This is a genomic window from Arthrobacter sp. Leaf337, from assembly GCF_001423745.1.
Classification (GTDB): Bacteria; Actinomycetota; Actinomycetes; order Actinomycetales; family Micrococcaceae; genus Arthrobacter.
On record NZ_LMPC01000029.1, the window covers coordinates 396592 to 451599 of the forward strand.

The 55008-nt window shown below is 63.3% G+C and carries 47 protein-coding genes and 1 pseudogene (1 of these 48 only partly in view); 32 read left to right on the forward strand and 16 right to left on the reverse strand.

Annotated elements, in window-relative coordinates:
* The 4 genes from ASF98_RS21515 to ASF98_RS21530 form a co-directional block, all read left to right on the forward strand.
* Window positions 1-424, forward strand: partial view of a tartrate dehydrogenase gene (locus ASF98_RS21515; protein WP_055806496.1) — the 3' portion only. 656 nt of this gene lie to the left of the window's left edge; only the last 424 of its 1080 coding nucleotides appear in the window; its start codon lies beyond the left edge, outside the window; the stop codon is at window positions 422-424.
* Window positions 421-732, forward strand: coding sequence for a hypothetical protein (locus ASF98_RS21520; RefSeq protein ID WP_055806499.1), 312 nt, complete (start codon window positions 421-423; stop codon window positions 730-732). Before ASF98_RS21515 ends, ASF98_RS21520 begins: the two co-directional genes overlap by 4 nt.
* 15 nt (window positions 733-747) lie before the next feature.
* A complete protein-coding gene (locus ASF98_RS21525; RefSeq protein ID WP_235506112.1) occupies window positions 748-1665 on the forward strand; it encodes an HpcH/HpaI aldolase/citrate lyase family protein in 918 nt (305 codons plus the stop codon).
* A 109-nt stretch (window positions 1666-1774) separates the two neighbouring features.
* Window positions 1775-2596, forward strand: a complete 822-nt coding sequence (locus ASF98_RS21530) for a fumarylacetoacetate hydrolase family protein (protein ID WP_055806502.1) — start codon at window positions 1775-1777, stop codon at window positions 2594-2596.
* Between the two features lie 1054 nt (window positions 2597-3650).
* Here the strand turns inward: ASF98_RS21530 and ASF98_RS21535 are convergent.
* Complete coding sequence (locus ASF98_RS21535; protein WP_055806505.1) at window positions 3651-4568, reverse strand: LysR substrate-binding domain-containing protein; 918 nt, start codon at window positions 4566-4568, stop codon at window positions 3651-3653.
* 107 nt (window positions 4569-4675) lie between these two features.
* On the opposite strand from ASF98_RS21535, the gene ASF98_RS21540 reads away from it, so the two are divergent.
* From ASF98_RS21540 to ASF98_RS21560, 5 genes are all read left to right on the forward strand, one after another.
* Window positions 4676-5917 (forward strand): CaiB/BaiF CoA transferase family protein, encoded by a 1242-nt coding sequence (locus ASF98_RS21540; RefSeq protein ID WP_082506992.1) that lies wholly within the window; start codon window positions 4676-4678, stop codon window positions 5915-5917.
* A 66-nt stretch (window positions 5918-5983) separates the two neighbouring features.
* A complete protein-coding gene (locus ASF98_RS21545; RefSeq protein WP_055806508.1) occupies window positions 5984-7189 on the forward strand; it encodes an acyl-CoA dehydrogenase family protein in 1206 nt (401 codons plus the stop codon).
* Between the two features lie 37 nt (window positions 7190-7226).
* Complete coding sequence (locus ASF98_RS21550) at window positions 7227-8450, forward strand: thiolase family protein (protein ID WP_055806511.1); 1224 nt, start codon at window positions 7227-7229, stop codon at window positions 8448-8450.
* Entirely contained in the window at window positions 8450-9259 is an 810-nt protein-coding gene (locus tag ASF98_RS21555; RefSeq protein WP_235506113.1) for an enoyl-CoA hydratase/isomerase family protein, read from the forward strand. The genes ASF98_RS21550 and ASF98_RS21555 overlap by 1 nt, the downstream gene beginning before the upstream one ends.
* Window positions 9256-10125 (forward strand): 3-hydroxyacyl-CoA dehydrogenase family protein, encoded by an 870-nt coding sequence (locus tag ASF98_RS21560; RefSeq protein WP_055806514.1) that lies wholly within the window; start codon window positions 9256-9258, stop codon window positions 10123-10125. Before ASF98_RS21555 ends, ASF98_RS21560 begins: the two co-directional genes overlap by 4 nt.
* 431 nt (window positions 10126-10556) lie before the next feature.
* Here the strand turns inward: ASF98_RS21560 and ASF98_RS21565 are convergent, their stop codons facing one another.
* Genes ASF98_RS21565 through ASF98_RS21575 form a run of 3 tightly spaced genes read right to left on the reverse strand, consistent with a single transcriptional unit; the run spans window position 10557 to window position 13594 of the window.
* Window positions 10557-11219 carry a hypothetical protein gene (locus tag ASF98_RS21565; protein ID WP_055806517.1) on the reverse strand — a complete coding sequence of 221 codons (663 nt, stop codon included), beginning with the start codon at window positions 11217-11219 and terminating at the stop codon, window positions 10557-10559.
* Window positions 11212-12246, reverse strand: a complete 1035-nt coding sequence (locus tag ASF98_RS21570) for a zinc-binding alcohol dehydrogenase family protein (protein ID WP_055806520.1) — start codon at window positions 12244-12246, stop codon at window positions 11212-11214. Before ASF98_RS21570 ends, ASF98_RS21565 begins: the two co-directional genes overlap by 8 nt.
* Window positions 12239-13594: an MFS transporter gene (locus ASF98_RS21575; protein ID WP_082506993.1), complete on the reverse strand. Its 1356-nt coding sequence runs from the start codon at window positions 13592-13594 to the stop codon at window positions 12239-12241. The genes ASF98_RS21570 and ASF98_RS21575 overlap by 8 nt, the downstream gene beginning before the upstream one ends.
* 108 nt (window positions 13595-13702) lie before the next feature.
* Here ASF98_RS21575 and ASF98_RS21580 point away from each other — a divergent pair, with 108 nt between their 5' ends.
* Window positions 13703-14215, forward strand: coding sequence for a PadR family transcriptional regulator (locus ASF98_RS21580; protein ID WP_055806765.1), 513 nt, complete (start codon window positions 13703-13705; stop codon window positions 14213-14215).
* Between the two features lie 29 nt (window positions 14216-14244).
* Here the strand turns inward: ASF98_RS21580 and ASF98_RS21585 are convergent, their stop codons facing one another.
* The 6 genes from ASF98_RS21585 to ASF98_RS21610 all read right to left on the reverse strand — a co-directional run bounded on the left by ASF98_RS21585 (window position 14245) and on the right by ASF98_RS21610 (window position 22029).
* Complete coding sequence (locus ASF98_RS21585; RefSeq protein ID WP_082506994.1) at window positions 14245-16485, reverse strand: beta-glucosidase family protein; 2241 nt, start codon at window positions 16483-16485, stop codon at window positions 14245-14247.
* A 43-nt stretch (window positions 16486-16528) separates the two neighbouring features.
* Window positions 16529-17422 (reverse strand): carbohydrate ABC transporter permease, encoded by an 894-nt coding sequence (locus ASF98_RS21590; protein ID WP_055806521.1) that lies wholly within the window; start codon window positions 17420-17422, stop codon window positions 16529-16531.
* Entirely contained in the window at window positions 17422-18399 is a 978-nt protein-coding gene (locus ASF98_RS21595) for a carbohydrate ABC transporter permease (protein WP_055806524.1), read from the reverse strand. The genes ASF98_RS21590 and ASF98_RS21595 overlap by 1 nt, the downstream gene beginning before the upstream one ends.
* An 11-nt stretch (window positions 18400-18410) precedes the next feature.
* Window positions 18411-19721 carry an extracellular solute-binding protein gene (locus tag ASF98_RS21600; RefSeq protein WP_055806527.1) on the reverse strand — a complete coding sequence of 437 codons (1311 nt, stop codon included), beginning with the start codon at window positions 19719-19721 and terminating at the stop codon, window positions 18411-18413.
* A gap of 180 nt (window positions 19722-19901) precedes the next feature.
* The gene (locus ASF98_RS21605) at window positions 19902-20885 is read right to left on the reverse strand and encodes a LacI family DNA-binding transcriptional regulator (protein WP_082506995.1); all 984 of its coding nucleotides are present in this window, start codon (window positions 20883-20885) and stop codon (window positions 19902-19904) included.
* 208 nt (window positions 20886-21093) lie between these two features.
* Window positions 21094-22029, reverse strand: coding sequence for a helix-turn-helix domain-containing protein (locus ASF98_RS21610; RefSeq protein ID WP_200939425.1), 936 nt, complete (start codon window positions 22027-22029; stop codon window positions 21094-21096).
* A gap of 489 nt (window positions 22030-22518) precedes the next feature.
* Here ASF98_RS21610 and ASF98_RS21615 point away from each other — a divergent pair, with 489 nt between their 5' ends.
* The 4 genes from ASF98_RS21615 to ASF98_RS21630 all read left to right on the forward strand — a co-directional run bounded on the left by ASF98_RS21615 (window position 22519) and on the right by ASF98_RS21630 (window position 27273).
* The gene (locus ASF98_RS21615; protein ID WP_055806536.1) at window positions 22519-23673 is read left to right on the forward strand and encodes a sugar ABC transporter substrate-binding protein; all 1155 of its coding nucleotides are present in this window, start codon (window positions 22519-22521) and stop codon (window positions 23671-23673) included.
* Between the two features lie 129 nt (window positions 23674-23802).
* On the forward strand, window positions 23803-25314 hold the full coding sequence (locus ASF98_RS21620; protein WP_055806539.1) for a sugar ABC transporter ATP-binding protein: 1512 nt from the start codon (window positions 23803-23805) through the stop codon (window positions 25312-25314).
* Window positions 25307-26296: an ABC transporter permease gene (locus ASF98_RS21625; RefSeq protein WP_055806541.1), complete on the forward strand. Its 990-nt coding sequence runs from the start codon at window positions 25307-25309 to the stop codon at window positions 26294-26296. Before ASF98_RS21620 ends, ASF98_RS21625 begins: the two co-directional genes overlap by 8 nt.
* Window positions 26293-27273, forward strand: a complete 981-nt coding sequence (locus tag ASF98_RS21630) for an ABC transporter permease (protein ID WP_055806544.1) — start codon at window positions 26293-26295, stop codon at window positions 27271-27273. The genes ASF98_RS21625 and ASF98_RS21630 overlap by 4 nt, the downstream gene beginning before the upstream one ends.
* Before the next feature lie 486 nt (window positions 27274-27759).
* On the opposite strand, the gene ASF98_RS21635 is transcribed toward ASF98_RS21630, so the two are convergent.
* Window positions 27760-28548 (reverse strand): SDR family oxidoreductase, encoded by a 789-nt coding sequence (locus ASF98_RS21635; RefSeq protein ID WP_055806547.1) that lies wholly within the window; start codon window positions 28546-28548, stop codon window positions 27760-27762.
* A gap of 423 nt (window positions 28549-28971) precedes the next feature.
* Here ASF98_RS21635 and ASF98_RS21640 point away from each other — a divergent pair, with 423 nt between their 5' ends.
* Window positions 28972-29871, forward strand: coding sequence for a LysR family transcriptional regulator (locus tag ASF98_RS21640; protein WP_055806550.1), 900 nt, complete (start codon window positions 28972-28974; stop codon window positions 29869-29871).
* 28 nt (window positions 29872-29899) lie between these two features.
* Here ASF98_RS21640 and ASF98_RS21645 read toward each other — a convergent pair whose 3' ends face one another.
* Window positions 29900-31639 carry a helix-turn-helix domain-containing protein gene (locus ASF98_RS21645; protein ID WP_055806557.1) on the reverse strand — a complete coding sequence of 580 codons (1740 nt, stop codon included), beginning with the start codon at window positions 31637-31639 and terminating at the stop codon, window positions 29900-29902.
* Between the two features lie 217 nt (window positions 31640-31856).
* On the opposite strand from ASF98_RS21645, the gene ASF98_RS21650 reads away from it, so the two are divergent.
* The 5 genes from ASF98_RS21650 (at window position 31857) to ASF98_RS21670 (ending at window position 37447) form a co-directional block, all read left to right on the forward strand.
* Window positions 31857-33488 (forward strand): flavin-containing monooxygenase, encoded by a 1632-nt coding sequence (locus ASF98_RS21650; protein ID WP_055806562.1) that lies wholly within the window; start codon window positions 31857-31859, stop codon window positions 33486-33488.
* An 86-nt stretch (window positions 33489-33574) separates the two neighbouring features.
* Window positions 33575-34945, forward strand: coding sequence for an NAD-dependent succinate-semialdehyde dehydrogenase (locus ASF98_RS21655; protein WP_055806567.1), 1371 nt, complete (start codon window positions 33575-33577; stop codon window positions 34943-34945).
* A gap of 27 nt (window positions 34946-34972) precedes the next feature.
* Complete coding sequence (locus ASF98_RS21660; RefSeq protein WP_055806570.1) at window positions 34973-36022, forward strand: 2,3-butanediol dehydrogenase; 1050 nt, start codon at window positions 34973-34975, stop codon at window positions 36020-36022.
* Between the two features lie 190 nt (window positions 36023-36212).
* Window positions 36213-36821 (forward strand): cysteine hydrolase, encoded by a 609-nt coding sequence (locus tag ASF98_RS21665; protein ID WP_055806573.1) that lies wholly within the window; start codon window positions 36213-36215, stop codon window positions 36819-36821.
* On the forward strand, window positions 36818-37447 hold the full coding sequence (locus tag ASF98_RS21670) for an alpha/beta hydrolase (protein WP_055806576.1): 630 nt from the start codon (window positions 36818-36820) through the stop codon (window positions 37445-37447). The genes ASF98_RS21665 and ASF98_RS21670 overlap by 4 nt, the downstream gene beginning before the upstream one ends.
* 85 nt (window positions 37448-37532) lie before the next feature.
* Here ASF98_RS21670 and ASF98_RS21675 read toward each other — a convergent pair whose 3' ends face one another.
* The gene (locus ASF98_RS21675; RefSeq protein ID WP_055806583.1) at window positions 37533-38633 is read right to left on the reverse strand and encodes an NAD(P)-dependent alcohol dehydrogenase; all 1101 of its coding nucleotides are present in this window, start codon (window positions 38631-38633) and stop codon (window positions 37533-37535) included.
* A gap of 459 nt (window positions 38634-39092) precedes the next feature.
* Here ASF98_RS21675 and ASF98_RS21680 point away from each other — a divergent pair, with 459 nt between their 5' ends.
* Together ASF98_RS21680 and ASF98_RS21685 are read left to right on the forward strand one after the other, a co-directional pair.
* Window positions 39093-39683, forward strand: a complete 591-nt coding sequence (locus tag ASF98_RS21680; protein WP_055806771.1) for a TetR/AcrR family transcriptional regulator — start codon at window positions 39093-39095, stop codon at window positions 39681-39683.
* A gap of 172 nt (window positions 39684-39855) precedes the next feature.
* Window positions 39856-40497, forward strand: coding sequence for an NADPH-dependent F420 reductase (locus tag ASF98_RS21685; protein ID WP_055806774.1), 642 nt, complete (start codon window positions 39856-39858; stop codon window positions 40495-40497).
* A gap of 103 nt (window positions 40498-40600) precedes the next feature.
* On the opposite strand, the gene ASF98_RS21690 is transcribed toward ASF98_RS21685, so the two are convergent.
* The 3 genes from ASF98_RS21690 to ASF98_RS21700 are packed head-to-tail and all read right to left on the reverse strand — an operon-like array spanning window position 40601 to window position 44607.
* Window positions 40601-41707 carry an NAD(P)-dependent alcohol dehydrogenase gene (locus ASF98_RS21690; protein ID WP_235506114.1) on the reverse strand — a complete coding sequence of 369 codons (1107 nt, stop codon included), beginning with the start codon at window positions 41705-41707 and terminating at the stop codon, window positions 40601-40603.
* A 32-nt stretch (window positions 41708-41739) separates the two neighbouring features.
* Window positions 41740-43191, reverse strand: a complete 1452-nt coding sequence (locus tag ASF98_RS21695) for an aldehyde dehydrogenase (RefSeq protein WP_055806586.1) — start codon at window positions 43189-43191, stop codon at window positions 41740-41742.
* Between the two features lie 57 nt (window positions 43192-43248).
* A complete protein-coding gene (locus tag ASF98_RS21700; RefSeq protein WP_055806588.1) occupies window positions 43249-44607 on the reverse strand; it encodes an MFS transporter in 1359 nt (452 codons plus the stop codon).
* Window positions 44608-44785: 178 nt separating this feature from the next.
* Here ASF98_RS21700 and ASF98_RS21705 point away from each other — a divergent pair, with 178 nt between their 5' ends.
* The 10 genes and pseudogenes from ASF98_RS21705 to ASF98_RS21745 form a co-directional block, all read left to right on the forward strand.
* Window positions 44786-45619, forward strand: a complete 834-nt coding sequence (locus ASF98_RS21705; RefSeq protein ID WP_082506999.1) for a PaaX family transcriptional regulator — start codon at window positions 44786-44788, stop codon at window positions 45617-45619.
* 105 nt (window positions 45620-45724) lie between these two features.
* Window positions 45725-46561: a PaaX family transcriptional regulator gene (locus tag ASF98_RS21710; RefSeq protein WP_055806589.1), complete on the forward strand. Its 837-nt coding sequence runs from the start codon at window positions 45725-45727 to the stop codon at window positions 46559-46561.
* 87 nt (window positions 46562-46648) lie between these two features.
* Entirely contained in the window at window positions 46649-48223 is a 1575-nt protein-coding gene (locus ASF98_RS21715; RefSeq protein ID WP_055806591.1) for an FAD-dependent monooxygenase, read from the forward strand.
* Window positions 48216-50252 carry an acetate--CoA ligase family protein gene (locus ASF98_RS21720; protein ID WP_055806593.1) on the forward strand — a complete coding sequence of 679 codons (2037 nt, stop codon included), beginning with the start codon at window positions 48216-48218 and terminating at the stop codon, window positions 50250-50252. Before ASF98_RS21715 ends, ASF98_RS21720 begins: the two co-directional genes overlap by 8 nt.
* A complete protein-coding gene (locus tag ASF98_RS21725; protein WP_055806596.1) occupies window positions 50249-51922 on the forward strand; it encodes a (2,3-dihydroxybenzoyl)adenylate synthase in 1674 nt (557 codons plus the stop codon). The genes ASF98_RS21720 and ASF98_RS21725 overlap by 4 nt, the downstream gene beginning before the upstream one ends.
* A 9-nt stretch (window positions 51923-51931) precedes the next feature.
* A complete protein-coding gene (locus ASF98_RS21730) occupies window positions 51932-52918 on the forward strand; it encodes a cupin domain-containing protein (protein WP_235506115.1) in 987 nt (328 codons plus the stop codon).
* A gap of 4 nt (window positions 52919-52922) precedes the next feature.
* Window positions 52923-53219 (forward strand): annotated as a pseudogene (locus ASF98_RS24360) (cupin domain-containing protein); the annotation flags it as partial.
* The gene (locus ASF98_RS21735) at window positions 53219-54055 is read left to right on the forward strand and encodes a fumarylacetoacetate hydrolase family protein (RefSeq protein WP_055806598.1); all 837 of its coding nucleotides are present in this window, start codon (window positions 53219-53221) and stop codon (window positions 54053-54055) included. The pseudogene ASF98_RS24360 and the gene ASF98_RS21735, both read left to right, overlap by 1 nt.
* Entirely contained in the window at window positions 54055-54804 is a 750-nt protein-coding gene (locus ASF98_RS21740; RefSeq protein ID WP_055806599.1) for a maleylpyruvate isomerase family mycothiol-dependent enzyme, read from the forward strand. The genes ASF98_RS21735 and ASF98_RS21740 overlap by 1 nt, the downstream gene beginning before the upstream one ends.
* 60 nt (window positions 54805-54864) lie before the next feature.
* Window positions 54865-55008: nucleoside monophosphate kinase (locus ASF98_RS21745; RefSeq protein ID WP_200939434.1), on the forward strand; the 144-nt coding region annotated here is incomplete at its 3' end.

The window sequence follows — 55008 nt, forward strand, 5'->3', positions numbered from 1 at the left end:
CAAGTACCACATCGACATCCTGGCCGCGAACTTTGTCATGCACCCCGACTGGTTCGACGTCGTCGTCGCCAGCAACCTCTTCGGCGACATCCTCTCCGACCTCGGACCGGCCTGCACCGGAACCATAGGCATCGCCCCCAGCGGCAACATCAACCCCGAACGCAAATTCCCCAGCCTCTTCGAACCCGTCCACGGCTCCGCCCCCGACATCGCCGGCAAAGGCATCGCCAACCCCATCGGGCAAATCTGGTGCGCCGCAATGATGCTCGAACACCTGGGAGAACCCGAAGCCGCAGCCGCCATCACCACCGCCATGGAAACCGTCCTTGCCCGCGGACCCGAAGCGCTCACACCCGACATGGGCGGCAACGCCACCACAGAAACACTGGGCAAAGCAGTCGCATCGGCCCTGACCGCTCCATGACCAGAGCAACCGACCCCGGCAACCGGCACGCACCCGCCTACGGCGAGCGGATCATGCTCCGCCAATACATCCATTGGCGCCGGCTGATCGGAACGACCGTCCAGATCCGCCAGCACGGCCACATCATCCGCACCGGAACCATCGATGATGCCATGGCAGACTCCACAGCGCTCTGGATCGCAGGCGACGCCACCCAACCACGCACCATGTACGAAGCCGCACACGGGATCGAGGTGTGGGCGGACCCGGAAGAAGCCGAAGACGGCCTCTGCTACCGGATGACATCCACAGCACCATCACACAACTGACTTAGCCGGAGACCCATGACGCACCCCATTTACATACCCCAAAGCACCGAAGCCACCTCCTACTCCAGCCCAGAATTAAGTGACGCGCTCCCGGCCTTCATCCCCGAACGAAACATCCCCGCCGAAATTGCCCGTTCGTGGCTTTTGGTGAACGCAATGAAGCCCGAGCTTTTTGACGTCTCGGCCATGTCGCGCGCGGACTCGATCATCCTGGACATCGAAGATGCCGTGGACCCCTCGCAGAAGGACACCGCCCGCGAGCACGTGGTCAACTGGCTGACTGCCGGCGGCCGGGCCTGGGTCCGGATCAATGACGCCACCAGCCCGTTCTGGGCTGCGGACCTCGCCGGGCTGCGCGGCACCCCGGGCCTGCTCGGCGTCATGCTGGCCAAGACCGAGTCCGCGGACCAGGTCACGGAGAGCTTCCACCGCATGGACGGCAGGACCCCCGTGATTGCGCTGGTCGAGTCCGCCGTCGGCATCGAGGAAGCCAACAACATCGCCAAGGCCCAGGGCGCGTTCCGCCTGGCCTTCGGTTCCGGCGATTTCCGCCGCGACACCGGCATGGCCGCCACCGCCGAAGCCATGGCCTACCCGCGGGCCAAGCTGGTTGTTGCCAGCCGCGTGGGCAACCTCCCGGGCCCCATCGACGGCCCCACCGTGGGCACCAATCACCCGATCCTGCGCGAGCAGACCGGCATCACCGTAATGATGGGCATGACCGGCAAGCTCTGCCTGGCCATCGACCAGACCCACGTCATCAACGAAGTCATCAGCCCCACGCCGTCCGACGTCGCCTGGGCCACGGACTTCATGGCCGACTTCGAAGCCAACGGCCGCGTCATCCGCGACGGCTCCGACCTGCCCCGCCTGGGCCGCGCCGAAAAGATCATGAAGCTCGCCGTAGCCTTCGGGGTGCAGCCGGCGCTCTAATGCCCGCGCACTCCGCGGGTCGGCGTGGGGGCCAATGGTGAAGAAACACGCCCTTCGGCACGACCGCGCACTGCCGTAATCAGAAACCCCTATCAGGAAGAGAACACGAATGGCCTACGCAAACTACCGATACGAAGGTCAGAATTTCATCGGCGAAGTTCACGGCGACCACCTCATCCCGTTGGCCGGGCTCACCGACGTCGGACCGGAAACATCCGCAAGCGTCCTTGTCAGTGCCGCCCGCCTGACCGAAGCACGGGTTCCCCTGTCCGAAATCACCCTGCGCGCTGCGTCACCACGGGCCGGAAAGATCCTCTGCGTAGGCCGGAACTACAAAGACCATGCAGACGAGGCCAACACGGCCACCTTTCCCGTTCTCTTTCCCAAGTACACATCCACCCTCATCGGACCCGCCGACGACATCATCCTGCCCCCGGAATCCACCCAGGCCGACTTCGAAGGTGAACTCGCCGTCATCATCGGCAAAACGGGCCGCCGCATCACCGAACAGGACGCCATGGACCACATCCTTGGCTATTGCGTCTCCAACGACGTCACCATGCGCGACTACCAAAACAAATCCCACCAATGGTTGCAGGGCAAAATCTGGGACAACACCACGCCGCTAGGCCCTAGCATTGTGACCCCGGCAGAAACCGACATCAGCAAAGCCGGTATCAGCACAACCCTCAACGGAGAGGTTGTACAAAAATCCGACCTCTCGCACCTGATCTTCAGCATCCCCACCCTCATCGCCACCCTCTCCGAGTTCACCACTCTTAAACCCGGAGACGTTATCCTCACGGGCACGCCAGCCGGGGTTGGATACCGCCGAGACCCCCAACTGTTCCTCAAAGACGGCGACACCATCACCGTGACCGTGGAAGGAGTCGGCAGCATCACCAACACCGTCCGGGCAGAAGCCACCTGACGCTAACCGGTATCCAGAAGCAACGCACCGCTGTCTTGGAAATCAACAGCTTTCAAGACACTGCCCTGGGACTGTCGGTAGCTCCTCTGTCAAGCGGGTGCTGTCTAAATAACCGTGAATCCACAGTTGGCCTGTCACGCCGGGCGTTGCCTGGCGGGTAGGACTGATCATGAGCGACACCATGGATCCCATGGCGACTGATGTGGATCAGCAAGAGTTAGCGCAGCCGCTCATGGCCCCCGGAAGAGAGTCCGGATCCCCCACACCTTCACCCTGTCGACGGACCGGACGCCACAGCCTCTGATACCCCAGAGATGTTCCCCGCTGAACCCGGAACGTCCACCGACACCGAATATCTAAGCCGCAAAGTCATGTCGCCTGAAACAGAGAACTGCATGAACGAGTGAGCCGGAACCCGGAGGAAGGGATAAAAAGGCGGGTCGAAGAGCCGGCCGTGGACAAGATGTGGACAATGTCCACACCCCCTTTGGCCGGACAAACGCGCGATCAGCGCACCCCGCCTGGCTCGCAGAAAGCAGCCAGCCGAGGAAGATCGTCGAAGAGAATTCGCCTTCGTCATGTCGTCACCACAACTCTTGGCCATGAATGAGTGAGGGCCAACAACTGGCCGCCGGTACAACCAGATAGGACGGCACATACCCCACATCCCAGCAAGCAGAGGGCCCGCCAGCAAGGACCCTGAACCCGCCATCCACACAACCGAACAGGCCACCGCGGCGCCAAGCACACACCGCGGACAGCGTCAGAGGGACCCGCGGAGGGTCAATGTCCACACATTAAAGCAAAAACCCCTCTGACGAGGGGTCATGCGTGCCCGAGGTGGGACTCGAACTGCATTCCAGCCCTTGCAAACACTGGCAGGCCCCGGAAACATGCGGAATCCGGCCCGATCCGACCCATGTACGATCCAGTCCGAAGCGTAAAGTGTGGACATTGTCCACACGCCCTTTCTGACAGATTTTGAGCAACCGAATACGACTGCCGCGCCCGCAACCAGGAGGCGCGACAGCTTTGTCTCGTGCTGGCTGGTCCCTCATGCCGGCGAGGCTGTTTGCTGGGCATGGCCGGGCCAGACGCGTTCCGCAAGGGAGAGGATCGGGGGGAGGGCCGGGTTGTCCGTGGTCCCCCGCCAGGCCATCCGCAGGTAGATGGGCAGCGTCTGGTCGAGCACCCGCAGAAAGCGCACGTGCGGATCGGTCACGTTGTCCGCCACGGAGGAGACTGTTAGCGAGCATCCCACCTCTGCTCCGACTAGCGCCATGGCGGTCCATGAGTCGGGCGCCCGCTGGACAATGTCAGGATCGAAGCCGGCTCCCAGGCTGAGCCTGCGCAGCCGGTCGCCCAGGACAGAACCCTCGTGCGGGGGCAGTGCCACGAACGGCTCGCCGGAAAGTTCCGCCATGCTGACTTCCTCTTGCAAGGCAAGCCTGTGGGATGCCGGGACGGCCATGACGAGGTGCTCCTCGACGATAATGCGGGACTGGACGCCCGCGGGCACGAAATCCCACCGTCCAAGGCTGATATCCACTTCGCTACGGAGAACGCGGGAGAGGGCCGGGAGCGCGAAGTCCTGGCTGTTCAGGCGGAATTCTATGCCGGGGTAAACCTTCCGGACCTCGCGGGCGAGCACTCCCACCAATACGTGGGTTGATGCACCGGCATAGGCGAGCTTGACTGTTCCCACTTCCCCGCGGCCGGCGGCGAGCGCACTGGCCTTGGCACGGTCCGCTGCAGCGAGGATCTCCTGCGCTGGTGCGACCAGGGCCGCTCCGGCCGCAGTCAACTGGACACTCCGTGTGCTCCGGATGAAGAGATCGGTACCGAAGTCGCGCTCCAGCTGTCGCACGATCCGGCTGACCGGCGGCTGCGCCAGGTGGAGCCGCTCGGCCGCCCGCCCAAAGTGCAGTTCGTCCGCCACGGCCAGGAACACTCGCAATTGTTGAATCTCCATAAATGGCATTCTTTCAGAAATTGCAATAATGCAACACTCAATAAGTATTGGACGCGCTGTAATGGCCGATGGGATAGTGAAAAAGATCCCCCTATGGAAGAGGACCCATGACACTGCAGAGCACCGTAGCTCCCCCCGCGCCGGGGGCTGCCCAGGACCGCCAACCGGCAGGCGTGCGCCGGGACGCCTTCGGTCGCGATGCCAGCGGGCCTCTGGCGGGAATCGTCATTGCCGACTTCAGTCGTGTGCTGGCCGGCCCCTACTGCACCATGCTTTTGGCGGACATGGGCGCCACCGTTATCAAGGTCGAGAGCCCATCCGGGGACGAAACACGTGAGTGGAAACCCCCGGTCTTCGAAGGCCAATCCACGTACTACCTCTCGATCAACCGCAACAAGCGGTCCATCGCATTGGACTTCGGCGCCGCCGGCGACATCGAAACCGCGCGCGACATCGCCGCGAGCGCCGACGTCGTCATCGAGAACTTCAAGCCCGGCGGGCTTGACCGCTTCGGCTTGGACTACGCGTCCATCGCGGAACTCAACCCCGCTGTAATCTACGCGTCCATCACCGGATTCGGCACCGCCGGAGGCGCAGCGCTGCCCGGCTACGATCTGCTCGTCCAAGCGATGTCCGGCCTTATGAGTCTCACCGGTGACCCGGAGTTCCCTGGATACCGCTCCGGCGTCGCGGTTTTCGATGTCATCACCGGACTCCACGCCGCTATCGGCGTCCTGTCCGCGCTGCACGAGCGGAGCCAGAGCGGCCGCGGCCAGCGCATCGAAGTGAACCTCATGTCCTCGGCCCTGTCCGGCATGGTCAACCAGACTGCGGGCTTCCTGCTCAGCGGCAACGTGCCCACCCGGATGGGTAACGAACACCCCAGCATCTACCCTTACGAGCCGCTCCCCACCGCTGATGGCGAGATCGTCCTGGCCATCGGGAATGACCGGCAGTTCCGGGCCTTATGCGGTGTTATGGGCGCGCCGCACCTCGCTACGGACCCGCGGTTTGGGACCCCGCCGGGCCGCAGCCACAACCGCGCAGCGCTGCGCCCCCTCCTGGTGGACCTGCTGGCCACACGGCCCGCTTCGGACTGGTTCGATATTTTCACCCAGGCAGGGCTGCCGTGCGCCCCGATCAACGATGTACGCGGCGGAATCGAATTCGCAGAGCGCATAGGGCTGGAACCGGTGGTGCAAGTGGGGGCCGGTGAAGGAGCCATCCCGGGTGTCCGCAACCCGATCACGTTCTCGGAGACGCCCGCCAGCTACGACCTCGTGCCGCCCGGCATCGACGCCGACCGCGGCGACATCCTCGGGTGGCTGGACTCGGCGCCACAACACTAGCCCTCCCCCGCAGCAGTCACCCAAAAACAACCAGAACCCGTCCACGGACCATCAAAAGGACTCATCATGACCACCACCACAACTACCCGTGCCGCCGCCACTTCGGACTACTTCCACCTCGACGAACAGCTCACCCCCGAAGAGACGGCGATCCGGGACAAGGTCCGCGACTTTGCCGAGAACCGGGTCCTGCCGATCATTAACGAGTACTGGGAAAGGGCCGAGTTCCCCGAGGAACTGCTGCCTGCGCTGGCTGACCTCGGCATCATCGGCACCTTCATCCAGGGCTACGGCTGCCCTGGAATGAGCCGGAAGGCTGCGGGCATGGTGGCCCGGGAGATGGCCAGGGCCGATGGAAGCATCAACACTTTCCTGGGCGTGCACTCCAACCTTTGCATGGGCGCACTGAACATGCTCGGCACCGATGAGCAGCGGCAGCGCTGGCTCCCAGACATGGCCAAGCTCAAGAAGACCGGCGCCTTCGCCTTGACCGAACCGGACCACGGGTCCGACTCGGTGGCCCTGGAAACCAGCGCAACCCGCGACGGCGACACCTGGGTAATCAACGGCCACAAGCGCTGGATCGGCAACGGCCACGCCGCCGATGTCATCGTGCTGTTTGCCCGCAACACTGAGGACGGCAAGGTCAACGCCTTCGTCGTCGAGAAGGACGCGGAGGGCAACCACCCGGAGGGCTACAACCCCACCGTCATCACCGGCAAAATCGGCAAGCGCGCCATCCTCCAGGCCGACATCATCATCGACAACATGCGGATCCAGGAAACGAACCGGCTGGAGAACTGCAGGTCCTTCGCGGACGTCTCCCGCGTGCTCCAGGCAACCCGCGGCGGCGCCGCCTGGGAAGCCGTAGGCCACGCCATGGCATGCTTCGAGATCGCCGTGGACTACGCCGCGAAACGTGAACAGTTCGGCAACCCGATCGCCGGGTACCAGCTGGTGCAACACCGCCTGGCGAACATGCTCAGCGAGCTCACGGCGATGCAACTGATGTGCAACCGCATGGCGGAACTTGCCGACCAGGGCCTCCTGACAAACGCCATGGCGTCCATGGTCAAGATGTCCACCTCCCAGAAGGGCAAATGGATCTGCAACGAGGCGCGTGAACTCCTTGCCGGCAACGGCCTGCTGCTCGAAAACCACGTCGCCCGCCACTTGACGGACATGGAAGTGGTCTCCACCTACGAGGGCACCGACTCCATCCAGGCACTGCTGGTAGGCCGCGACATCACCGGCATCTCAGCCTTCCGCTGACCGCACGCCTCCCCCATACCAAACCCAAGGAGTTTCCATGCCCGAAGCATTCCTCATAGGCGGCGCCCGCACCCCCGTAGGGCGCTACGGCGGAGCCCTGAGCTCCGTCCGGCCGGACGACCTGGCCGCCCTCACGGTGCGGGCCGCCGTCGAACGCGCCGGCATTGACCCAGCCGTGGTGGACGAAGTAATCCTCGGCAACGCCAACGGCGCCGGCGAGGAGAACCGCAACGTCGCCCGCATGGCCTGGCTGCTCGCCGGCTTCCCCGACACCGTCCCCGGCATCACCGTCAACCGCCTCTGCGCCTCCGGCCTGAGCGCCATCATCATGGCCTCCCACATGGTCAAGGCAGGCGCCGCGGACATCGTGGTGGCAGGCGGCGTCGAGTCCATGTCCCGCGCCCCATGGGTCATGGAAAAGCCGGACAAACCCTTCGCCAAACCCGGCGCCGTGGTCGACACCTCCATCGGCTGGCGCTTCCCCAACCCCGCCTTCCTGTCCGGGGAACTCTCCCGCGACGGCAAAGCCACCTACTCCATGCCCGAAACCGCGGAGGAGGTGGCCCGCGCCTACAACATTTCCCGTGAGGATTGCGACGCCTTCGCCGCCCGTTCCCACGAGCTCGCCCTCGCCGCGATCGAGGCCGGACGCTTCGCCGACGAAATCATCCCCGTGACGGTCAAGGGCCGCAAGGGCACAGAAACCATCGTGGATACCGATGAAGGACCCCGCCCCGGAACGTCCCAGGACGTCCTCGCCGGCCTGCGCCCGGTAGTCAGGGGCGGCAGCGTGGTCACCGCCGGCAACGCCTCGACACTCAACGACGGCGCCTCGGCAATCATCGTGGCGTCCGAGGCAGCCGTGCAGAAGTACGGCCTCACTCCCCGCGCCCGCATCCTCGACGGTGCCTCCGCCGGCGTCGCCCAGGAAATCATGGGCATCGGCCCCGTCCCGGCCACCCGCAAGGTCCTGGACCGCGCCGGTTTCACGGTAGCCGACCTGGCCGCCGTCGAGCTTAACGAGGCCTTCGCCTCCCAGGCCCTGGCCTGCATGCGCGAACTAAAGCTCGAACCCGACACCGTCAACAACCTCGGCGGCGCGATCGCCCTCGGCCACCCGCTCGGCTCCTCCGGGTCCCGCCTGGTCATCACCCTGCTCGGACGCCTCGAACACGAAGCCACGCGCGGCGGCAAGCTCGGCCTCGCCACGATGTGCGTCGGCGTCGGACAAGGCACCGCATTGCTGCTGGAAGGCATCTGATGACAGAGGTAATGCACGACGCCGGCACGCGCCCTGATGCCTCGGGTTTCGTCACGCTGCTGGTTGAGGAGCGGGAGGACCGTTTGGCGGTCCGGCTGCACCGGCCGCCAGTGAAAAACGCCATCGACCAGGCAATGGTGGACGAGTTGCACGCCGTGTGCGCGCATCTGGAAAGCACACCGAAAATCCTGATCCTCTCCGGCACTCCCTGTGACCCCAACACCGGAGCACGGGCCGTTTTCGCGTCCGGGGCCGACATCGCGCAGCTGCGCGAGCGGCGCCGTGACGAAGCCCTGGCGGGAATCAACTCCAGAGTCTTCGACAGGATTGCGAAGCTGCCCATGCCGGTCATTGCCGCCCTTGACGGCTTTGCGCTCGGCGGCGGCGCCGAGCTGGCGTACGCAGCGGACTTCCGCATCGGCACTCCGGCGCTGCGGATGGGCAATCCCGAGACAAATTTGGGCATCCTGGCCGCGGCCGGCGCCACCTGGCGGCTGAAGGAGCTGGTCGGCGAGCCAATGGCCAAGCAGATCCTGCTGACCGGCAAAGTCCTCACCGGCGAGGACTGCCTCGCCATAGGGCTGATCACCGAACTTGTGGAACCGGAGACACTGCTGGATGCGGCGCACGCCCTGGCGGACGCCATCGCGGCGCAGGACCCCCTCGCCGTACGCCTCACCAAGGCCGTGTTCCATGCTCCTCGGGAGGTCCATCCCGTCATCGACACCCTGGCCCAAGGCATGCTTTTCGAGTCCCGGGCCAAATTTGACCGTATGCAGGCGTTCCTCGACAGGAAGAAGAAGTCATGAACAACCCAGTAGTGCCGGCAGGATTCCCGGCGCGTGTAGGTGTCCTGGGCGGTGGCCGGATGGGCGCTGGTATCGCCCACGCGTTCCTCATCAACGGGGCAGACGTGGTGGTGGTGGAACGCGACGAGGCCGCAGCCCAGGCGGGCCGTGAGCGCGTCAAGGCCTCCGCGGCGAAAACGGTGGAGCGCAACCCTCAGGGTGGCGACCTCGAGGAGCTGGTTTCCCGCCTGTCCGTTTCTGTGGACTATGCAGCCTTCGGGGACCGCGAACTGGTAGTCGAGGCTGTCCCGGAGGACTGGGCGTTGAAGGTAGCAGCACTCCGCGGGGTCGAGGAGCAGCTCTCGCTGGGAACCGTGCTGGCCTCGAACACCTCGTCGCTGTCCGTGTCCGGGCTGGCTGAGGAACTGGCGCGGCCCCAGGACTTCCTCGGACTGCACTTCTTCAACCCCGTCCCCGCGTCCACGCTGATTGAGGTGGTGATCGGCAAGCAGACCCGTCCCGAGCTCGTCGAGCAGGCCCGCACTTGGGTCCTGGGGCTGGGCAAGACCGCCGTCGTGGTCAACGACGCCCCGGGTTTCGCGTCGTCCCGGCTGGGCGTGGCGATCGCCCTGGAAGCGATGCGCATGGTCGAGGAAGGCGTCGCCTCCGCTGAGGACATCGACAACGCCATGGTCCTCGGTTACAAACATCCCACCGGACCGCTGCGCACCACGGACATGGTGGGCCTGGACGTGCGCTTGGGCATCGCCAATTACCTTCACCAGACGTTGGGCGAGCGGTTCGCCCCGCCGCAGATTCTCCGGGACAGAGTGGCCCACGGTGAACTGGGCCGCAAGACCGGCAAGGGCTTCTTCGATTGGAGCTGAATCGGCTGGAACTGATCTGAGCCTAAACTCATGAAGCTGGCCAAGACTCTGGGGTCATGGCCAGCTTCGTGAGTTGGTTGACGCTTTCCGCTGTGCCGCACATTGGCCGTCCCCGGGCATGATCAAGCAGCCGGTCTTCCTCGGCGTTGGTTACAGGTCCAGGGCCAGCCTCGGAAAAGACGGGAACCCACCAATGTCATGCACGATCGGCGGCACCGCAGTCGTGACGATCGTCTAATCGATGGCCACCAGGCCCGTCTAGAGCATCAAGTAGATCAGTGCGGGTCCGCGTTTTCTGCACGGGGACGAGTAGTTCTACGGCCGCGCCGGACGGGGTTGAGTGCGATTGCAACGGCGCTCCATCGGGTCGCTGCACCATGGAAGCTTCGAAACTATGAACGACGGCGGCCGTCGCGGCCGGCCGCCACGGCTCACCGTGCAGTGATGGACAGGTTGGAGAAGAACGCCTCCGTACCGATGTCAACAAAAAGCCCGATGCCGCCGAGGGCTTCCCGTCCCTTTGTTTTAGCAAGATCCAGAATCTGGATGCCATCGACGCTGGCACGCAATCTTCCGTCCTGCACCTCGATACGCAGCTGGATCCATTCGTCCGGACCGATAGGGGCCCCCGCCTCGTAGCGTCCGTCCGGATACTCCTCGCGAAGGCGTTCGAAGTTCCACTCAGGGTAGGCGAAATACTGCACGGCCCGCTGAGCACGGGGTCCCGGAGGATTTACCTTGGCACCGTTGAGGGGCCGGACATAAACAGCTTCGAAGCTCTCCAGGTTCTCCGTGATCCGGTAGGCAAGACCCGCGAACGCCCGCGCATAGTCTGGCGCGCCGCCTGCGAGCCGGCTCAGCAGGTCGACCTCGACGATACCGTTCCCGAAGTCCGCAGGAATAAGGACAAAAGTGGGCTGGTCCACGTAGTCAACACCGGGAACCCCTGAGGCTGCGGCCTCGGTCAGCCCGACGCGAAGGGCACGGCGCCCCGCAACATTGACACTCTCCGCCGTCACGGAGTGCATCGACGCTCCCGCGGGCAGGCCGTCCAAGGCGTGGAATACCGTTACCTGAAGTTTCCGGTCATTCATTGACGTTCCATTCTTCCGAGTGTGCTGAGGGGGCGTCGGTGCGCCCGCCCACCGTGACTATCAGCTTTCCCGTGACGGAGCCGTCCTCCATGTCCTGATGCGCCTGCACTATGTTCTCGAGGGAATAGACCTTCCCGATCGGGACGATGACATGTCCCGACGCGACTGCGTCCAGGAACTCCTGCAGGACAGCCGGGGGCAGGTCCTCGGCTTCGCCGGTGTAAGCGGTGAGTCGAACTCCACTGGGGATGTAGTCGATGGGGTAGAAATCCGGCACGGTCCACTCATCGGAAAGCATGCCCGTAAAGCACACCGTCCCGTGGACGGCGGTGGCCCGGAGCGTGTCGCGCAACGTCGGGGCTCCCACGAGCTCAACCGCGCCGCCGACTCCATCAGGGAAGATCCTCCGAACCTCCTCAGCGATACTTCCGGTATCGATAATGACATGGTCCGCCCCGACGTCGAGGAGCGCTTGAGTCTTCGTGGGGTTCCGGGTGGTGGCCAGGACCGTGATGCCGCGGCGCTTCGCCAGGACGACGAGAGCAAGACCAATCGAGGACGTGCCGCCCCGGATCAACAAGCTGCTGCCCGGGGCGGCATTGACACCGACCGTCAACGAGCCGTAGGCGGTCTGCAGCATTTCCGGAACCGCACCCAGGGTGGCCCAGTCAAGGGTGCTCGCGAACGGGATCACGCTGGCGGCCGGTACCGAAACGTACTCGGCGTATCCGCCGTCAAAAGTCCGCCCCATGCCGCCCATCAGCGCTGCGACCTGAGTCCCGGGGGTAAACTCTCCGCCCGGGGCGTCAACCACCACCCCGGCCGCCTCGATGCCCGGAATACGCGGAAAGGACCCGAAGGACCCCAGGCCGCGCCGGAAGTGCAGTTCAGAGCGGTTCAGGCCGAAGGCGCGGACCTTGATCAGAACCCACCCCGGCGTGGAAGCGGGCCGGGGTACGTCCCGGATTTTGAGGGCGTCCGGTGCCCCGGGACCGTCGAGGACGACGGCACGCATCATTTCAGGCATGGTCCTTCACTCCTTGGGCGTCTGCGCCAGCTGTGGTGCGCGGTGATACTGGAATGGGCCCGGGTTGCTGGTCTTGTGACGCCGCTGTCTCCGGGCCCCGCCGAATGGCCGGGAGGGCAGCGAGTGCAACGACTGCGATCAGCAACCCCGGCACCAGCGGCCAACCCGTCGATTCCGTGAGCGTCTGCACCGCGTACGGGGCAATCCCGCCAAAGATCGTTGTGGCTACAGTCCCGCCGATAGCCAACGCAGTCAAGCGGCCCCTGACTTCGAACTGCTCCGGGATCGCCGAGGCCCCGACCGCGCTGAGGCTGCCTGCGAGGCACGCTAGGACCACTACCGCCGCCACTGCCGCGCCTACGTTCGTTTGCCCGGCTGCAGCGAACATCGGGAGTGGAAGAAGGACCGCCGCAATGGCAAGGACCAGCAGCGTTGCACGCCGCCCGTAGCGGTCGGACAGCCAGCCCGCCACGGGGGAAGCAAGGACGACGACGACGGCAGCCAGCGTCGCCAGCCCAAGGGCCGAAGATTCACTCCAGTTCCGGACTGAAATCAGGTACGTCGGCAGATAGATAATGCCCACGTAATAGGCAGCCGAGCACAGTCCCGAAATCATAAACGTACGGACTATGGCCCGCCACTGCCGCCGCAACACACCCGGCAACGGCTGCTGCCGCGCAAGCAATCGGCTTTGCAGGAACAACGGCGTTTCCGGCAGCGCGGACCTGAGGGCCAGAACCGTCCCGGCAAGTACCCCGCCCACAATGAACGGGATCCGCCAGCCCCACGCCTCGACCTGCGATGCAGACAAGGCAGTCACCGTCAGGGCTGAAACACCGGCAGCAAGCAACGCGCCAACTTCGCTGGCAGAAGCCGCCAACGAGGTGACCAGGCCGCGGTTCCTGGCACGGCTGCTCTCCAGGAGGTAGGTCATGACTCCCGTGTATTCGCCGCCAACAGAGAACGCCATGAGGCATCGAAGCGCAAGGAGCCACACTGCTGCCGATTCGCCGACCTGGGCATAGGTTGGCAATGCGGCCATCCCGGCTGTGGCCAGGAACATCAACGCCATGGACGCCAGAAGGACCGGGCGCCTGCCCCAGCGGTCCCCCACATAGCCGAACACCAGGCCGCCAACGGGCCTCAGTAAATAGGAGACAGCAAACGTCGCCAGTGTCATGAGGACGCCCGTCGGGCTGTCCCCGAAGAAGACCCGGGACAGCACCGAACTCAGGTAAAGGAACAGCGTGAAGTCGTACCACTCCACAACTGTCGAGACCACGGCAATGGCAAGACGGCCACGGGAAATGGCCGGTTTGGATGCACCGGAGACAGGCGATGACGGCATAAGGGTCCTTCGAAGACGAATGCGGGACAGCCAGCATATACCTCGAAACGAGGTATATGCGAGTAGATACCTCGTTTCGACACATACATGTCATGTAGCATGGCGTTCGTGCTGGAACTGATGATCTTGGGTTTCCTGGCGGAGGGCCCGCTCCACGGCTACGAACTGCGCCGGAAAATGAACGAGTTATACGGTTTCGCCCGTGAAATCAGCGACGGCAGCCTGTACCCCGCCATCCAGCGGCTGATCAAATCAGGGTCAGTTGTCCGCCGCATCGAGAGCGGCCGGGCCGCCCAGCGCCACACGCTCGAACTGACGCCTGATGGCAGGAAAGATCTCGAGGGCCGACTGCGCAGCGCATCGGCAGGCGACATCACGGACCTCGGACGATTTATGGTCATCCTTGCGTTCCTATCCCAACTTCCCGATGTGGAAGATCAGCATGCGGTACTTCGACGGCGGCTTGAGTTCCTGGAGGCCCCGGCAAGCTTCTTCTACGAAAATGGCCGGCCACTGCGCAAGGCGGAAATAGAAGACGTCTACCGCAAGGGAATGGTCACCATCGGCCAGGCCGCAAGCCGCGCCGAGATCGCCTGGATCCGGCAGACTCTGGCGACCTGATAGCGGTTGCCTGCGTATCCGGGACCCGGCTATCCATCCTGGCCCTCGATAAACGCGTCGATATCTTCCGGTTCCAGAGGGATGCCAGGAAACTCGACGATCGTGGCCAGCGGCATACTGAGCACGTTGACACGCCCCGCTTCGTCTCCGAGCAGGTCTCCGATGCGGCCGCGGAACCCGCCACGGGCTTCCGCGGTCGCCCGCAGTCTAGGCCCGGCGACGGGGTGATCGTAAAAATCGCCGAAAGTGGACCAGTTGTCGAGGCGCACCGGGCGCGGCACGCCTGTGATCTCGATGTCCGCCGAAATCCTGAGGTCGCGGGATGATGCCCCGACATGGACGGTGGCGTGGCCGCCTTCGTATGCCCAGCCGGTAAGCCGCCCGTGCCAATGCTCAAGGTCGGCACGGCGCACCTCGATCCGGACAACTTCGGAGGCACCGGCGTCGAGACGAACCTTCCGCCAGCCGCGCAGCTCCCGGAGTGGGGTCTGGACGGAGCTGTTGTGGTCGGTGACGTACACCTGGACTACGTCCGATCCCTCTCTTGTGCCGGTGTTGGTGAGGCGGACCTCCACGTCGAAAGCTGTCTCATCCTCGAGCGCACGCGGAGTCACATTGAGGTCGGAGTAGCTGAACGTCGTGTACGAAAGTCCGTGTCCGAAGGGGTAGTCCACCGCCACGTCCCGGGCATCGTAGTAGCGGTATCCGACGTGGATGCCTTCACCGTACCGGACCGTTCCACCCTCCCCCGGGAAGGAGAGGTACGACGGAGTATCTTCGATCCGCAGCGGCACCGACTCAGCAAGGCGGCCGCCAGGTTCAGAATCTCCGAGAAGGACATCGGCAACTGTGTCGCCGTGAGCTTGGCCGGTCAGCCAGAATTCGACGACGGCATTCACCGAAGAGCGCCATGCCGCCGTGGTGACCGCGGAGCCGTTGCTGAGAGCTACGACCTTTGGTGTGGCGATCGCCTGCATGTCTGAGAGGAGCGCAAGCTGGTCTTCGGGCAAGTCGATCGATGTTCGGTCCACGCCCTCTGCCTCGTAGCCCCCTGGCAGCCCCAGAAAGAGCAAGACTATGTCCGCCCGCCGCGCCGCATCGACTGCGTCGGACCGCATCACGGACGACGAGGCAATCCGATCAAGACTGTAGGCGGGCGAGAACTCCACCGTTCCCCCTGCTGCTTCCACCCGAGCGGTTAGCGCGTCGAGCCCGGAGACAGTGAGGGACGCGTTGACGCGTGAACTGCCGGAACCTTGGTAGCGCGGGGTCCGGGCGAGCTCGCCAACCACCGCGACGCGAAGTCCTGCCGATAGCTCCAGCGGCAGCGTTCCATCGTTTGCCAACAGGACGCTGGACTGAGCCGCGGCAGTCCGTACAAGTTCATGGTGCGCACCAATATCGACTGCAGGCACTCGGCTATTCACCTTCGTCCGCCGGGCAAGGAGCTTCAGCCGCTCTGCCACGCGGTCGAACGCTTCGCGCTCAATGCGTCCCCCGGCGAGGGCCAAACCGACGCGCTGGTCGTCCTGCCGGCCGGGCATACGAACATCCAGTCCAGCTTCAAGCGCTGCCACGGGATCGTGGACGGCACCCCAATCTGACACGACGACTCCGTCGTAGTCCCATTCCCCTCGCAGCACATCGGTGAGTAGCCAGTGGTTCTCCGAGGCGTAGACACCGTTGATTCGGTTGTATGAAGACATGATCGACCACGGGCTGGACTCGCGGAGGGCGACCTGGAAGGCGCGCAGGTAGACCTCGCGCAGTGTCCGTTCATCCACATCGGCGCTGACGCGGAGTCGATCAGTTTCCTGATTGTTTGCTGCGAAATGCTTGAGGCAGGCACCGACTCCTTCGCTTTGGATACCGCGAACGGCCGCAGCCGCGAGCACGCCGGCGAGGAACGGATCTTCGGAGTAGTACTCGAAATTACGTCCGCAAAGCGGGCTGCGCTTGATGTTCAAGCCTGGTCCGAGGACGACATCGACGCCAGCAGCGCGAGCTTCGCGCCCCAGAGCAGCCCCGACGGACTGTACGAGTTCAGGGTCCCAGGATGAGGCGAGAGTGACGGCCGGCGGAAAGCACGTGGCAGGGGCGCTCCGTTCGAGTCCGAGGTGGTCAGGGTTTTGGTCGTCCTGAACCCGAAGTCCGTGAGGCCCGTCCGCGAAACGCAAAGGCCTCAAGTCGATCCATGGCGCTTCCAGCGTCGTCCAGTAGTCTGCCCCTGTCGTCAGGGACACTGCGGCCAGGGGCATTGTGTCGGTCATCGAAACTCCTTGAATGAACAGATATGAACTGTCGTGTTGCTGGTTAGCGGCCGGCGAGGGAGCCGCCGATGCCGCCGACGCTGAAGTACTTGTTCAAGGTGGCGAAGACGATGATGGGCGGGAGCATCATGACCACGGCGAGTGCCATGACGGAAGTCCAGTCGGTGGCGTTCTGCTGGAAGAAGGACTGGACGCCCATGGGGAGGGTGAAGATCTCGTTGGAGCGCAGGAACACGATGGCTACGAGGTAGTCGTTCCAGGCCAGCAGGAAGGCAAAGATGGCGGTGGAGAGGATGCCGGGCAGGGAGTTGCGGAGCACCACTTTGGTGAACGATCCGAAGACTGAGCAGCCATCGATCCATGACGCTTCTTCGAGGCTGATCGGGATGGAGTCGAAGTAGGCGGCCATCATCCACGTCGCGACGGTCATGGTGGAGCCGACGTAGATGATGGTGATGCCCAGCAGGTTGTCCACCAGTCCCATGCCGGCAAACAGGATGAAGAGCGGGACCACTGACGTGATGATGGGCAGTGACTGCATGACGAACAACAGCAGGGAGTACCCGGAGACTGCTTTGGACCGGCCGCGGGAGAGGACATAGCCGGCGGGTGCGGCCACGGCTACGGAGACCACCACGGTGGACAGGGTGGTGATCAGGCTGTTCTGCAGCCAGGTGGCCGCCAGCGTGCCGGAGAACACGTTGGCGAGGTTCTCGAATGTCAGGCCCTTGGCGGTGCTGTTCGGACCGGGCGTGAAGGCCAGCACCACCGTGACCATGATCGGCACCAGGACTATCGCGGTGATGAGCAGGATGGCGGTGAACCGCCACCAGCGGCCGCGATCGCCCGCTTCGGAGAGGACGCGCTTGTTCTTGGCCGGTCCGGCGACGCCGAGGACGGGCCCGGACTGGGGATGGGCGTGGACTGCTGCGCTCATTATTCGACGCTCGACTTTCGGATCTGGCGGTACAGAAGAACGGAGATGACCACCAGGGTCATGGTCATCAGGAACGCGATGGCCACGCCGGGTCCGGTGGCGAAGTCCTGGAAGACCGTGCGGTAGGCCAGGACCACCAGGGAGGTGGTGGCGTTGACCGGGCCGCCGCCTGTCAGCAGGTAGATGGTGGGGAAGTCATTGACGCAGAAGATCGTCATCAAAATCCAGGAGATGTACGTGGACCGGGCGATCAAAGGCAGCGTGATCTGGCTGAACTGCTGCCAGCGCGTGGCGCCGTCCATGCTGGCCGCTTCGTAGACGGTGGTGTCCACGGAGGCGAGGGCCGCCGAGATCATCATCATCATGAACGGGAAGCTGACCCAGACCTTGAAGATCATGACGGTCACCGCGGCGAGATTGGGATCGGCCAGGAAGAGCGGGGTGCCCAAACCGAAGTTGCGGAAGAGGGAAGGAATGAGGCTGTCCGGGGTGGCCACCAACCAGTTCCAGGCGGTCGAGGACACCACAATGGGGACGACCCAGGGCAGCAGGAGGAGGACCTTGAAGGTGCCGCCGGCGGGGATTCTGGTGCGGAGTAGCAACGCCAGGCCCAGGCCGACCAGCCAGGAGCCGAACACGCCGACGATGGTGAACATCAGGGTGAACTGCGCGGCTTTCCAGAAGGCCGGGGAGGACAGGACAGCGGCAAAGTTCTCCCCGCCCACGAATTTCCCGGTCTGGAGCAGGTTGCCGTCGTGGGTCGCCTGGACGCCGGCTTCAATCAGCGGGTAGCCGTGGATGAGCACGAGCAGGATGACCGAAGGAAGCAGGAGCCAGAAGAACGTCCGGCTGGTCTGTGCCCTGAGCTTGCTCTTGCGGTTGAGGTTGCCGGGTTTCGGCGACCCGCCCCTGGCCCCGCCGGGGGCAAGGCCCCGGCGGGCCCGGGCGAGGCCGGACGATGCTGTGGTGGAGGACATGGACTGGCCGCCTACTTCTTGAGGACGGTTTTAAGGCCGGACTCGAACGCCTGCAGTGCGGACTTGGCGTCGGTCTTGCCGGTGAGGATCGTCTGGGTGAACTGGTTCAGGGCCTGACCGCCGTCGAGCACGGCGAGGTTGGCATTCAGTTTGTCGCCTTGGGCTGCCAGAGTCTTGGCAATCGGCTGCCATTCCCTCACGATCTTGACGTTGTTTGGATCGCTCGCGAATTCCGGGAGCTCAGCGATGGACTTGAAGACAGGCAGAGCGTTCATGAGCTTCTGCTTCCACAGCTCCTTCAGCTGGCCCAGGTAGTAAACCAGGAACGCCTCCGAGGCCTCCTGCGACGGGGTGTTTGTGTACATCATGATGTTGTTCGGGAACACGAGGCCGCCCTTGTCCCCATGCGGCCCGGCGATAGGGCTCGCCACGATGAGATCACCCGAAGTGTCACCAACTCGCGTGTCCATCTGGGACACATGAGCGCCGAAAGCCGCCTTCTTGTCCTTCCACTGCGCATCGAGGTTGGCGCTGGTATAACTAACTGCCGCTGGATCAATGATGCCGTTGGAAACCAATTCCAACAGGAATTCAGTCGCTTCAACATTGCGGTCGTTCATCACGTCGAGCTCGCCGTCCTTGCTGAATACACCGCCGCCGTTGTTGATCATCATCATGATCATGGCCTGATTGCCGATGTTGTTGCCCGCACCGGCACCGGTGGCGAAGCCGACTGCCCCAATCTTCTTCAAGGCCTTCCCAGCTTCGAGTAGTGTTGCCCAGTCTTTGGGAACATCCACTCCGGCCTGCTCAAACAGGGACTTGCGGTACCACATCACGCGCATGGACAGATGCCACGGAACAGCTACATAGCCTTTGTCGGTCTTGAAGGGCTCAACCACTCCGGGGAGGAAGTCGTCGTACATGCCGTTTTTCTTCAGAGTTTCAATGAGATTGTCCGCATAGGCTATCTGGCCCTGCTGCTCAAACTGGAAGGCCTGGAAACCGCCGCCGGTGGACACCGCCGGACCGGTCTTGGACGCAATGGCAGACGAAAACGTCTGGTAGAAGTTGTTCCACTGGATGATCTGGTAGTTGGCCTTGCTGTTGGCTCCGGAGAAACCCTCCGTGAGCTTCCTCGATGCGTCGTTGAGGGCCGGGGTTGCCCACGGCATGTCCCAGAACTTGATGGTTCCACCTGCGCTCCCGCCGCCCTGGGAAGCAGAGCCTCCACCACAGGCGGCCAAAAGGGGTACGGAAGCGGCCGCGGCAGTGAGGCCGAGAAAGCCGCGGCGCGAGAATGTTGTGCGGGTGGAGGTCATGGCTGTTCCTTCGTCTTTGAGGAGTTTGGCAAAAGCAGCTTGTCGCCGGAATGAGGAGTTTGCCGGCTACTGATTCGATTAAGTAGTTGCCTGTTTCCAGTATCAGACTGCGTTGTTGACGGCGTCCAATATCTATTCGGTGATCAGTTATTCGAAATTCGTCTGAATGCGGCGTTCGACTCAGGTTGAATCGCGGACAACCAGCGCGAGCACGTCAAGCTTCGGACTGCTCGGCAGCACTTCCCCGTTGATGCCGGCTGCGATCCGATCAGCGAAATGGCTTCCGAACAGAGCATGATTTTGCCGGATGGTGGTAAGTGCGGGTGACATGAATTGGGCGAACGGCTCGTCGTCGACGCCAATGACGGCTAGATCTTGGGGAGCCATCATCCCTGCGACCCGCATTCCAGCCAGGATCGCTGCGGCAATCTCATCGTTGTAGGTCGCCACTGCTGTGACGTTGGCAGGCGCTTCAGACAGTTTGCGGACTGCCCCTATTGCACTGTCCAGGCTGAGGTCGACGTCAACGGTGAAAGGCTCATTCAAGCCCAAGGCAAGGCAGGCCCTTCGAAATCCTTCGTATCGTTCGGTATTGAGTGCTTCCAGCTTGGGATTGCTGCTGCGGGCATAGCCAAGATGTCGATGGCCCCGTGAGATCAGGTGCTGGGCCTGCATGGCACCAATACGATCCTGTTTGATGCCAAAATCCGATATGGCGGCGGCCGCTATGAACGTGCCCCCTTTTCGGATGAGCAACTCATCCTTCGCGTCGATCGCTTCCACTGTCATCACAGCCGCAGGTGCCAGTTGACGCCAGAGTGAAATCAACGAGCGGTCCGGGCCCAGTCTTTGGAGGAGAAGGGACAGGCCCCGCCGTGCAAGCCCGTCGGTAACTTGCTCGATCACCCTGGTAAGAGCGTGACTCAGGGGCCAGTCGGGCAGCACAAACAGGACGAGATCGTTTCGGCCCATCCGCAGAGCCCGGGCCGCTGCCAGCGAGGTGTAGTCCAACTGACGAACGGCGTCGATTACCCGGCGCCGCGTTTGTTCCGGGATTGTCTGATGCGGGGTTTGATTGAGCACGTAGCTGACGGTGGTCTTTGACACGCCGGCGGCTTTCGCGACATCAGACGCTGTCACTCTACGTGTCCGCGACACTTCCACTCCTTCTTGCGGGGCGTTCTACTGCTTCACTTTGCCAACGTATTCATCCGGCGTCCAATACCAATCCAGCGCAACGTTATCTGTGCTCTAGATAAATCGCTCGGGCAGCAGCCTGATCGTAGTACACCGGCTGGTCATCACGGGCGCAGGATCCGGTGCAGAGACGACCGGAGCCACACATCGGCTCAATGTCCGACTGATGTGGCCCTCACAATCCGTAACGGCGGATTCTCTCGTAAAGGGTCCCGCGGGAGATGCGCAACCGCTCAGCGGCATCCGACTTGTTCCCGCCACACTCACGCAGTACAGACGCAATAATCTCCCGCTCAGCCAGTTCAAGCTGACTGAGCAACGGCGGACTTGATGTCCTTTGTCCCTCGGAACCCTTCGCAGCAGCCCGCGCAAGGCCTGCAACATTCAGACGGCTGAGCACCAGCGAACAGCCCTCAGAGGTCTTCGGCGGCATCACTGGCACGATCTGAGCCCGCACACCCGTGGGCAGTACGAACTCCCGGGTAAACGGTCCGGCCTCCTCGACGTAGCGCCAAAGCTGTTCGCGATCAAGTGGTAGGCCGCCCAGGCCGTCCTCCGCGATCATGGTGTATCGGTCCAGGGTTATGACGGCCGCTCCCGTACCCGCCTTGACGCGCAAGTGTGCATCAAGGAGCCGCTGGTGCCGGGCGCGTGAAAGACGGGTTAGGGAATCCTCAATCCCGGCAACCATCATGTTCAGCGCAATCTTCAGGTGCGGGTTATGCTCGCCAGCAAGGCATGTGACGTTGACGGCGCCAAGCAACTTCCGGGTGACCGGGTGCAAGACGGGACTCGCTGCGCAGACAAGCTTGTGCATGCGCTCATCCAGATGGTCAGTGCCCTGAACGACCGTACTGGCGCGGGTCGCGAGCGCGACGCCCACTCCATTCGTGCCCACCGAACGCTGAGCGAGGTCGGCGCCCTCGGTCACATCCGCGCGCGCGAGATGCCGACGCAGGCTCGGAGCCGCTGCCCATTCGTATGTCACCTTTCCAGTGGCATCGGTAAGGGCGAGCCAGGTCGTTGTCCCCTCGAGGGCGACCTGCGTCGAAGTGATCACTCTTCGAGCTACCGTCACGAGCGATAACTGCCCCTCGATCGAATCCGACATCTTGTTGTTCCTCCGCGTCATTGCGTTGATGGAATCATCCTGTTGAGCATGAGCGATCCCGCAGCAGACTTAACCTGTGGACGTCAGTGCCCGCCGTTGGACTCCTGAAACCTCAGCCCCCTCCAGTGTGACATAAGCCACAATCACGCCCGGACATCGTGGGCGGGATTGTTCAAACCTTGAACACTCCACCCATATGCCGACCGCACGGGGCCAGGGCATTGTTGATTCCGCGCAGTCCTATTCGACGGAGCCATGTTCAAGTTCTGTACGGAGCGCGGATTTCGGCGCTCTTCTCCGCAAAGATCAAAGCACCGGTTCGATCCGGGATGGCTCCAAAACCGACGGAGCCCACTCCTGCCCGGTCTGCCAAGGCGCCCCGACAAGAACGTCGCTGGGTGGACTGCCGTTCTTCGCGCTACTTACCGGGCATTCAAGCCCCGTTTTCCCCATTCACCCGTTCTCTCTATTCAAAGGAGCATAGAAATAATGAAATTCCCGTCTTCCCGCGCTTGGCGAAAAATCGCCGTTGGGTTCCTCGCCGCAGGCCTTGTCACCTCCGCCGCTGCCTGCAGCACCGGCAGCAGCGCTGCTCCGGGTGCCCCTGCCGCGTCCCAGGGCAAGGGCACCGGCACGACGGATGGCGGCGGCGCCCTCCTCAAGGTCTTTATGCCGTCGACGTCGAATGTCTACTTGGCGGCCGCCTCGCAGTCCATCAAGGACGAGGCGAAAGCCCTCAACTACACCGTCAACATCGTCGAGAACAACTGGGACCAGACGGAACAGGACCAGCAGGTCCAGGAATGGCTCGCCACCGGTGAGCGCGCAGCCGCCGTTCTCATGTGGCCGGCAGGCGCCGCCGCCGCAACGAACTCGATCCGCCTGCTCTCCGCGCAGGCACCGGTGATCCAGTTCAACAACCTGGTCACTCCGGAGGCGTCCAAGTACGTGACCGCCTACGCGGGGGTCTCGGACACCGGCATCGGCAAGGAAGCCGGAGCCAACGCGCTCGCCGCCGTCAAGAAGCTCAAGGCTGAAGGGGTCAAGTTCCACGGTCCAGACGGCAAGCCCAACGTCGTCGAGATCCGGTTCACCGCCGGGTACGCCGCGGGTGACGACCGCGAGAAAGCCTTCGCCGAAGCCACGCCCGGTGCGTTCAACATGCTCGCCGTCGAACCCACCCCGACCGTTGACGCTCAGGGCGGCTTCAAAGCAGCCAGCCAGGTCATCCCGCGCTTCCTCGGACAGGGCATCGACATCGTCTACGCACACAGCAACGACGTGGCCAACGGCGTGGTGCAGGCGCTGGAGCAAAACGGGCTGAAGCCCGGCAAGGACGTCATCCTGATCACCGGGACCTCCTCCGGGGACATGTCCAACCTGCGCGGCGGCAAGATCTGGTCTGCCACCCTGCAGTCCCCGGTGATCGAGGGCGCTCTCGTCGTCCGGACCGCCGCGCAGTACATCGCCACCGGCCAGGTGCAGTCCGGCGACGTCACCATCGAATCGTCGGCGGCCAAGCCTGAACTCAAGGTCGAGGCCCCGCACGCGGCCACGTACATGATGAACCCCCAGGTGACAGCCGAGAACAATGCCTCCTTCGACATCTGGGGCCTCTCATTCGACAAGCTGATGGGCAAATAGGCCCTCAACGGGAGTCCGCCCCCAACCGCGGAGCCTCAGAGACCGCCCACCTGCGGAGCTTTCCGAGGCTCCGCACCCATCTGGTGCGCGCCTTGCTGCGCCACCCAAATGCAAACCTAGGAGAAACCAATGACTGGAAGCACTCCCCTTCGCCTTAAGGCGAGCGGCATCTTCAAGTCTTACGGAGCAGTGAACGCCCTCTCGGACGTCCACTTCGAACTCCGAGCCGGCGAGGTCATGGCCCTCTTGGGTGAGAACGGCGCCGGGAAAAGCACGATCGTCAAGGTCATCTCAGGCCTCGTCTCACCCGACAAGGGTTCCATCGAAATCGATGGGACCCCGGCAAATATATCTAGCGTCTCGCTCTCACAAGCGGCCGGGATCGCCGTCGTCCAGCAGGAGTTCAGCACAGTCGGAACCATGACGGTGGCCCAGAATCTCGTGCTCGGCCAGCAGGGCGCGCCCTGGTGGTGGAGCCCCCGCAAACTGAACGACAACGCCGTCGCGATCCTTGAGCGCGTCGGGCTGGCCGGGCTGAACCCGTCGACCCCGGTCGAGGAACTCTCCGTTGCGGAGATGCAACTTCTTGAGATCGCGCGCGTGCTGGCCAGGGACGCCAAGGTCATCATCTTCGACGAACCGACCGCAGCGCTCTCGGACGCCGAGATCGTCCGCGTGCTGGACGCCGTCAAACGTCTCGCGTCGGAGGGACGGAGCGTCGTTTATGTCACCCACAGGCTGGGCGAGGTTTTCGAGATTGCTGACCGCGTCACTGTCTTCCGCAACGGCAAGAGCGAGGCTCCCCTGGAGGTCAAAGAGCTCGACGTCGAGACGATCGTCGCCAAGATGATCGGCCGGGAGCTGGGCCATCTCTATCCGGGCAAATCCTCGGCGGTCGGTGAAATCGTGCTGGAGACGCGCGAACTCCGGATTCCCGAGCTCCGTTCCGAGACCAACCTGACCCTCCGGCGTGGTGAGATCCTGGGCCTGACGGGACAGCTCGGCTCGGGAACGGCAGAGCTGATGGAGGCACTCGCCGGCGTCGGAGAGATCGTCTCCGGTGAGGTTCTCGTGGACGGCCAGACGCTCAACACCCGCGGCAGGCAGAACGGAATCTCGGCCGGCGTTGCGTACTGCTCCGCAGACCGGAAAAAGGATGGAATCTTCGCGAGAGTCCCGATTCGCCGGAACCTGTCCTCGCCCTGGTTGCACCGCTTGTCCGCCGCAGGGTTCGTCAGCGCCCGGCAGGAGGTCGACGAGACGAACCGCTTCGCAGTTCACTTCGCCATCGACGTCAAGCGCATGAACTCGAACGTTGGAACGCTCTCCGGAGGCAACCAGCAAAAGGTGGCCCTGGGCAAATGGCTCGGAATCAACCCGCGCGTTCTCCTGGTTGAGGAGCCCACCCGCGGCGTGGATATCGGCGCGCGCGCCGACATTTACGCCCAGCTTCGACGACTCAGCGACTCGGGGGTGGGCGTGATCGTCAGCTCCTCGGACACCAACGAAATCCTGGGCCTCTCTGACACGATCGCCACCTACTTCCGCGGCCAACAAACATCTATCCGACCAGCGGACGAGTGGACAGAATCCGCCCTCGTTCGCGAAGTAATGCACCGTGAGGATGCGAATCATGTCTAGTACAGCAAGCATTGCCACCAACTTCATAGCACCGTCGCAGCGAGGCAGCGTAATTCGCTTCGTCACCAGCTACACGCTCCCGCTCCTCGTGGCGGCAGTGTTCGCGGTAGCCGCCACGAGCACACCCGATTTCGCAACTTTCGCGAATATCCGCGCGATCCTCATCAATACCTCCATCGTCGGAATCATCGCGGTCGCGATGACCGCAATCACGATCTCGGGCAATTTCTTCTCGCTCGGCATCGCATCCTCCACCGTGCTCGCCGGGATCGTGTTCCTCGCCGTATCCGGACTGACCGGATCGGCGCTGGCGGGCCTCGGCGCCGCCGTCGTGCTCTCGGTGGCACTGGGAATCTTGCAGGGCCTCATCGTCGGAGCCGGACTGAACCCGGTCATCACCACCCTCGCCGTGGGCTCAGTCACCTACGGCCTGGTAGCCATCACCACCAAGGGTGCGGTGGTCACTGCCGGCAGCGTGGACGTGGCGTGGCTGGCAACGTGGAACCTCCTGGAAATTCCGCTGCCTGTCTACATCTTCGTGCTCTTCACGGCTGTTGCCTGGTTCCTCACCGAACACACGCTGATCGGGCGCAACACCCACCTGCTCGGCGCCAACCGCGCCACCGCGAGAAACAGCGGCATCTCTCCCCAGGCCACCACGATCTGGGCTTTCATCGCGTTCGGGGTTGGCCTGGGAGTCGCCGGCGCCCTGAACGCCTCACAGCTACACCAGATGCAGGCGAACGACCTCGCCGGACTCACCATGGACGTTATCGCGGCGGTCCTGGTTGGGGGCGCCGCCGTATCGGGCGGCGAAGGTTCCCCCACCCGGTCGGCGCTCGGCGCCTTGCTCATCGTTGCCCTGGGAAACATCATGCTCCTGCACGGGCTCGACAACGGCTGGCGCGTGTTCCTCGTCGGCGGCATCGTCGTGGTGCTCGTCGTAGCCCTCCACGTCCTCAGAAAGGTCAGCACCCGATGAATGCAACCAGGGAATTCTTCCCCAAATACGCGCTCCAGATCGTCGTCCTCGTCCTGGTTGTCGGCATCATGGCCACGGTCTCACCCAGCTTCCGCGGGGAGGCCGCCCTGTTCTCGTCGCTCGAACGGCTCATCCCGCTCGGTGTCATCGCGGCCGGACTGGCGGTGACGATGATCGCCGGGGAGTTCGATCTCTCAGTCGCGTCCATGGCCGCATTCGCGGGCGCGATCGCCGTGCAACTCGGAGGCCTCGGCCTCATCGCAAGCATCCTCATTGCCACAGTCGTGGGAGTGCTGCTCGGCTCGCTCCAGGGTTGGGTGATTGCACGGCTGGGAATCAGCTCCCTCGTGTTCACGGTCGGAACACTGATCCTGCTCCGCGGCGCAACCTGGCTGGCAACCGGCGGCGTCCCGGTCACCCTCACCGACTACAAGCTGAGCGACGCGCTCACGGTCCGGATCTGGGTCTTCACACCCCTGTCGCTGACAACGATCGCGGTGCTCGCCGTCCTGGGCATCTTCCTGTCGCGGACACGATGGGGCCGCGAAGTCTCCTCGATCGGCGGAGCCCGGCAGGAGGCCGTCGCGTCGGGGGTCAAGCTCAGGTCGCGGCTGGTGCTCGCCTTCGCCATTTCCGGCGGATGCGGCGCCCTGGCAGGGGCGCTGTCGTCCTTCCGGGGCGGGTCTGCGACGCCGGATGGCCTGGCCAACATGCTCCTTCTGGCACTGGCGGCAGTCCTCATCGGCGGCGTCAGCCTCAGCGGAGGGCGCGGAGACATGGTGAACGTCGCGTTCGGCATCGCCATCACCGCAGTCCTCGCCGCGGGGATGTCCTCGATCGGCGTCAAGGCTTTTGTCACCGAGCTCTTCACGGGCGTCCTGCTGCTGGTGGTGATCCTCTTGGAATTCGTCATCGCCAGGGTGGTGGCCCACAAGGCCGTTGTCCGGAGGCGCCAGCCACACCTGGCAGTTACCTGAGAAACTTCGCTCAAGCTGCGCCGATTCCGGGGGCGCTCCGCACTAGTCGGCGGGGCGTCCCCGCGACCACGCGTCTCCGGCAAGGGACCACAGAGGCGTGCACCGGAGTGCAGAAATCCACACCGACGAGCAAAACGGAAGCCGCCGGCGGCGCCTGGACCCTGGCTGCATTTGCACCCCCTCGAGCGGTGCGGAGGTTGCCTGTCTGCGCAGATTCCCGAGGACTGCAGTTACTCTTCCTTCGAACGTTGAGGACGGGGCTGACAGGCAGTTCGGCCGGCGCGCGACGGCGCCAGCCGGGGCATGGTCATTGTGGTCGGGTCGAAGGCGCCACTATTGTGCTGGCCCATCTTCCTGTTGTTACAGGCATTCGTCAGTGAGCCGCCCGACGACGCCTTCACTGAAATCGAGTCGTCGCAGTCAAACGGCGGCTTGCGTTCTACGCAAGCCGCCGCCAACATCTACTGCATTCGGAAATGCGAGCCGTTACACAAGAACCATGCCGCCGTCGATCATGATGGTCTGGCCTGTCATGTAATCGGAGTCTGAGGAAGCGAGGAAAAGGGCTGTGCCAACCACGTCCTCCGGGACGCCCTTGCGACCGATCAGATTCGCTCCGGAGAAGGACTCGAAGGCTTCGCCAGGATGCGATGTATCACCCATCTCCATGAGATCGAGGTCAAGCTTCTTCCACAGGGGGGTGTCTACAACACCCGGGGCAAAGGCATTGGATGTGATCTTGTACTTCGCCAGTGCGTGGGCAGCTGACTGGTTCAGCGCGGTCACCGCGAACTTGCTCGCGCAGTAGGACGCGAAGTTCGGGTAGCCCTGACGGCCTGCGATGGAAGACGTGACTATGAGCTTGCCACCGGTTCCCTGCTCGATCATCTGCTTAGCCGCTTCCTGCTGACAGATGAGAGTACCCAGCCCATTCACGTCAAGCGTGCTTCGGAAGTTCTCTTCGGTGGTCTCAAGGAAGTGTGTCGGCTTGATGATGCCCGCGATGGCGAACATGCAGTCGAGCCGGCCGAACGATTCAACGCTGGTCTTGACGGCCGTTGCTACGTCGGCGCGATTGACGACGTTACCGGAAACTGCCACGGCGTTACCGCCAGCCGCAGTGATTTCGTCCTTCACGGCGTTGGCTGCGTTGAGATTCAGATCAAGAAGCGTGATATTCGCTCCCTCATTCGCCAGCGCAAGCGCGATAACGCGGCCCATACCGCTGCCGGCACCTGTGATAAGGATGCTGCGCCCCTCTACACGTTCTGACATTTTGCCTCCAATGGCTCTAGCGGGAACACTTTGGTAGCGGCACAGAGACTGACCGGGCCGCTCCGCGGAGCCGCCCTGCGCTGGGAGCCGAAGGCAAACCCTTGAGCCTCGTAGCACTTCTAGTCAGCTGTGCACCGTCCGTCTCCCGACAATGTTTGTTAGTCACCCATGAGCTCTTCGGTGAGCTGCGAGGGCGTCCCGCGGTGCGGCACATCCTCATCCTGCACTTGGCTTACCCGCCAAGGAACGAAGTGTCCAAATCTTGTACAAGACCATTGGAGGCACTCGTTGAGCATCCCTCACATGCCAAAATCGGAAGCTGCGGCTTGGCGTCATCGAGTGAGCGGCACCAATTGTTTCGGTAGGGCACCCACAGCCGTTTCCAGTGATACTTTTTAATCAATAAAACAAGGACAGGAAAACATGGACGTCGGTCAGCTCAAGGCTTTCCTTGCTGTGGCCCAGGAACTCCATTTTGGGCGGGCTGCTGAGCACCTACACATGGCCCAGCCGCCTTTAAGCCGGATCATCAAACAGCTCGAGTCGGAACTCGGGACACGTTTGCTGGACCGCAACACGCGTTCCGTGAAACTCACCTCCACAGGACAGGCGCTAATCGGCCCTGCCACCGAAGTGCTGGATGCCCTGCGTCGAGCTGAAGAGGCCGTCCGGTCCGCCGACAACGGTGAGGCCGGACTGGTGCGGATTGCCTTTGCCGGCGTATCCACACACCAACTGGTCGCACGGCTCGCCAGGCAGGTGAAGTCCAACCGGCCAAGGATCCAACTTGAGCTGTCCAGTCAGAACTTCGCACAACCTGCCATGAAGAAGTTGGTGCAAGGGGAGACGGACATTGCCCTGGGCCGATGGGACGTCATCCCGGCAGAGGTGTCTTCCCGTGTGGTCATGCGGGACTCACTCGTTATAGCTATGCCTGACACCCACGCCCTGGCCGGCGCACGTCGGCTGGCCTTGCGGCGGCTTGCCGGCGAGGCCTTCATCTCGCTGACGCCTTTCGAAGGCGCCGTCTTGCCTGACAGGCTCCGGCGGCTCGCCCATGCCAACAACTTCGTCGCCGACGTCGTTCAGCTGGCTCCGGACACGCAGACCGCACTTGCGCTGGTCAGCGCGGAAGTGGGATGCCACCTGACGCTGGCTTCTGTGGCGCAGAATGCGACAGATCCGCACGTCGTGTTCGTCCCTCTGGAGGATTCCACCGCCGATGTCGATCTTCGGGCAGCGTGGCGCCGCGACGACACAAGTCCGGCCCTAAAGGCTGTGTTGGACGAAGTCGTCAGCCTGGACGGGGCAAGCGGGGACTAAGGCATTGTCGAACTGCCGCATTTTGGAATCAGATCGACCCCTCCCCCGTATCGAGGCCAAGCTGGCGGAGTCGCCGATACAGGGTTGACCTGCCCATGCCCAGGAGTGCCGCGGCCTCAGATTTGTTGCCGCCGGCCGCGTCTAGCGCCCTGATGATGGCCCCGCGCTCGGCCGTCTCCATCATGCTCATGTGACGTCGTGGCGGCGCCTGCTGTAAATGTTTCGGCAAGTGCCGACGTTCGATGACCGAGCCTTTTGCATCGCTGATAAGTCCCGCCACGGTATCAGCAAGTTCGGCGATGTTGCCCGGCCAGTTCCACTGGACTATGGACTGCAGAGCAGCTGGCGAGATCGTGTGCCGCGATTCCGGGTCGACGACGTCGAGGATGGCCTTGACCAGACCGGGGATCCTTTCCGGTGTCAGGGCCAGAGCTTCCGTCCGCTCCGCGGGTCCGGTGGTGTCGATAAACGCCCGAACAGCCGGGGTAGCCTGATCACGCGAGGATGTCAGCAAAAGGCTGCTGTCACGCTGCCCGGCGATCCGCGCCGTCCGGTGCCCCTCCACAAGGCTGGCCAGAAGTGCCACCTCGTTATCGGCGATCTCTTCCACCCGACGGATCAGCACGTCCGTTCCGCCCGCAAGGAGGTCCTCAAACATCCCCCACGGTGTGGCCGCTTCGGCGGATACAGCGAATACTTCGAAACGCGCCGTACTTGCGCTCGTGGCGCGCAGTTTTCCGGCTACTGTCGCCCGTCCGGAACCACGCGGTCCATCAACAAGGACAACCGCTGGGACGGTCCTCCTCGGCCCTGTCCCAGCTGTGCCCGCGCTCGGGGCATGAGAGGGCACCGCCAGTCCAGACAGGCCTTCCGCAGCTTCATTCAGATCAGCAAAGTGCACCACGAAGTGCTCGCGCGGCCCATCCACTACCCTCCGCGCCGTAACCTCGACGGAGGTACCCTCTAATTCACGGCGTAGCGTGCTGCTCGAGGACCACTTGTGGGAGTTGAGCAGTTCCCAGAGCATGACATGCGAGGCAACGCTCACGAAGGGCAGGCCCGGCGTGTTGGCCAGGATGGACTCGTGATCCATGACCACCGTGGGACGTTGCGAACTGCTGAACCGCATAAACGACATCGCGAGGGCGAGGTCCTGGGGCCGGGAGGATGACCGGAATCTCTCCTCAATCTGTTGGCTGATCTCCCTCGTGAGGGACAGCATGATCGGGCTTGCGGCTTCGAGGGGCCCGCCAAGCGAAACCGAGCCAACGACCAAGCCGGCCGGCGTATAGATAGGCGCGGCCGCACACGCCAGCGCGGCCAGGGCGTCATTGTAGTGCTGGCTCCCCTTCACGAACACCGGACGCCTTTCGACCATCGAGGTCCCCAGGCCATTAGTGCCGATAGTGTCCTCGGAGTAATCAAAGCCCTCTGCAGCGTGCATGCTGTCGAGGCGCTGCCGCTCACTGTTATCACTCGTTCGCCGGGCGACGATGCTGCCGCCCCTGTCGCTGAGGAAGAGCGTGGTCCCGGTGTCGGCCAACTGGTGCTGCCAACGGTCGAGCACGGGGACGGCGGCGCGGCACAGCAGGGAGTCTGTGTCCACGTCCTGAAAACGCTGAGACGGCACAGAGCTTTCAACCGCGTTGCTAATCGACCGGCGCCAGCTTCGCACGATGATGTCCGGCACCGCGTCGTTGGCCCCGTACTGTCCCGTGAGGCCAACGCGAATCAGTTGATCCCGCGCTTCCCGGACCGGGTCGGCCATGTCTGCCCCTTTGCAAAGTCGGAACCGCAGCCTCGCCCTTGGCGGATCGGTACTCGTCAGCGGTCCGGACTATTGCTGAAAGGGTATCAATCGCGGCTTTTCGGGCTTCGCGGAAGTGTCCCAAATTGAGACACAGAGTCGTGCTCCAGTCACCACAGACTGGTGATTACAAAGTGAATTATCTCACAGAGCCCTCTTAGTCGAAGGAAAAGACATCATGGACAACGCCGTCCCCGAGAAGACCTACCAGCTCGACGCACTCGTCGTTGGAGCAGGCTTCGGTGGAATCTATATGCTCCACAAGCTGCGCAACGAGCTCGGCCTTGATGCGGTGGCAATTGACCGCGCCGGAGGCGTGGGCGGGACCTGGTACTGGAACAAGTATCCAGGCGCACTCTCTGACTCCGAGAGCTTCGTTTACCAGTACTCGTTCGATCGCGACCTTTACCAGCAGACTCCGTGGAATACGAAGTACGTTCCGCAGGCTCAGATTCTCAAGTACCTGAATGGCGTCGTTGACCGGTACAGCCTGCGCGAACACATCCAGCTTGAAACCGGTATGACTGAAGCTGAATTCGACGAGTCCACTGGCACCTGGACTGTACGGACGGACCGGGGCGTCACGTTCCAGTCCCGGTTCCTCGTCACCGGCCTCGGCCTCCTCTCCGCCACAAACCTTCCCAAATTCCCCGGCATGGAAACCTTTCAGGGCCGGCTCGTCCACACGGGGGCCTGGCCCGAGGACCTGGACCTTGCGGGCAAGCGGGTGGGCGTCATCGGCAACGGCTCCACCGGCAACCAGGTAATCACCGCCACCGCCCCGGTCGCTGCGCATCTGACATCCTTCCAGCGCACACCGCAGTACAGCGTTCCCGCCGGCAACCGCCAACTCACCGCGCAGGAACAGCAGGCCCACCGGGAGAACTTCGAGTCCAACTGGGAACAGGTACGGAACTCGTCCGTCGCCATGGGCTTCGAGGAGAGTGCCGTTCCGACGTTCAGCGTCTCCCCGGAAGAGCGCGAGAAGATTTACCAGCAGACCTGGGAGGAAGGCGGCGGGTTCCGCTTCATGTTCGAGACGTTCTCCGATATCGCCACCGACCCGGACGCCAACGAAGAGGCAGCGAAGTTCATCCGCCGCAAGATCGCCGAAATCGTCAAGGACCCGGAAACACGCCGGAAACTGACGCCTACCGATCTCTACGCCCGCAGGCCGCTGTGCGATTCGGGCTACTACGAAACGTTCAACCGTTCAAATGTGTCCCTCGTTAACGTGAAGGAAAACCCGATCGAGGAAGTGACGGAACAGGGCATCGTCACGGCTGACGGCAGCCTGCATGAACTTGACGTTCTCATCTGTGCAACGGGTTTCGATGCCGTGGACGGCAATTATGTGCGGGTCAACATCCGAGGCCGCGCGGGAGAAACGCTTAAGGAGCACTGGGCCGACGGCCCGACCAGCTACCTCGGCATGGCAACGAGCGGTTTCCCCAATATGTTCATGATCCTGGGCCCCAACGGGCCCTTCACCAACCTCCCGCCGTCAATCGAGGCGCAGGTCGAGTGGATCAGCGAAACCATCAGCCACGTCGCGGCCTCCGGCACGAGCTGGATCGAAGCCAAGTCCGAAACCGAGGCCGCCTGGACCGAGACCTGCTCGGATATCGCCCACCAAACCCTCTTCCCACAGGCCGCCTCGTGGATCTTCGGGGCCAACATTCCTGGCAAGAAGCGCACCGTCATGTTCTACCTCGGTGGCATCAAGCAGTACCGTTCCATCCTCGCCGACGAGGCCTCGAACCAGTATCCGAACTTCATGACCGATGCCGACGCGCTGACACCGGCCTGACCAGCACCACAACTGAAGCCCCGGGAAGGGCGGCAGTCCATGCCACCCTTCCCGAGGCTGGCCACAGCAAAGATGAAAGACTATCAATGAAGAAATATGCAACGGTCGACCCCACCAGCGGCAGTGTGGTGCAGGAGTACGACAGCATGACCGACGCCGAGGTGACAGCCTCCCTGTCTCGCTCCCACACTGCCTACCGGTCTTGGCACACAAAGGACCTCGCCGAACGCTGCGCCCTCTTGCAGCGCATAGCAGACCTTCACCGGCAGCACGCCATCGACCTTGCCAAGCTGATGACGCTAGAGATGGGCAAGCCGATCACCCAGGCTAAGGCCGAAGTGGAACTGTCCGCCGCCATTTACGAGTACTACGCCACCTCCGGCGAGAAGCTGCTCGCTGACGAGGAGCTCGACATCGCAGGCGCCGGCCGGGCGCTGGTGCGCACAGCTCCCATCGGCCCTCTCCTCGGCGTCATGCCGTGGAACTTCCCGTACTACCAGATGGCGCGCTTCGTCGCACCCAACCTGCTGTTGGGCAACACTGTGCTGCTGAAGCATGCCAGCAACTGCCCGCAACAGGCTCTGCGTATTGCCGAGATTATCGACGCCGCGGGGGCCCCTGAAGGGGTCTACCAAAATATCTTCGCCACCTCCAACCAGATCGCCGACATCATTGCCAGTCCCCTCCTCCAGGGTGTGTCCCTCACCGGGTCAGAGCGCGCAGGCAGCGCAGTCGGTGCCCTCGCCGGGCGCCACATGAAGAAGTGCGTCCTGGAACTCGGTGGCTCCGACCCGTTCCTCGTGCTCCCGGACGCCGACATCAAGAAAGCCGCCAGCGCGGCAGCGGCCGGACGCTTCGGGAACGCGGGCCAAGCCTGCACGTCACCGAAAAGGCTCATCATCGATGCTTCCAACTGGGACAATTTCCTGGCGGAGTTCCTGGCCAAAGCCGCGGACTGGCAAATCGGTGACCCAATGAGTGAAGACACCCGCCTCGGTCCGATGTCCTCCGCCCAGGCTCGCGCAGAACTCGCCGAACAAGTCGATGACGCCGTGTCAAAGGGGGCGACAGTCCATCTGGGCGGAGTGGTCCCGGAAGGCCGCGGAGCTTATTACCCGGCAACGGTCCTCTCCGGCGTCACACCGGAAATGCGCGCCTTCCGCGAAGAACTCTTCGGGCCGGTCGCCATCCTCTACCGCGTCAATTCAGTGGACGAAGCGATCGAGATGGCCAACGATTCACCCTTTGGTCTGGGCAGCGCCGTCTTCACTGAAGACAAGCAGCAGGCCGCCTACGTTTCCGACCGCCTGGAGGTGGGCATGGTGGGGATCAACACCACGATCAAGAGCGCTCCGGACCTGCCGTTCGGCGGCGTCAAGAGCTCCGGAATCGGCCGCGAGCTCGGCAAATTCGGACTCAACGAGTTCGCGAACAAGAAACTCATCCGGATCATCTGAACCTGAACACGATATTTAGGAGGCGCCATGCGCGCAGCGGTGTACTACGGCAAAAACAAACTCGAGATTGAGGACATTCCGGAGCCGTCCCCGGGCGAAGGCCAGGTGAAGATCAAGGTCAGCCGCAACGGGATCTGCGGCACCGACCTCCACGAGTATTACGACGGGCCGATCTTCATTCCGCCCACCGACCCTCACCCGCTCACCGGCCGATGCCTGCCCTTGACGCTGGGCCATGAGTTCTCGGGTCTGGTGACAGAAGTGGGCAAGAACGTCACGGATGTCCACGTGGGTGACCGCGTCGCCGTCGAGCCAATTTACCGTTGCGGCGAGTGCCGTCCATGCCGGACGGGAGCATACAACCTCTGCAACGTCATCGGATTCCACGGGTTGATGGCGGACGGGGGCATGGCCGAATACACGGTCGTGCCAGTCAACCAGGTGCACAAACTTCCCGACAACGTGTCGCTTGAGATGGGGGCACTGGTCGAACCAATGTCCGTGGCCTATCACGCCGCCACCATGGGTGAGGTCAACGACCAGAGCAGGGCGCTGATTTACGGTGCAGGGCCCATCGGCATTGGCCTCTGGTTCGCCCTTCGCGGGATGGGCCTGACCGAGATCGACGTCGTTGAACCGTCGGAGACCCGCCGCAGGTCCATCGAGGCACTCGGTGCCCGGACACTGGATCCGAGCAGCCAGGACGTGACCGCCCTCATCGCTGACCGGACCAACGGTGACGGGGTTGACGCCGCCTTCGATGCCGCGGGGGTTGCCCCTGCCGTCCAATCAGCCCTGGAATGCCTCGGAGAACGCCGCCCGCTTGTCAGCGTGGCGATCTACGAGAAACCCCTGCCGACCCCCCTCATCAACCTTGTTCTGCGGGAGCGACGCATCCAAGGGACCATCTGCTACACCGGAGCCGACTACTCATCAGTCATCGACCTGATGGCGAAGGGCCACTACAAAACCACCGGATGGGTGGAGGACGTCCCCCTCACCGGCGTCATCGAGCAGGGATTCGAACAGCTCCGCGCCGGCCAAAAGATGAAACTTCTGGTCGACCCCGCAAGCTGATCCACGGCACTACTCCCCGGGGCGTTGACGGCCGCATGAGTAAGCCTGGACCTGCCATCGCAGGTCCAGGCTTTCGGCATGAAATGGGAGGTGCCGACGACGGACGAAAACCCCGGGAATAGAATACCTCGAAACGACAGTTGTAGATTAAAGCAATCTTGATGAATACGACGCGAATACAGGAGTCACCATGGAAAATACGCCCCTCGACCTCAGCAAAACCGCCCTGCTACTGGTCGACCTGCAAAACGACAACGTCCATCCGGACGGAGCCTTCGCGTCGTTTGGCGCCGCCGACCACGCAGCTGAACAAGACCTGGTCCCCCACGTTCGGCAACTGCTTGACTGGGCCCGCAACCAATCCTTGCCGGTCATCCACAACCGCATCATCTTCTACCCGGGCGGTGAATTCGGCGGCAGCAACGCTCCCATCTTCCGGATGATCGGCCCGGAATCGCTCAAGCTCGGCACGTGGGGCGCAGATGCACTGGAAGGCTTGGAAGCACGAGCGGACGAGCCTGTCCTTATCCGCAATCGGATGAGCGGCTTCAATGGCACGGGCCTGGACATGCTGCTAAGAAATTCAGGTGTCACCACCGTAGTGGTGGCAGGGGTCTGGACCAATATGGCCGTGGAACACACCCTTCGTGACGCTGCGGACCACGGCTACCGCGCCGTCCTCGTCACGGACGCCGCGTCGAGCATCAACGCAGACTGGCACGGGGCCGCGTTGACGTACGCCCTGACCAACATCGCGGAGTTCGTGACCACTGACGAAGTTACGGGAGTCGCTGCATGAGCCAGTTGCCTGATCCGGCCGTTGCGTGGCAATCTCCGGATAGTCCAGACAAGCCCCTTGTGGTTCTGCTGCATGGGCGGGGATCGCGCGAAACTGACATTCTCGCGTTGGCCGATTACCTCCCGCTCGGCCCGAGCTACGCAGCGGTGCGGGCCCCCATCGCAGAAGGTCCAGGATTCGCCTGGTTCGCCAACCGCGGCATCGGCCGCCCGGTAGCAGAGTCATTGGCTGAGACCATGGCATGGTTCAGGGGCTGGCTGGAAACTGTCGCGCCCGCCCCGCGTCCGGTGATCCTCGTAGGGTTCAGCGGAGGTGCCGCCTTCGCCGGAGGCCTCGTCCTGGCCGATCCGGAACGTTTCGCAGGCACGGCTATTCTGCGCGGAACGTTGCCCTTCGACGCCGGAGTGCCCACCACGCCGGGCCGGCTCCGGGACGTTCGCATGTTCGTCGCCCACGGCGACGCCGATGCAGTCATACCGGGCGAGCTACTTGAGTCCACGTGGAGCTATCTCACGGCGGAGTCAGGCGCACAGACAATGTCACTCCGCTCGGCCGGTGGACACAGCATTGGCCAAGACGACGTCACGGCCCTTGCGCGTTGGATCACCGACCTACAGGACCAGTAAGGCACCCGCCTACCGCCGATATTGCTGAAGGGACCACGCTCAGCGTGAGCGTGGTCCCTGGCAATGTATGGTCTTCGCCGACGCGTCAGAAGACGATGACCGGCTTGATTGTCTTCCCGCTCTTCGAATCTTCAAAGCCCTGGTTGATGTCACCGAGAGCATAATCACCGACGAGTTTTTCGAAAGGGAACCTGCCGTCTTTCCAGAGCTGGATCAGCCGGGGAATGAAGACCTGCGGCACCGAACTGCCCTGGACCACGGTCTTGAAAGTCCAGCCCTTCACCAGGGACGCGCCGATCTCGAAGCTGACCTCCGTGCCAGGCTTAGCCGCGCCAACGAGGGCGAGGGTGCCGCGCACTCCCAGGGCATCGGCCGCCTGGCGAAGGAGCGAGGGCAGGCCGGTGGTGTCCACCACGTAGTCCACGCCTTCGTCAGCCGTGATTTCACGAAGCCGTCCGGCGACATCCTCGGTCTTCGAATTGATGACGTGTGTAGCGCCGAGCTCTCGGGCGAGTTCCAACCGGGAGTCGTGGATGTCAATCGCAATGACAGTGGCACAGTCCGCGATACGCGCAGCCATGACTGCGGCGCAGCCGACGGCGCCCGTGCCAAAAACAACCAATGAGGACCCGATCTCCGGCCTAAGTTCATTGAGGACAGTTCCCGCCCCCGTGTTGATGCCACAGCCCAGCGGGCCCAGGTGCTCGAGCGGGACGTCCTTGTCGACACGGACGACCGACTCCTCGACGACGTTCGCGTAGGTCGCGAAGGATGACTGGCCGAAGAAGTGCGACGAGATGGCCTCATCGTTCTTACTCAGGGAGGTTGTGCCGTCCAGACGTCGCCCGCCAAAGTCTGCCGCCATCAGGTTCTCGCAGTACGCCATCTGGCCGTTCCGGCAACGCTTGCAGTGACCGCAGTACGCGGCGGCGAGGACAACATGATCACCAGGCACCACGGAGACAACCGAGTCGCCGACCGCTTCGACAACGCCGGCCCCCTCATGCCCCAGGACGGCCGGCAGCGGTGTGGGATAAACGCCATCGCGGACGAGCACGTCCGTGTGACAGATCCCGGTTGCAACCATGCGGACCCTCACTTCATTGGGCCTCAGGGCGTCCAGCTCAAGCTGTTCGATCGTGAACGGTGCATCGTGCTCCCGCGCGACAGCAGCAGTTACCTGCATGGCAAACTCCTCATCATCGTGACCGGGATGATCGTGCACCCCGGCGTGGCTTGCGAACCCGCGTATTGCGTTTCGCAGTGCGACCCACGCGTGTGCGCGTCGCAGCGTGGCCCAGCTTCGTCTGAATCAGGAGAAGGCGGGGAACAGCGAAGTAGACGGCGATAGGAACGACCACAAGAGTGAGCGTGAAAGCGCGCAAAACCGGAGGCCACCCCGGCGCCAATGCGGCCAAGACACTCATTCCTATTGCGGCCAGCGGAAAGATCGCCACCCAGGTAATGACAGCCCTTACGTGGACGGATGCCATACCGGCAGTTCGGTGATGATGCGCATCCGTCTCATCGGCTGCTAACGCTTTGCCCTCATGTTCCACTCAATCTCCAAACGTCTGGTTGGATTTGATGCTACTGCGCCTTGAATCGCAAAAGCAAACGAACGGTTGGAGATATGATGGGGTCCATGGCCTGGGACACTGACGCGACACGGGAAAAACTCCTCGACGCCGCTATCACCGAGTTCTCCGACCGGGGCTTCTCCGGTGCGCGCATCCACCAGATTTCGCGGATCTCAGGGTGCAACCGGGAACGGATCTACTTCTACTTCGGCGGCAAGGCCGAACTCTTCGAAGCGGCACTCACCCGCGAACTCGTCACCGCCCTGGACGACCTTCCGATCGTCGGCTCGGGCCCCGTTGCGATCGCCGACTTTGCGGGACGGTACTTTGATCTTTCCAGGAGCCGCCCCAGTCTCGCGCGCCTCACTTTTTGGGAGGGGCTTGAGCAAGGGCATCCGGTAGGGGCGGAGACCCGCGCCCTGCGCGCAGCGAACAAAGTCAGCGAGATCCGGGGCGCCCTTCCGGCATTGAGCGAGGCGGCAGCGGAAGACCTTCTGCTAACAATCGTCACGCTCTGCCACGCCTGGGTATCGAGTCCGAACGTCCCGCTCGTGATAACCGGAACGCCGGACGACGAACGCAGGCGCGCGTCTATTATCCGAACCAGCGAACTACTCGCCCGCGACGCACCCGGCATGGCCTCGCAGCCGTCCTAGACGCCAGCCTCGGAGCCGGGCGTGAGCCCAGGCGTTCTCATCACTCGACGCATTTACTTGACGCTTCAACCTAATTGATCTATATTTAGTTGTAGCTTCAACTACTGCTCCCCTGAGAGAACAGAATCCAATGAACACCCTGCTGGCCCGTATTTTCGGAAAGAAGACTCCAATGACGAACCTCACCATCATCGGCAACGGCAACATGGCCCGTGGCATCGCAACCCGTGCCCTCGCTGCAGGCCTGACCGTCGAAATTCTTGGGCAAGAAGAAACCAAGGCCAACGAACTGGCCGGCGCGCTTGGATCCGGCGTCACCGCCGGCACCACCGCCGACACCCCGAAGGGCGGCATCGTGGTCCTGGCGGTCCCGTTCGACGCCGCAAAGTCCGTGGTCAGCGCCTACGGCGACGCCTTGGCGGGCAAGACCATCGTGGACATCACCAACCCGGTGAACTTCGAGACCTTCGATTCCCTGGTCGTCGAGCCCGGCAACTCCGCCGCCGAGGAAATCGCGCAGCTTGTCCCCGCAGGCGCCAACGTCGTCAAGGCATTCAACACGACCTTCGCCGGCACCTTGGTGGCAGGCGAGTCAGGTGGACAGCCGCTGGACGTCTTCATCGCCGGGGACAGTGCCGAGGCCAACGCAGCCGTGAGCAGCTTCGTCAGCGCTGGCGGCATGCGCCCTCTGGTAGTCGGTCCGCTGAAGCGCTCCCGCGAACTCGAAGGATTCCAGTTCGTCCTGATGACCATGCAGGCCAACCCCGAATTCGCCGATTTCAACTGGGACACCGGGCTTCAGGTCACCAAGTAGCATCCAACTCAAAAAGCGGACGACGCCGGGAGCTCTCCCGCCGTCGTCCGCTTTCGTATGAACTGAAGAATGCTAGGGCGCCTGCCTCAAAAGCAGCCGCCGCTTAGTACACAACGACAGGCTTGATCACTGTTCCTTTGGCGGAATCTTCGAACCCCTGGTTGATCTCATTCAGGCTGTAGTTACGCATCAGCTTGTCCATGGGGAACCGGCCGTCCTTCCACAACTGGATGAGCTTGGGAATGAATACCTGCGGTACCGAGCTTCCCTGAATCACCGTCTTGAACGTCCATCCCTTGACCAGTGACAGCCCGATCTCGAAGGAAACCTCGGTTCCGGGCGCAGCAGCGCCCACCAGCGCCAGCGTGCCCCGGAGGGCCAGGGCGTCGGCTGCCTTGCGGAGCAGCTCCGGACGGGCCGTTGTATCCACCACGTAGTCAGCGCCGCGGCCGTCCGTCAAGCGCAGGATCTCGTCCGTCAGGTCGGTTTCCTTGGTGTTGATCACGTCCGTCGCTCCAAGTTCTTTCGCGAGGTCGAGCCTGGAGGCGTGGATGTCAACGGCGATGATCCGCGCGCACCCAGCGATCCCGCCGGCCATGATCGCACCGGATCCGACAGCGCCGGTGCCGATGACCACAAGCGTGCTGTTCAGGCCGGGCTTGAGTTCGTTGAGAACGGCGCCGGCGCCGGTCTGGATACCGCACCCGAGCGGGGCAACTATTTCAAGGGGAACGTCCGAGTCGACCCGGACGACGCTTTCTTCGACGACGTTCGCGTACGTGGCGAACGATGATTGTCCGAAGAAATGGGAGGAGATCACTTCCCCGTCCTTGCTCAATGCCGTGGTCCCGTCGGGCCTCCGGCCCCCGAAGTCAGCGGCGAAGAGGTTCTCGCAGTACGCCATTTCGCCGGACCGGCAACGGTCGCACTTACCGCAGTACGCGGCAGCGAGCAGAACGTGGTCACCCGGCTTCACAGTGGTCACCGAACTCCCGATCCGCTCCACGACTCCGGCTCCCTCGTGTCCAAGGACGGCCGGCAGCGGCGTGGGATAGACCTGGTCACGGACGATGGCGTCCGTGTGGCACACACCGGAAGCCACCATTTTTACGAGTACCTCGTTGGAACGGAGATCGTCCAGCTCAAGCTCTTCAATCGTGAGGGGTTGCCGTGGCTCCCGGGCCACTGCTGCGGTTACTTGCATGGTCATTTCATCCTTTACGGCTGCGTGGGGGTTTTGCTCTAGAACGGGTACTGCTGGTCGGACTGCTCGACGGTGATCCACTTCAGCTCAGTGAATTCGTTGATGACCGCCCTGCCGTCGAACCGGCCGTAGCCGCTGTTCTTCATGCCGCCGTATGGAGCCTGCGCCTCGTTCTGCACGGTCGCCCCGTTGACATGCACGTGTCCGGCTTGAATGCGCATGGCAACCTGCAGTGCGCGGGTGCTGTCCGCTCCGAAAACGGCAGCGGCGAGACCGTACTCCGTATCGTTGGCTACTTGGACAGCCTCTTCGACACCGGAAACGCGGACAACCGTGGTGATGGGGCCGAACGTTTCCTCATCGTAGATGGACATCTCAGGCCGCACTTTATCGATGATGGTGGCCGCCATCGAAGCGCCGTCGGCACGGTCGCCGACTACCAGCTCCGCTCCCTTGGCCAGGGCATCGTCGATGAGTCCGTTGATCCGGGCGCCTGACTCTTCACGGATCATCGGCCCGACGATGCAGGCGTCGTCAACCATCGGGTCTCCGCTGCCGAGTTGCGCCGCCCGTGCTGCGAACTTGGAAACAAACTCGTCGGCCACACTGTCGTCAACGACGAAACGTTCTGTCGACATACAAATCTGCCCCTGGTAAAGGAAGGAACCGAAGACTGCCGCGTTGACGGCGCCGTCAATGTCAGCGTCGTCGAGGACGACGAACGGAGCCTTGCCGCCGAGCTCGAGCAGTGCGGGCTTAAGATGGCGGGCGGCCTTCTCGGCAATAATGCGCCCCACCGCGGTTGATCCGGTGAAGTTGACCCGGCGCACCGCCGGGTGCGCAATGATGGATTCCACCACCCGCTCCGAGTCCTCAGCAGTACTTGTGAGGAAGTTGAGCACACCGGCCGGGAGTCCGGCCTCGTGCAGGACCTCTGCGATGATCGCATGGGTCTTCGGGCTTGTTTCCGAGGCGCGGAAGACCACCGTGTTGCCACAAACGATCGGGTAAGCGATCGCCCGGGCGGCAAGCACGCCGGCCCCGTTCCAAGGGGCCATGCTGAGAACCACTCCGGCGGGTTGCCGGACAGTCATCGAGAGCGTTCCCGGTTTGTCCGTCGGGAGGGTCTCACCCTGAATCTGAGTGGCGAGCCCGGCTGCTTCACGGAACAGTTGTGCAGTGAGGAAGACGTTGAACCCGGCCCAGAGCTGCGCTGCCCCGACTTCTGACATCATCGTCTCGATAAACTCCGGGCCGCGCCGCTCCATGATGTCCGCGGCCTTCAGCATCACGGCCCGGCGTTCGGTGGGGCCGGACGTTGACCAGGTGCTGAATGCCTTTGATGCCGATTCAACCGCATCCAGAGCGTCATCCACTCCGGCTGCCGCACCTTCGGTCACAACTGCGCCCGTCAGGGGGTTTCGTCGTTCGAAGGTCTTGCCTTCACGGCCGCTTCTGGGCTGATTGTCAATGATAAGTTGCGTCTGCAAGTGGACTCCTTAGTTGGTGGCCTGCGCCGCCGGCGCGATGGCCCGGCTCTGCGGTTCTTAGTGGTGGACGGTGGTGCTGGACGAATGCTGTTCGGGAGTAGCTGCAGCTTCGCCGTCGGCGGCCGCGTTGGAGGGGCGAGGCACGGTCAGGACCGCAACTACGCCGATTGCAGCTGCTATGGCCCAGACGGAGAAGTTGATGAAGTTGCCCAGCGAGGCGGCAACGAGAACGCCTCCGCCTGAGATCGCCAGGACCGCGCCGATCCGTCCGATGCCGAGCGTGATGCCAAGGGCTGTGGCCCGCGTTGCGCCTGAGAAGTAGGTGGCGACGAACCCATTGACCAGGATCTGGGCTCCTACGGACCCGAAGCCGACAACTGCGACGAGCAGGTACATGACCGGAAGCGGCATGACGCCTGTTCCCATGAGAACCAGCGCTATGCCGGAACTGGCAAAAGCCGTTGCAGTGACCGGCCGCGGACCGAAGCGGTCGGCGAGTCGGGAAGATACCAGCACACCGACGACGGCGCCGACGTTGACCGTGAGGAGGAATGTCAGCGAGGAGGCCAGCGAATACTTGGCGATGACCATGAGCTGCGGCAGCCAGGTATTAAGCCCGTACACGAGGGTCTGCCCGCAGACCCCGGCCAAGCAGAAGAGGATCATCGCTCCCAGCAGGCGTCCGGTCAGCAGGGTGCGGAAACGGCCGGCAACTGGTGCGTCGCCCTGAACCCGTGCTGCAGGCAGCGGTTCAAGCCCGTAATCGGCGACAATGCGTTCCGCCCGGGCCCGGTCGCCCTTGACGGCGAGAAACGCCGGGGATTCGGGGAGGAACTTGAACAGCAAAGGGACGACGGCGACGAGTGGAACGCCGCCGAGCGCCAGCATTCCCTGGAATCCGAGAGCGGGCAGGAAGGCGAGCGAGAGTAGCGCGGCAAGAACGCCGCCGACAGCATAGCCGGAGAACATCAGGGCGTTATTGAAGTTGCGCCGGTTCGTCTTCGAGAACTCGACTGTCAGTGCTATCGCCGTCGGGATCACACCGCCCAGTCCAAGGCCCGCGAGGAAACGGAACAGGCCGAAGAGTTCCGGAGTCGGCGCCCAGGCGGTCAGAAGCATCAGGACCGAGAAGGATGCGATGGAAATCATCATGATCTTCCGACGCCCGACAATGTCCGTAAGGTAGCCGATGAGGATGGCGCCAATAAACATTCCGGCCAGCGCATAGCTGCCGATTGCGCCGGTCTGCACGGGAGTCAGGCCCCATGGTTCGTAGGCCAGGAGCTTGGGGACGATGGCTCCGTAGACGACCAGGTCGTATCCGTCGAAGACGATGGCCAGAAAACAGAGAAAGATAACAGCGGCTGCCGATTTACGAGGGCGAACCGGAGATGAGGCAGGCGATTGAAAAGCCATTGGGGACTCCAGGTGATATACACGACTTTGTGGCTGTGCCAGAGATGAGGGGGTCTATCGTCTGTGATCTGACCCACAATCGAATGTAACATAAATATGTTGTTCGTCAACAGGTCTGTTGCATGTTCATGATTGACGGTTTCATTCGGACGCCAAAAATATGAAGCGGAGGAGCCTTATGCAGTGGAAACCCAGAGCCCTGATCCTGGATCTATTCGGGGACTACCTCCGATACGCCGGGAGTGAGGTCAGGCTCGCCGACATCACGGAACTCCTGTCCGTCTTCAACATCGAGCCTGCTACGGTCCGGGTCAACCTCTCGCGGCTTCGCAAGGAGGGCTGGTTCACCACCCGTCGCGTGGGGCGGGAAACGGTTTACACCCTCACTCCCCACATGCTGGATATCCTCGACGAAGGCCGGGAACGAATCTTCCGGCGTCGGGACGAGAGCTGGGAGGGCCGCTGGACGATGGCCATTTACCAGGTGCCGGAATCTGAGCGTGCCGTCCGCGAGCAGCTCCGAAAGCAACTCGCGTGGCATGGGTTCGGCCAACTGTCGCCGTCGACCTGGCTCAGTCCGCACGATCTCATGTCGGAGGTCCGCGAGATCGCCGCCGAGTTTCCGCTGGCAAAGGTTGATGCGCTCTGGTGCGGGACCGGCGACCTCGAGGAGGACAGAGACCTGGCCGCGCGATGCTGGGACCTAAAGCAGCTCGGCGAGGACTATCAGGAGTTCATTCGCACCTACTCCGCCCTCAAGGACGAGGTGGCGAATGCGGGCAAGGACGGCCGCACGGCACTTATCGAACGGATGCAAATCATCGGCGACTTCCGCCGCTTTCCGTTCCGGGACCCCTACCTGCCCAGGGAACTGCAGCCCGAGGGATGGCCGAGCAGTGAGGCATACGGCTTGTTTGGCGCGGTACACCGCCAGCTCGGTCCAGGAGCCACGGAATTCGTCTCCGGCATCATCGGCCAGCCCGTCGGGGAGGGTCAAGAGGTCGTGGCATAAGCAGCCCGCCAATCATTTTCAGGACGTGCCCACCCCTAAATATGTAACATTATGACGCAGGCCGTTACTCTGGACGTTACATCAATTTCGATTCCAGGAGTCCCCATGGTGGAGACACACCGGTCGCTGGTCCTGAACCTCTTTGGCGACTACCTTCGCTACGCCGGCGGTGAGGCCAAGCTCGGCGAACTGACCGAGCTCATGACGGCTTTCGGCTTGGAACCAGGCACCGTCAGGGTGAGCATGTCCCGCCTCAGGCAGGAGGGGTGGTTTACTACGCGCAGGGATGGCCGGGAGACGGTTTACACCCTGAGTGACCAGATGCTCGACATCCTCGTCAACGGCCGCCCGCGGATCTTCCGCCGCAAGGAGGAGCCCTGGAGCGGCCGCTGGACCATGGTCATCTATCAGGTGCCGGAATCCGACCGCGCCGTTCGGGAACAGCTCCGCAAGCAGTTGGCGTGGACAGGGTTTGGTCAACTCTCCCCCTCTACCTGGCTGGCCCCTCACGATCTCGCCAAAGAGGCAAAAGAGATCGCGTCCCGGCACGGAAGCGCCCGCGTGAATGTCCTCTGGTGCGGCTCCCATGACGCGGCAGCGGCACGCGAACTGGCGGCCCGGTGCTGGGATCTGGAGTCCCTGCGTCGCGACTATCTGGATTTCCTGTCCTCCTATGCGCATCTGGACGACGTACAGGGCAACAGCGCCAAAGATGGCAAACGGGCCCTGGTGGAACGCACCAGGATCATTGACGATTTTCGCCGCTTCCCCTTTCGCGACCCGGAACTGCCGCGCGAGCTGCAGCCCAGGGACTGGCCTGGTCCTGCGGCATTCAGTCTTTTCAGCCGGGTGCACGAGCAGCTGGGCCCGCGGGCGCAGTCGTTCGTCGAGGAAGTCATCGGCAGGCAGGTCCGTCCGGTGACGGCCGATTGCTACTTGTAACAAATAGTTGACGTTCAGCGTAGAATAGTTACATAATTTCGGTGAGAGCTTTCTCACTGACTTCCAAAACTTTAGAAGGTGGCATCGATGGCACTTCGCGTAGCCTGCATTGGCGGCGGTCCCGGCGGACTGTTCTTCTCAACTCTGTTCAAGCAAGCCGTTCCCGACGCTGAAGTCGTGCTCTTTGAGCGGAACCAGGCGACTGACGCGTTCGGTTTTGGCGTAGTTTTCTCCGACGCAACGCTCAATCGGATCAACGACGCCGATCCCGTTGTCCGCAACGGCCTCCGTGACTTCGGCACACACTGGGAGGAAATTGAGGTCTGGCTCAAAGGCGAACAAAAGTCCTTCGCCGGCAACGGAATGGCCGCCATCTACCGCAAGACCCTCCTGAAGCTCATGCAGGACCGGGCGGCCGAAGTCGGCGTCGACATGCGCTTTGGCCAGTATGTGCCCGACCTGTCCCAGCTTGACGACTTCGACCTGATCGTCGGCGCAGACGGCGCAAACTCCTCCACCCGCGAACAGCTGGGCGAGAGCCTTGGCCACACCGCTGAGACCGCGACGGCGAAATTCATCTGGTTCGGGACCACGTACAAGTTCAGCGGACTCACCTTTGTCCACCGGCAAAGCGAATTCGGCAACTTCGCCGTTCACGGCTACCCGATCAGCGACGACCTCAGCACCTTCATTGTCGAAACGGACGAGGAAACCTGGCGGAAGTCCGGCCTCGACGAATTCGATGCCAGCCAGCCCCCGGGACCCTCAGACCTGAAGACCCAGCGTTTCCTGGAAAAACTGTTCGCCGAAGACATCGCCGGTGAGCCTCTCGTAGCCAACAACTCCCGATGGGCGAATTTCCGCACCCGTCGGACCCGGTCCTGGCACAAGGGCAACGTCGTCCTGCTTGGCGACGCCGTCCACACCGCCCACTTCTCCGTCGGCTCCGGCACCAAGATGGCGATGGAAGACGCCATCGCACTGGTCCGTGAAGTAGCTGCTCACCAGGACGACCTCGAACTCGCATTTACGAACTACGAGGCCGAACGCCAGCCACAGGTCGCCAAGATCCAGAACCAGGCACGCGGTGGACTGAGCTGGTGGGAACACTTCGCCCGTTACTACAACTCCTTCGAGCCCACGCAGTTCACCTTCCACTTCTTCTCCCGCAGCATCGACATCGACAAGATCCGCCAGCGCGATCCCGAGCTTGTTGCCTCTGCGGAGCAGGACTGGCTGGCCCGGCACGGCAACACCCCACTGGAGACACCGCTCGCCGCAGGAACCGTCGAGTTCACCGGCCGCCAGCTCGCCGTGGTCGAGCACAACGGCCAGGTGGCCTTGACCGGCCCCGGCGGCAGCATTCCCCTGACCACCGACCCTACCGACGCAGACATCAATACCGCACTGCTGCTCATCGCGCCGGATACGGAAGCCGGCCTGGCCGCCGCCTTTGGACACTTGCCTGCAGAGGCCGCCGTCGTTGTCATCCAAGGCGGCAACCCGTTCACACGCATCCTCCTTTCGGAGGAAGCGCGGCTTGGACGCGGTCTGACAAGTGTCATCGTCGATGACCAGGGCCCGACTTCGGCTTTGACCCTGGTGCTCTCCGGCCGCGCAGACGCCGTCGCAGCACAAAGCACGGAGGCAACCGATGCATAGCCTGAGCCCCCTGTTTGCACCCCGCGGCATCATCGTCGTTGGTGCCTCATCCAGCCCGGAAAAGCTCGGCGCTGTTATGGCACAGTCGCTCTCCAACTACCCGGCTCCCGTTGAGCTCGTCAACAGCCGCGGTGAAAACGGCATGCACACCAGCATCGCCAAAGCCGCGTCAGCAATTCCCGGCGGTCCCGATCTGGCCGTACTCTGCGTCCCTGCCGCCGCCACTGCCCAGGCACTTCGCGACAGCGCAGCAAACGGCGCCAAAGCGGCACTGGTCTGCGCCGGCGGTTTCGCCGAAGCAGGCGGGCCCGGCGTCGAATTCGCCCGCCAGGTAGAGGCAGCCGTCAAGGAAACTGGCATACGGCTGCTCGGCCCGAACACATCAGGCTTCTTCGTCCCCCGCCGCAACCTGCGCGCCAGCTTCGTCCCCGGCGTCGCAGAACTCGAACCCGGTTCGGTGGCCGTCGTGGCGGCGAGCGGTGGAGTAAATCATGTCCTTGCTTTCCACCTGCAGCGAGCCGGAGCGGGCGTCAGCCTGGCCGTCGGCATCGGCGCCGGCACGGACATCAGCGCGCCCGATGTCCTCGACTACTTGATCCATGATGACCAAACCAAAGCGGTGGCGCTACATCTGGAAACCGTCGCTGACGGACCAGCACTCATCGACGCCGTTTCGCGCCTCAGCTCGGTGAAACCGGTCGTGGCTTTGGTCGTCGGGCGAAATGACGTTTCAGAGTTCGCCCAGTCCCACACCGGGGCCCTGGCCACATCCTGGCGAACCACGCGGGCGGCCCTGAAACAGGCCGGCGCCGTGATCGTCGACGACGAGAACCAGCTGGTGGCCGCCGTTACCGCCCTGGCGGGGCGACGCCTTAAGCCGGCGGCAGACCCGGGGGTGGGACTCATCACCGGGCAGGCGGGCCCCGGACTATTGATCGCCGATGCACTCCACAGCGCGGGGGTAACCCTTCCGCGCCTGGCACAGACGAGCCAGGACACCATCGGCACGCTGCTGCCGCCGCTGACCTTCCAGGCCAACCCCGTGGACACCGGCCGGCCGGGACCCGGTTACGAGAAGGTCGTGGCCGCCGTGGCAGCCGACCCGGCCATCGATCTCGTAGCGGTGTACGGACTGACCGAACCGGTGGCCGACCTTCCTCTCGCTGTCGCCAATTCCGGAGTGGCCAACACGATGCCGTTCCTGATCGGCGTGGACGGCCCTGACGGTGATCAGGAACGTGCCCGGAAGTCAGCCGCCCAGCACGACCTGCCCCTGATCAGCGGACCGACATCGCTGGCCCACGGCGTTATAGCCCTCGTCAACGACGCGCGCGGACAATTTCAGCGCGCCGAGGCACCGGCTGGAGCATTCACCTGGCCGGGCCTGGAAGGGCCTTGGGACGAAAACCGAGCCAAGGAACTCCTCGGCGCACTCGGTATTGCCACGCCTGCGCGGCGCAGCTGCAGCAGCCGCGCCGCAGCCCATGACGCTTTCACCGAGCTGGGAGGTCCGGTGGCGGTCAAGCTGCTTGATGCGGCGGTCCTGCACAAGACTGAGATCGGCGGTGTGCACCTGGGGGTGGACTCCCCCGAGGCCATGGACCGGGCACTGGACGGCCTGGAGGCCGCCGGTGCCCGCGAATTCCTCATCGAAGCCATGGCTCCATCCGGCGTCGACCTGGTGGTCGGCGTACGCCGTGACCCTGTGTTCGGACCGATCGTCGTTCTGGGCCTGGGCGGCACCGCCGCAGAGGTCTTCGCCGACATTTCCATCCGATCCGCTCCCCTTTCGGTGCGGGTGGCCGAGGGCATGCCCGGAGATCTCCAGGCGCGGGATCTCTTGTACGGCTTCCGTTCCGGGCCGATGCTGGAGACAGCGGAGCTCGCAGGCCTGCTGGCCAGGCTCGGGGATGCCCTCGTTTCCAATGACGAAATCGCCGAGATCGAAATCAACCCCCTGCGCCTCACCCATGACGGGCTTCTAGCCCTGGATGCAGTAGTTATCAATGTCGAGGAGGACATTAAATGACCAGCCACACCAGTGAAGGCACCATCCCGTGGCCCGAGGACCTCGCAGCCGAATTCCGCAGCAAGGGCTACTGGGAAGACCGCACGCTGGGCGCCTACGTGCTGGAAACAGCCGACCGGTTGCCGGAAAAAATCGCCATTGTGGACGGGGACGTCCGGCTCAGCTACGCCGAGCTGGCCAACAGAATGGATGCTGCCGCGGAACGCCTCCTGCAACTGGGCCTCAAAGCGGATGACCGCATCATGATCCAGCTGCCCAACGGCTGGCAGTTCACCGTGCTGACCTTGGCATGCTTCCGGGGAGGCATTATCCCGGTAATGGCTCTGCCTGCACACCGCCAGTATGAGCTCTCCTTCCTCACGGAACTCTCCGAATCACGCGCCATCGCAGTTCCGGACGTCATCAAGGACTTTGACCACCAGGCAATGGCCGAAGAGCTTGCGTCAAGCATTCCGTCTTTGGAGATCATCCTCGTCTCCGGTGAAGCAAAACCCCTGAACGCACGTCTCGAGGAAATCCTGGCCCCTGTAAAGGACGTTGCAGGCGCCCGGGCAAGGCTGGACGCCAGTGCACCTTCGCCGGACTCACCGGCGCTGTTTCTGCTCTCCGGTGGCACCACCGGCCTGCCCAAACTGATCACCAGAACCCACAACGACTACGCCTATAACATCAAAGCCACCTCGATTCCCACGGGAGTTTCCGAGGACACCGTTTACTTGGGCACCCTGCCGGCGAGCCACAACTTCCCGCTGGCCTGCCCGGGCATCCTCGGAATTCTGTTCGCCGGCGGCCGCGTGATCATGCTGCCCAGCCCGGAACCACGCAAGGCCTTCGCCGCTATCGAACGTGAGGGCGTGACACTCTCCACCGCTGTCCCCGCCGTCGCCCAGAGATGGATCGAGTACCAGCAGGAAGCCGGCACCAAGCAGCTGGCCAGCCTCGAAGTGCTCCAGGTCGGCGGCTCACGTCTGCCCGACGAGATTGCGCGGAAAGTGAAGCCAGTCCTGGGCGCCACCCTGCAGCAGGTCTTCGGCATGGCCGAAGGACTCATCAACACCACCCGACTGGACGACCCCGAAGACATCATCTGCACTACCCAAGGCCGCCCCGTGTCCGAAGCCGACGAGGTGCGCATCGTCAATGAGGCCGGAGAGGACCTGCCGGACGGCGTCCCCGGCTCCATCCTGACCCGCGGACCCTATACTCCTCGGGGATATTACCGCGCGCCCGAGGCCAACGCCCGGGCCTTCACCCCGGACGGCTGGTACGCCAGCGGTGACATCGTGGAACGGCGCCCCGACGGAAACCTGATCGTCCAGGGACGCGACAAAGACATGATCAACCGTGGGGGAGAAAAGATCTCGGCCGAGGAAATCGAAAGCCTGGTCTACCGGATCGAGGACGTAACCATGGCCGCTGCGGTCGCCATGCCGGACCAGATGCTCGGCGAACGGCTCTGCCTGTACATCACGGTCAAACCAGGATGCGAAGTAACCCTGGAACAGATCCAGGAGATGCTGCGCCGGACCGGTGTGGCTGCTTTCAAGATCCCTGAACATCTCGTCGTGGTTGACGAGCTGCCGACGACCAAGGTCGGAAAGATCAATAAGAAGGACCTTCGCGCCGACATCGCCGAACGCCTGGCTACCGCCAGCGCCCACTCAAAGTAGAGGATTGCCATGACTGAGAACATCACGCATGAGTCAGTTGCTACCAGCCACGCCTTGCCGGAGCCGACCCCGGAGGAGGCTGCGCAGCTTGAGCAGCTGTACCGGGATTTTGACCGGGAGAACCTGATTCCGTTGTGGACTGAGATCGCGGATTTGATGCCGATGGTCCCGTCCCCGAAGGCGGTGGCCCATGTGTGGCGGTGGAGCGACTTGTACCCGCTGGCGGCCCGTGCCGGTGACCTGGTCCCGGTGGGCCGTGGCGGGGAACGCCGTGCTATTGCCCTGGCGAACCCCGGCCTGGCCGGTACCCCGTATGCCACTCCGACGTTGTGGGCTGCGATCCAGTACCTTGGTGCCCGCGAGACCGCTCCGGAGCACCGGCACTCGCAGAACGCGTTCCGCTTCGTCGTTGAGGGCGAGGGTGTCTGGACGGTGGTGAACGGGGATCCGGTGCGGATGTCCCGCGGGGATTTCCTGCTGACTCCGGGCTGGAACTTCCACGGCCACCACAACGACACGGATGAGCCGATGGCCTGGATCGACGGGCTGGACATCCCGTTCGTGCACTACGCCGACGCCGGGTTCTTCGAGTTCGGCACCGAGCGCGTCACGGACGAGGCGACCCCGGACATCTCCCGCTCCGAGCGGCTCTGGGCCCACCCGGGCCTGCGTCCGCTCTCGGGCCTGGATGACACCACCAGCTCCCCCATCGCCGCGTACCGGTGGGAATACACCGACCGGGCCCTGACCGAGCAGCTTTTGCTGGAGGACGAGGGCCACCCGGCCACCGTGTCCCAGGGCCACGCCGCCGTCCGGTACACGAACCCGACCACGGGCGGGGATGTGATGCCCACCATCCGGGCCGAATTCCACCGCCTCCGCGCCGGCGCGACCACTGAAGCGGTCCGCGAGGTCGGCTCCAGTGTCTGGCAGGTCTTCGAAGGAAATCATGGACATGCTGATTGGCTCGGGGTCCCTCGACGTGATCGTCATTGACTCNATGCCCACCATCCGGGCCGAATTCCACCGCCTCCGCGCCGGCGCGACCACTGAAGCGGTCCGCGAGGTCGGCTCCAGTGTCTGGCAGGTCTTCGAAGGGACCGGTTCCGTGGTCCTGAACGGCGAGGTCAGGACCCTGGAGAAGGGTGACCTGTTCGTTGTCCCGTCCTGGCAGGAATGGTCCCTGCAGGCCGGGACCGGCTCGAACGCAACCTTTGACCTGTTCCGCTTCAGCGACGCCCCGATCTTTGAACGACTGAACTTCAACCGCACCTACATCGAAGGACGCACCAAGTAATGAGACTCCTCACCCTCCGCACCCCCGCCGGCAACGCTAACGGCACCGTGGCTGTCCGTCAGGACGGGACCACCCTGACCGAGATCGACGCGTTCGCCGACGTCGGGGAACTCCTGAAGGATTCCGCCTGGGAGTCCATCGCCGCCGCCGCGAACGGCGCGACGCACCCGCTTGAGGGCGCGGACCTCGCCCCGGTGGTCCCGTTCCCGGGCAAGATCATCTGCGTGGGCCACAACTACCGGAACCACATCAAGGAAATGGGCCGGGACATCCCGGAGTACCCCACCCTGTTCGCGAAATACCAGGAATCCCTGATCGGCCCGAACGATGACCTGGCCCTGCCGCAGGAATCGGACACCGTGGACTGGGAAGCCGAACTCGCCGTGGTGATCGGCAAGAAGGGCCGCCGGATCAGCGAAGCCGACGCCAAGGATTACATCGCCGGGTACTCGGTGCTGAACGATGTGTCCATGCGCGACTACCAGTTCCGCACCATCCAGTGGCTCCAGGGCAAGACCTGGGAGAACTCCACCCCGTTCGGCCCCGCCCTGGTCACGCGGGATGAGTTCACCGCCGGTCCCCTGATGACCTCGGCCGTGGACGGCGAGGTCCAGCAGTCCACCCCGACCGGTGACCTGGTGTTCACCCCGGAGTTCCTGGTCTCCTACATCTCCACGATCATCACGCTGAACCCCGGGGATGTGATCGCGACCGGCACCCCGGGCGGTGTGGGCCACGCCCAGGATCCCAAGAGGTACCTGCAGGAAGGCCAGATCCTGGTCACCACCATCGAGGGCCTGGGCCAGCTGAGCAACCGCGTGGTCAAGGAAGCCTGATGGTCGCCCGCCACGACCAGACCACGGACCCGGTCCTGCTCGAGGGTTTGCTGCAGGCACGGCGGGGCACGGCGTTCTTCGCCCGCAAGCTCAACGAGCTCACCGACGCGGACCTTAACGGGGACTCGCTGCTGCCGGGCTGGACCCGGCGGCACGTGACGGCCCACATCGGCTACAACGCGCGGGCCATCGCGCGGCTGATCGAGTGGGCAGCCACCGGCGTGGAGACGCCCATGTACGCCTCCACGTCGGTGCGGGACCACGAAATCAACTTCGGGGCAACCCTTCCGCCGATCGCGCTGCGGCACCTGTTCGACCACTCCGCGGTGCACCTGAACGTCGAATGGCGGGACCTCCCCGCCGAAGCCTGGCACCACAAAGTCAAAACAGCCCAGGGCAGGATCGTCCCGGCCGAGGAAACCGTCTGGATGCGCACCCGTGAAGTCTGGGTCCACGCCGTGGACCTGGACAACGGCGCCAGCTTCCGGGACATCCCCGAACCCGTGCTCGAACGGCTCCTGAAGGACATCACCGGCGCCTGGCACACCCGCGGCACCGACACCGGACTACTCATCAGGGTGACTGGCACAGACCTGACGTGCGGCGACACCAGCGCGGAGAACCCAACACTGATCACCGGCCCGCTCGCGGCCATCACCCAATGGGCCACCGGACGCGGCACCCACGACGTGGAGGTTGCCGGGTCGAGCGTCGGCAGTCTTGTGCCCGCCGCACCCAAATGGATCTAGCGCCCGGATAGACGCGCAGCTACAACAACGTCACTACGAAGGGCTTTTGCGATGACGAGAATGCTGATTATCGGACCTCCGGGTTCAGGCAAGGGAACGCAGGCGGATCGGATCTCCGAGCGCCTCGGCGTCGTTGCGATCTCCACCGGCGATATCTTCCGCGCCAACGTCAAGGGTGAGACGCCGCTGGGCGTCGAGGCCAAG

What these genes read in the sequence shown, in the direction of transcription:
- ASF98_RS21525 (WP_235506112.1), top strand. Translation starts at nt 748, where the DNA reads ATGACGCACCCCATTTACATACCCCAAAGCACCGAAGCCACCTCCTAC.
- ASF98_RS21555 (WP_235506113.1), top strand. Translation starts at nt 8,450, where the DNA reads ATGACAGAGGTAATGCACGACGCCGGCACGCGCCCTGATGCCTCGGGT.
- ASF98_RS21740 (WP_055806599.1), top strand. Translation starts at nt 54,055, where the DNA reads ATGGTCGCCCGCCACGACCAGACCACGGACCCGGTCCTGCTCGAGGGT.
- ASF98_RS21530 (WP_055806502.1), top strand. Translation starts at nt 1,775, where the DNA reads ATGGCCTACGCAAACTACCGATACGAAGGTCAGAATTTCATCGGCGAA.
- ASF98_RS21620 (WP_055806539.1), top strand. Translation starts at nt 23,803, where the DNA reads ATGACTGGAAGCACTCCCCTTCGCCTTAAGGCGAGCGGCATCTTCAAG.
- ASF98_RS21675 (WP_055806583.1), bottom strand. Translation starts at nt 38,633, where the DNA reads ATGCAGGTAACTGCTGCTGTCGCGCGGGAGCACGATGCACCGTTCACG.
- ASF98_RS21590 (WP_055806521.1), bottom strand. Translation starts at nt 17,422, where the DNA reads ATGAGCGCAGCAGTCCACGCCCATCCCCAGTCCGGGCCCGTCCTCGGC.
- ASF98_RS21630 (WP_055806544.1), top strand. Translation starts at nt 26,293, where the DNA reads ATGAATGCAACCAGGGAATTCTTCCCCAAATACGCGCTCCAGATCGTC.
- ASF98_RS21535 (WP_055806505.1), bottom strand. Translation starts at nt 4,568, where the DNA reads ATGGAGATTCAACAATTGCGAGTGTTCCTGGCCGTGGCGGACGAACTG.
- ASF98_RS21700 (WP_055806588.1), bottom strand. Translation starts at nt 44,607, where the DNA reads ATGGCTTTTCAATCGCCTGCCTCATCTCCGGTTCGCCCTCGTAAATCG.
- ASF98_RS21650 (WP_055806562.1), top strand. Translation starts at nt 31,857, where the DNA reads ATGGACAACGCCGTCCCCGAGAAGACCTACCAGCTCGACGCACTCGTC.
- ASF98_RS21600 (WP_055806527.1), bottom strand. Translation starts at nt 19,721, where the DNA reads ATGACCTCCACCCGCACAACATTCTCGCGCCGCGGCTTTCTCGGCCTC.
- ASF98_RS21550 (WP_055806511.1), top strand. Translation starts at nt 7,227, where the DNA reads ATGCCCGAAGCATTCCTCATAGGCGGCGCCCGCACCCCCGTAGGGCGC.
- ASF98_RS21685 (WP_055806774.1), top strand. Translation starts at nt 39,856, where the DNA reads ATGACGAACCTCACCATCATCGGCAACGGCAACATGGCCCGTGGCATC.
- ASF98_RS21585 (WP_082506994.1), bottom strand. Translation starts at nt 16,485, where the DNA reads ATGACCGACACAATGCCCCTGGCCGCAGTGTCCCTGACGACAGGGGCA.
- ASF98_RS21610 (WP_200939425.1), bottom strand. Translation starts at nt 22,029, where the DNA reads ATGTCGGATTCGATCGAGGGGCAGTTATCGCTCGTGACGGTAGCTCGA.
- ASF98_RS21520 (WP_055806499.1), top strand. Translation starts at nt 421, where the DNA reads ATGACCAGAGCAACCGACCCCGGCAACCGGCACGCACCCGCCTACGGC.
- ASF98_RS21715 (WP_055806591.1), top strand. Translation starts at nt 46,649, where the DNA reads ATGGCACTTCGCGTAGCCTGCATTGGCGGCGGTCCCGGCGGACTGTTC.
- ASF98_RS21635 (WP_055806547.1), bottom strand. Translation starts at nt 28,548, where the DNA reads ATGTCAGAACGTGTAGAGGGGCGCAGCATCCTTATCACAGGTGCCGGC.
- ASF98_RS21655 (WP_055806567.1), top strand. Translation starts at nt 33,575, where the DNA reads ATGAAGAAATATGCAACGGTCGACCCCACCAGCGGCAGTGTGGTGCAG.
- ASF98_RS21575 (WP_082506993.1), bottom strand. Translation starts at nt 13,594, where the DNA reads ATGCCGTCATCGCCTGTCTCCGGTGCATCCAAACCGGCCATTTCCCGT.
- ASF98_RS21725 (WP_055806596.1), top strand. Translation starts at nt 50,249, where the DNA reads ATGACCAGCCACACCAGTGAAGGCACCATCCCGTGGCCCGAGGACCTC.
- ASF98_RS21680 (WP_055806771.1), top strand. Translation starts at nt 39,093, where the DNA reads ATGGCCTGGGACACTGACGCGACACGGGAAAAACTCCTCGACGCCGCT.
- ASF98_RS21710 (WP_055806589.1), top strand. Translation starts at nt 45,725, where the DNA reads ATGGTGGAGACACACCGGTCGCTGGTCCTGAACCTCTTTGGCGACTAC.
- ASF98_RS21615 (WP_055806536.1), top strand. Translation starts at nt 22,519, where the DNA reads ATGAAATTCCCGTCTTCCCGCGCTTGGCGAAAAATCGCCGTTGGGTTC.
- ASF98_RS21645 (WP_055806557.1), bottom strand. Translation starts at nt 31,639, where the DNA reads ATGGCCGACCCGGTCCGGGAAGCGCGGGATCAACTGATTCGCGTTGGC.
- ASF98_RS21665 (WP_055806573.1), top strand. Translation starts at nt 36,213, where the DNA reads ATGGAAAATACGCCCCTCGACCTCAGCAAAACCGCCCTGCTACTGGTC.
- ASF98_RS21565 (WP_055806517.1), bottom strand. Translation starts at nt 11,219, where the DNA reads ATGAATGACCGGAAACTTCAGGTAACGGTATTCCACGCCTTGGACGGC.
- ASF98_RS21705 (WP_082506999.1), top strand. Translation starts at nt 44,786, where the DNA reads ATGCAGTGGAAACCCAGAGCCCTGATCCTGGATCTATTCGGGGACTAC.
- ASF98_RS21570 (WP_055806520.1), bottom strand. Translation starts at nt 12,246, where the DNA reads ATGCCTGAAATGATGCGTGCCGTCGTCCTCGACGGTCCCGGGGCACCG.
- ASF98_RS21720 (WP_055806593.1), top strand. Translation starts at nt 48,216, where the DNA reads ATGCATAGCCTGAGCCCCCTGTTTGCACCCCGCGGCATCATCGTCGTT.
- ASF98_RS21545 (WP_055806508.1), top strand. Translation starts at nt 5,984, where the DNA reads ATGACCACCACCACAACTACCCGTGCCGCCGCCACTTCGGACTACTTC.
- ASF98_RS21640 (WP_055806550.1), top strand. Translation starts at nt 28,972, where the DNA reads ATGGACGTCGGTCAGCTCAAGGCTTTCCTTGCTGTGGCCCAGGAACTC.
- ASF98_RS21560 (WP_055806514.1), top strand. Translation starts at nt 9,256, where the DNA reads ATGAACAACCCAGTAGTGCCGGCAGGATTCCCGGCGCGTGTAGGTGTC.
- ASF98_RS21660 (WP_055806570.1), top strand. Translation starts at nt 34,973, where the DNA reads ATGCGCGCAGCGGTGTACTACGGCAAAAACAAACTCGAGATTGAGGAC.
- ASF98_RS21595 (WP_055806524.1), bottom strand. Translation starts at nt 18,399, where the DNA reads ATGTCCTCCACCACAGCATCGTCCGGCCTCGCCCGGGCCCGCCGGGGC.
- ASF98_RS21690 (WP_235506114.1), bottom strand. Translation starts at nt 41,707, where the DNA reads ATGACCATGCAAGTAACCGCAGCAGTGGCCCGGGAGCCACGGCAACCC.
- ASF98_RS21730 (WP_235506115.1), top strand. Translation starts at nt 51,932, where the DNA reads ATGACTGAGAACATCACGCATGAGTCAGTTGCTACCAGCCACGCCTTG.
- ASF98_RS21735 (WP_055806598.1), top strand. Translation starts at nt 53,219, where the DNA reads ATGAGACTCCTCACCCTCCGCACCCCCGCCGGCAACGCTAACGGCACC.
- ASF98_RS21540 (WP_082506992.1), top strand. Translation starts at nt 4,676, where the DNA reads ATGACACTGCAGAGCACCGTAGCTCCCCCCGCGCCGGGGGCTGCCCAG.
- ASF98_RS21670 (WP_055806576.1), top strand. Translation starts at nt 36,818, where the DNA reads ATGAGCCAGTTGCCTGATCCGGCCGTTGCGTGGCAATCTCCGGATAGT.
- ASF98_RS21625 (WP_055806541.1), top strand. Translation starts at nt 25,307, where the DNA reads ATGTCTAGTACAGCAAGCATTGCCACCAACTTCATAGCACCGTCGCAG.